This is a genomic window from Marinimicrobium sp. ARAG 43.8 (assembly GCF_050113635.1).
Lineage (GTDB): Bacteria > Pseudomonadota > Gammaproteobacteria > Pseudomonadales > Cellvibrionaceae > Marinimicrobium.
The window spans coordinates 171,974-229,644 of the sequence record NZ_JBNJLT010000001.1 but is presented as its reverse complement, the minus strand read 5'-3'; the positions used below and the strand labels follow the sequence as shown (position 1 = coordinate 229,644).

Below are 57,671 nucleotides of genomic sequence, written 5' to 3'. Positions count from 1 at the left end.
TAAACTCTGTTGAGTATATCGACTTTGACAAGCGCATGTGGCGCTGTGTAGTAACAACGTCAGAGGAAAGATCCTTTTGTGGCATGAATCTTCTGATGAGTAATTCAGACCAGAAGGAGCTAGACTTGAGTGAGTTCCAAACCCTGCATTTAAATATAAAGTATCGGGGTGATTCACCTCTGCTACGTTATTATTTTCGAAACCGGGAGCCAGGTTTTTCGGAAGGAAAGGTTTTGGAAACTCATAAATTCTTGCAAGCTCAAATTTCTACTGACTATATATCGGAGAATTTAGAAATTCATCTAGATGAATTTGATGTTGCCGAGTGGTGGCTGGCTCAACATAAGGTGCCACGAGAGCTGAGTAGACCTAACTTTGAGCATGTAACGGCCTTTGGTGTGGACCTGTCTTATCCCTTGGTAGAGGGCGATCATTTTTTTCACTTAGTTTCTGCCGAGGTGGTCGGGAATTGGGTCAGTAAGGAGCGGTGGTACAGGGGTATCATCGGCATGTGGCTATTCGTTTGGCTGTGTACTAGCGTGGGCAGTTTGGTTTATATGCGTCGGAAATTCTTGCGGGAAAGGCATCGCACCCAGGAGTACAAGGATTTGTCTCAAAAAGATCAACTTACGAGGTTATTAAACCGTCACGGACTAACCGTCGCCATCGAGCAGCTGTTTTCAGCCGAGGAAATGTTGTTAAGTCTTTTGGTGGTAGACGTTGATAATTTCAAGAAAATTAATGATCAATTTGGCCATGATTTGGGGGACCAGGTCTTGGTTTGGTTAGGGGAGATTTTACAGGATTGTGTCCGTCAAAGCGATTTCGTCGGAAGGTGGGGCGGGGAGGAGTTCATTGTGTTGCTGCCTCTGGCGGATGTGATGGCTGCTGAAAAAGTTGCTGAAAAAATACGCCAAGAAGTAGAGTGTGGGAAGAACGAAAAATTAGATGGCTATGTGTTGACGGTTAGCGTTGGTGTGGCTGAGCGAGGGCCACATGAAAATTATAATCACCTGTTTAAACGTGCCGACGCAGCGGTATACAAAGCGAAAAGAGCAGGGCGTAACCAAACGGTTGTAGCTGAAGCCGATGATCTGGGGTTGTGATTTTTTATAATTTTTCTTCGGATTGCATTTGCAATCCAATCCGAAGAAAACAATCATCCATGCCGATCGATAGAGTGAAACTCTGTTCTTTATAGGGAACTAAATTTGCTTTTTACGAAAGCGTTGACCGTCTTCGCTTTCTGCACGAACAGACCCTGATCATTTACCAAGCTGAACTAAACGAATCAAGTTGCCATTCCACTGCCAGGTTGCACTGCCGGCGCTCTGAATCCTGACGGTGTGGGTGCCCGCGGTGAGCGCGACGGGTGTGTCGAGGCTGAACGTTTCGTATGCCTCCCAGCCTCCGGTGGTGGTGATGGCGATTTGCCCGGCGTCGGTCTCGTTGATCATGACATCGGCGGCCAGGCCGGATTGGGTGGGGGAGGCCACATTGACCTCTACCCGATAGTCACCGTCCTCCGGCACGGTAATGCTGTAGTCGCCCCAATCACCCAAGGTGTTGTAGTTGATATTGCCATCGGCGGCAGGGTTGAATCCCTCGACGCTGTCGTCGGCGACGGGTTCGCCGTCTTTGCCCGTGGCGAAGAAGGCGTCGAAGTCGGTGGTGACCGTTGCGCCGGTGTTCGAGGCGGTGTCATCGTCGCTGGTGTCGGGGGTCATGGACGCTGGCTTGTAAACCCGAATCCAGTCTACATAGAACCGGTTTTTATCGAGGTCCGACAGCTCCTCATCGGTGGCCATGATGCCGTTATCTGAGCGCCAGTCCTGGTCCTCGGCGTCAACGATAATCTGCATCTGCTTGCTCAGGCCGGTGCCGTTTGTATAGCCCTCCGGGTCGATGATTTCCTCGCCGGAGACGGTGCGAACCAACTCGCCGTCGATGTAATACTCCAAGTGCCAAGGGTCGCGCCAGTAAACGCCGACCCGGCTGAATTGTTCGCGCCACAGGCGGCCATCCGTGTACCAGGAGCCATCGTCTTTGGGCTGATAGTCCTGAAACGGGTCGCGAATAAAGACGTGGTGCGACAGGTGCATGCGCTCTGCGAACCAGGTCTGATCCGGGCGGCTGCTACCGTAGGCTTCCACAATGTCAATTTCTTCGGTGGAGTCGGCGCTCAGCATCCAGACGGCGTTGGCGAGGACTTGGTCCATGATTTTAACACGGGCTTCGACGTAGACCGGGTATTGAACGCTGGTTTTGGAATGAATGGCGCCGGTGTATACCTCGTCGGTCTCGGGTTTGCGGGTGGCTTCGATAACAAGGTTCCCCTCGGTCACAGAGGAGTTCGGGTCATGGTAATCCGTGAGCCCCGGCCCCTGCCAGCTATTGATAAACCCTTCGGACCAACGCTCGTAAAACGCCTGGCCTTTGTCGTCGCCGGGGGCGGAGTAGTTGAAGTCGTCGGACACGGCGTCGACGAGCTCCCAAGTGTTGCCGGCTCCGGGGTCGGCAGGTACCGCCAGGCCGTCCCAGTCGGCGGCTGTGGAAGCGCCCTCGCTACTGCTGGAGGACGAATTGGAAGAGGAGGTCACCGCTTGGTTGCTAGAAGCTGCGGCGCCTTCGCTACTGGAGGAGACGGCGCTTTCGCTGCTGGAGGAGGAAGCGCTGCTGATCGCCTGGCTTGATGATAGGCTGCTCTGCTGGGATTGGGCGCTTGAGGAGATGCCGTTCTCCGAAGTGTCATCCGAATCGTCGGAGCTGCTTCCCCCACAGCCATGGAGGCCCGCGCTTAGAAGGGCGACGAGGAGTAGTGAGAGCGGCTGCCGCAGGGAGCGTTGCGGGGCATAGAGCATTCTGTGACCTCTTGAGTCGTTATCGTTAGAGTGTTGGGAGTCGAGGGCGCTTCTGGCCTTCAATCACGTCAGAGGCCTATATTTTATTAAAAACAGTCAACTGTCAACAATATGATGCGTCTCCGCTGTTATCGCCGCTCGCGGAGGTGAAGCGACTATTGTCGCTTCACCAGGATTACCCAATCGTTCTCTGTGTCTCTGGGTGGTTTTCCCAAGTCGACCGTTGCCATATCGCCCCAATAGGTGGTCACTTCCTTATCGACCCTGAGCTCTGTAATAGAGCCGGTTTGCAGCTCGCCGCCGTTGCGCGGGTCGAACCACTGTACGCTGTAGTCGGATTTGCCTGGCAGTAAACGAAGCGTTAGAGCTTTTGAGGCGTCTTTCGCATAAATGATATAAAACTCGCCGACTTCCGCTAACGCCCAGGCGTTGCTGATCACTTCGTCTCGGCTAACCGCTTGTGAAAGCTCCACATCGGCCAACGCGAAAAATTCTACAGCGTGGCGAGCTTGATCCCAGAAGAGGTCTCGGGTGCGCCAATCCTGAGCGGTCAGGTCCGAGTGTTCATGTTGGTAGCCGAAATACCATTCCGTTCCCCAAGCGCCGGCGGTCAAGGCCCCCCAGAGCCCGTTCATGCGGGCAAGGTTGTGCTCGGGGTCTTCCGAATCGGGCACAAGGGAATGTTGTGCGTCGCCCGGCTCGTCGACGGCGACGGCCAGTGGTCGCCCGTTGGCGACGGGCCAACTTCTGATTTTTTTGACTTGGGGATGAACCGCACCAAAATCCGCGCGGTGGGTTTGTAACGAGACGCCGGTATAGTAGCTGTCAGCTCCGGTGAGGTCGTCAAAGAAGTTACCGTTGTGAATGACAATGTGATGCTGATACGGGTCATTGTCATGAAAGTACCGGGCCATAGCCAAACGCTGGATGGTCGATTGCGGTACGGTTTGATGCTTTGGGTACCACTCACCGTTTTCTTCACCCATGTTCCAGTTTAAGGCCAGGTGGTGACCAAAGCGCGCGATGAGTTCTCGATAATAGAGTTGGCGTTGCAGGCCCAAACCGCCGCCATCGAGCAGTCCCTGATTTTCCACTTCTTGCGTTTTGAAGTGCAGAAAAAGGCCGCGCTGTTGCGCGTGCTCAAACACTACCTCCCACTGATCGAGCTTGGAGACATCGAACCGATCGTATGTGATGTAGTCGACATAGGGAAAGACGTTTTGGTCGTCCCCCATGATGTTCAATGTTAAAAACGAAATGGAGTTCATGCCTTTTGAGGCAAGGTAGTTCAGCGCGCCGATCAGCCCTTTTCCTTTATCGTTTTTCCAGGTGGGGTCGCCTTTGCTCCAGTCTTTGACATGGGGCGCCCAGGTTTTGACGAGAGAGTCCTTTTTGCCGTCATCGTGAAAGGTCCCGTCAAAGTCCGCATAAGCGAGCAGGTTTTCTGGCGCATCAGGTCCTGCTTTAATGAAGTAATCGCCTGCTTCTTCAAAGCGTAGATAAGGCTCGTTCACATAGTTCAGGCGACCACGCTGACGAAAATCTGGCCACGTTTTATTGGTGTCGCGAATGGTTAGGGTACCGTTTTCGTCGTCCATGAAGCCTGCGCTGACGCCACTGATTGGCTTGCTGGAGACGGCGACAAAGGGCCCTTTTCTAAAAGATGCTTCCCATTGCCACGGCCCGACCTCGTCCGGTGCGAAGTGGACTCGCCATTTGTTCCCCTCAGTTGCACCGGTATTGGCGGCATCTCCATCCGCTGCGAAATAACCGGGAACAAGGTAAGACTTTCCCGTGCGCTGGTGGGTAAACGTGACGTTTAACCGGTAGTAGACAAACGGGTTAGGGGTGTCACTTTCTGAGACGTTGGGCCCGTCAAAGGTCAGCGTGACCTTGTGCCACTTGCGAAGCTCGCCACTGAGCTCAGCGGCCAGGGCGGGACAAGTGTGGAGGAGTAGGCCGAAAACGGCGATAAAAAGGCGAGCCCGCCATCGAAAGGGTGCGTTCATAGTTGTCATTTTTCAGCTTCGTGTGGTTAGAGAGCCCTCTTCCGTGAGGACTAATAATTTCTCTTTCGCTTTCTGAAAGCAATGATTGCGATGGTTAGTCGGTGACTTTCACAAACCGGATGACATCACCATTCCACTGCCAGTTGGTATTCCCAGCGCTTTTAATCCGAACGGTGTGGGTGCCTGCGCCGATAAAAAAGTCGCTGTCGAGGCTGAAGGTCTGGTAGGACTCCCAGCCGTCGGTGGCCGAAATATTGATTTGGCCAACGTATACGCCGTCGATAGTGACCTCAGCTGCCAGCGTGCCGCTGGAGGGAGATGCGACATTGACCTCTACCCGATACCGACCGTCTTCTGGCAGAGTGATGCTGTAGTCGCCCCAGTCACCCAAGGTGTTGTAGTTGATATTGCCCTGGCCTGAGGGGTTGAACCCTTCGACGTTGTCGCCCGCAACCGGACTGCCGTCTTTCCCCGTGGCAAAGAAAGCGCCGAAATCGGTCGATACGCTCACATCGCTGCCCGAGCCGCCGCTGTTACCACCATTAGTCTGGGTGACGGGTTTGTACACCCGAATCCAGTCGACGTACATCCGGTTCTTGCTGGGGTCGGAGAGCTCTGCGTCTGTGGCCATGATGCCGTTGTCGGAGCGCCAGTCCTGGTCTTCCGCATCGACGATGATCTGCATGGGCTTGCTCAGGCCCGTGCCGTTTGTGTAGTCGTAGGGGTCAATGATGTCGGGCCCGGAGACGGTGCGAACCAGCTGACCGTCAATGTAATACTCCAGGTGCCAGGGGTCTCGCCAGTAAACGCCGACCCGACTGAACTGATCGCGCCAGATACGGCCATCCGTGTACCAGGAACCCGAGTCTTTGGGCTGGTAGTCCTGGAAAGGGTCACGAATGAACACGTGATGCGATAGGTGCATCCTTTCCGAAAACCACGTCTGGTCTGGGCGGCTGCTGCTGTAGGACTCCACGATATCGATCTCCTCGGTGGAGTCTGAGCTCAACATCCAGACGGCGTTGGCCAGCACCTGATCCATGACTTTAACGCGGGTTTCAATGTACACCGGGTATTGAATGCTGTCATTGGAGTGAATGGCGCCGGTATATACCTGATTGGTGTTGGGTTTGCGGGTGGCTTTGATGACCAGGTTTCCGCCAGTCACCTCCGAGTTGGGATTGTGGTAATCCGTCAGGCCGGGGCCTTGCCAGCTGTTGATGAACCCTTCGGACCACTGGTTGTAGAAAGTCGGGCTTTTGCCGTTGGCGGGGGCGGAGTAGTTGAAATCGTCGGAAACCGAGTCAACTAACTGCCAGGACTTGCCTGCGCCGGGATCGGCAGGCACTGGTATGCCATCCCAGTCGGCGGCGTGAACCATGGAGCCGTAGGCAGTGACGGCGGCGATACACAAGAGTTTTTTCATAAATCCTCCATCGCATTTATATCATTATCGCTGTGGGGTGTTTTGTGACCTGGGGCGCTAAGCCCAACAGGCGGGCTGCGCGAGTCGGGGCACACGAGCCAAGTCACGCTAGATAGGAACAAGAGGAAAAGCGCTCTTGAACCCCTCAAAGACTATAGATAGGTGATTGTATAATGTAAACAATAATGCTGGTTAGTTTCTGAAATCGTGATGTAGAACTCAAGGTTGAAAGCGGCGCCCAAGGGGGAGTTAAAGGGCTGAGCGGGAAAGGGAAGAGGAAAAACCGCCCTGGCCGGATTAGGTCCGGGCAGGGCGGTCAGAGGCGGTTGTTGTCCTAGAAAGCCGTTTTTGGACGCAACAGGGCGGTTGTAGACGCGCCGTAACGAATCGCGAGTGAGCTCACGTAGCCACCGCTGTCGGGAAACTTAATGCGAACGGTGTTGTTGACGTCGATAAGCTCTACGGGGAGCGGAACCTCGATCACCCCAAAGAAACTCTCGCGGCCTTTTCCGTCCAGGTACTGGTCTCCACCACGCCAGTCGATCGGTACCGTGACCGGCTCACCATTGACAGTGATTTCCGGTTGAAGCGACAGGCCGTGCTCCCGTCCCAGGCCCACGCGTAGAATGGCAAACCCTTCGGCTGACGTGTTGATGTCATCCACTTCGAAGGTGATCGGCCGTGCGCTTTCAATCGGTTGCTTGTAGGTGTTGGCGTAATAATTAGTCTCTTGCAGCTCACCCAGCGGTGCGTTGCCGGTGTTGCTGTAGCGGATGACCATGGTGGCTTCCGACTCCAGAGTCAGCGTTTGAGGCAGCTCGCTATAGGTCTGGTTCTCAATCATCGGCGTCCTGTCATGCAGGGGCAGCTCTTGGTCACCCAGGAACAGCTGTTTGGTTTGTATCTTGGCCGGGGCCGCGCCATCTCGGAAGTTTAGGGCGAACTCTTGAGTCTCAAAATCAAGGTTGTTGACGATGATAAAGGTTTCAGTATCACTCCGGTAAGCGTCGACTCGCAGATCCGGGTCGTCGGTGGCGGTATCCAAACGGGTGCCTCCAACGTCTTTCCATAGCTCGTACAACTTCACCAGTTCGGTGTATACCCATTGCTCACCGGATTCGCCTTCGGCTTCAAACTGTTGCCGCATTAAGCGGAAGTTATAGGGGACCGTTGGGCTTATTCTGCCCCATTCTGCCTTGACCGTAATGAACGGGAGTGCTTTTTCCACCTGGTGAGGGCGCTCCATAAAGGCCATCATCATAGAATTGATGGAATTGATCGTCAGCCAATCCCGATAGGGGAACCAGGGTTCATTTCTCAGCCGATGTACTTGGGCTCCGTACTCGGAAATGATCAGAGGCATCTCCTTGCCGAAAGAGAGATCGGTGTAATGGTTCAACATGTCCAGCGTCGCTTCCATGTTGGCGCCTTTGCGGTATCGCTTGACCGGTACACCATTGTCGGTAAAGTCCGGGAAGTCGTACAAGTGCAGGGATATGAAATCCATATTACTGCCAGCGACGTCCAAGAAATGCTTGTCGCGCTCCTCCCAGCGGTTGAAGTTGTCTTTTTCGAAGTCGGGGAAGGCGACGGTGTACCCGCCCAGAAGCACATCTGGGTTAAGGGCCCGAACCTCTTTCGCCACCGTGTTATGAAATTCAAAAATGGTGGTCAGGTCGACCGGGTCCTCGGCCACTGTTACCAGCTCCCACAGCGGCTCATTCATCACTTCGACGTATAAAGGTTTGGGCTGGCCTGGCTCGCCTTCGCTTTGCCGGAAGAAATGCTTGAGGAACTGACTCATGTACTGCCCGGTCGCTGTTCCCAGTGGCTCCTCGGGGGTATCGGTTTGGGAAAAGGTCCACCCCTGTCCGGTGGGCGTGCCGTTCGGCCAGTAGGGGTGTTGCTGTGCCGCAACAATCATTTGCTGGTTGCGATGTTCCTGGGCGCGTTGAATGGGTCCGCGCACGTCTTGGCGGGCGCTATACCAACCGGTGGCGTCGTTGCCTCGGCTCTCAATCGCTTCATCATCAGCGTACCCGGGCTTCTCCGGGTCCTCGGGTACCTGTGACAGTTGCCATGCCATACCCCCGGTGTCGCGGCCGAAATACACATCATATTCAGTCATAAATTCGGCCATCAGGTTGTCGCCGCCGACTGAGTCAGCATTCTCTCCCAGCCACCAGTCCTGCTCGGTATGGGAGGCATGTAGGGTAATAAAGGCTTCCCGGTGGAAGGTGTCGGCATCGCCCACGGCTCGAGTGACGTCGGAATCAACATAAACCTGAGTGGCGCCTTCTGACGCAGCGGCGCTGGAGCTGCTTATGGAGGTGGTACTCATACTGCTGCTGGACGAGGTGCTCGTCTGGCTGCTTGAGCTGGCGCTTTGCTGCGAGCTCGAGGCGCTTGAAGGGCTTTCCGAGTCGCCATAGCTCCCTCCGCAGCCCTGAAGGCCGGCGGTCAGTAGCACGGTGAGTGCGAATGCTGATCGGTTGCGGGACAAAAGATGCGTGCGATTGAGCATGCTTATACCTCTTTATCGTGTCAGGCATCGGGCTGGAGAAACCGCCCTGTTCTGCCTGCCTGGGTTTTTATGTCGCTATAGCGTGCCCGGCTGAACCAGGCCAGACCGAGCACGCTGGGGGCGATACCTTTACTACGGTCTTCATTATATAGTATATTGTCGACAATATATATGTGTCGATAGCTGCATTGCGCCGCAATGCCAGATAACGGTAGGATGCATTAAATATTGTAATATTGTTGACAATATGCAAATTCAGGCCTACAGTCGTTGTAAAGACCGTTTTATCAATAAGAGAGATCGATAATGAGCAAGCTTGACGTCGTTCCGGGGTGTGAGTCGCGCGCCGCATCTGAAATCGTTGATGTAAGAATCGAGTACTACCGGGTACCGTTGGAAGAGGTGCTCGCTGATGCAAAGCATGGGAATCATACCCATTTCGAGCTGGTTCTTTGTCGTATTGCTTGTGGTGATGGCCGTGAGGGTGTCGGCTACACGTATACTGGCGGCACCGGTGGTCGAGCCATTTATTCTTTGTTGAAGGATGAGTTGGCGCCCGGACTAATAGGGCTCGACTCTTCTGAGATTCTGTCGATTTGGGAAAAAGTGCAGTGGAAACTGCACTATGTGGGGCGCGGTGGCCTCGTCAGCTTCGCCCAGTCCGCTATTGACATTGCTTTGTGGGATCTGAGGTGCAAACGGCTGGGGCTGCCTTTGTGGAAAGTGGCCGGCGGAGTAAATAACACTACCCGTTGTTATGCGGGCGGAATTGATCTTAATTTCTCCAAGGACCGGTTGCTGGAAAACGTCAAGGGTTATCTGGATCGGGGGTTTGATGCGGTCAAGATAAAAGTTGGCAAAGCGGACTCCCGCGAAGATGTTGATCGGGTTAGGGCTGTCCGAAAATTGATCGGCCCCAGTCGCGGATTCATGGTCGATGCCAACTATTCCATGACGGTCGAGGGAGCAGTGCGCTTCTCTAACTCCATTGTCGATCAAGATATTACCTGGTTTGAAGAGCCCACTATCCCTGACGATTACGACGGATATGCTCGTATCGCTCAATCAACGTCTATTGCTTTGGCCATGGGTGAAAACCTTCACACTATTCACGAATTTACCTACGCGGTCTCTCAGGCCAGGCTTGGTTTTCTTCAGCCTGACGCCTCCAATATCGGTGGTATCACAGGTTGGCTGAAGGTGGCGGATCTGGCACAGGCGTTCAACCTCCCTGTCTGTAGCCACGGAATGCATGAGCTGCACGTTTCTCTCATGGCGTCACAGCCCAATGCGGGCTACCTGGAAGTTCACTCCTTCCCGATCGACGCCTACACCACTCACCCCTTGAAACTTGAGAACGGTCGTGCCGTGGCGCCGGACATTCCCGGCACCGGTGTAGAGTTTGATCACGACCTTCTGCGCAAGCATCTCATTCAAGCTTATTAAATAGAGGTATCCCATGAAAGCTTCTCAATACGCAGGCAACAAAAAATTCACCATCGTTGAGGGCGAAAGAGTCGCACCCGGTGCCGGTGAAGTGTGCTTGAAAGTCGGTTTTACCGGTATCTGCGGAACCGATATGCACATCTATCACGGCGTAATGGATAAGCGAGTGTCCATTCCCCAGACGACCGGCCACGAAGTGTCCGGCGTTGTGGATGAAGTCGGTGAGGGCGTCACCGACTACAAGCCGGGCGACCGGGTTGTAGTGCGCCCGCTGGATTATTGTGGAAGTTGCCCGGCATGTGATGCCGGGCATTCACACATTTGCCACAACCTGAAATTTATGGGCATTGATACGCCAGGGTCCTTCCAGAACTACTGGACAGTGAAGGCCAGAACGCTTCACCGCCTTCCTGAGAACGTCTCCTTGCAGCAAGGCGCCCTGGTGGAGCCGCTGTCGGTTGCTTGCCACGACGTGGCTCGCGCGAAACTGAAAGCCGGTGAAAAGGCCGTGGTTCTCGGTGGTGGCCCGATCGGTCAGCTGGTGGCAGCGGTCGCCAAGGGTATTGGTGCCGAAGTGATGGTATCGGAACTCAATCCGGCACGCCTGAAGTTCTCTGAAGATCTGGGCTTTGAGACGGTAAACCCCAAAGAGGAGGACATAGAAGAGAAAGTCAAAGCTTGGACGAACGGCAAAGGTGCGGATGTCGTCTTTGAGGTAAGCGGTGTTCAGGCCGCCGTAGAAACCATGACCCAGATCGCGTCGGTACGTGGCCGTATCTGCATGGTGGCGATTCACGCGGAAAAGCCTCTTGTCAACCTCTTCCACTTCTTCTGGAAAGAGCTGGAGCTGGTTGGCGCTCGCGTCTATGAGGCCGAGGATTTCGACCAGGCTATCGATATGATTGCCTCCGGAAAGATCGATATTGACCGGTTTATTACCTCAGTCTCTCCGTTGGATGAGATCGACGAGGCGTTCGCCAATATCGATGCAAACCCCGAAGGTATGAAATCTCTGATCAACTGTGGAGGCGTTCAATGAACGACATGTTTAACCTGGAAGGAAGAGTTGCTCTGGTAACCGGCTGTAAACGGGGTATTGGCAAGGCCATGGCTGTAGCCTTGGCTGAAGCGGGCGCTGATATTATTGGTGTGTCCGCGACTCTGGAATCCTCCGGCTCCGAGGTGGAGAAGGAGGTTACCGATAAAGGCAGAAAGTTCTCGGCCTATCAGTGCGATTTCTCCAATCGCGAGAACCTGTACGCTTTCATCAAGTCGGTCAAGAGCGATCATCCGAAAATTGACATTCTCGTGAACAACGCGGGAACGATCCGCCGGGAGCCGGCGACCGATCACGGCGATGACATCTGGGACGAGGTGATCGAAGTGAACCTCAACGCCCAGTTCATTCTGAGCCGGGAGATTGGCAAAGAAATGGTCGGTAATGGCTACGGCAAGATTATCTTCACCGCCTCGCTGTTGACCTTCCAGGGCGGGATTACCGTTCCGGGGTATGCGGCCAGCAAGGGGGCGATTGCCCAGGTGGCCAAAGCGCTTTCAAACGAATGGGGCCCCAAAGGGGTCAACATCAACGCCATTGCACCGGGCTATATTGCCACGGACAACACCCAGGCGCTGCGTGACAACAAAGAGCGGGCCGACGCCATTCTGGCGCGCATCCCTCAGGGTCGATGGGGTGAGCCGGAAGACTTCAAGGGACCGGTGGTGTTCCTGGCTTCCAAAGCATCCGATTATATGAATGGCAGCGTCGTTCTCGTTGACGGCGGTTGGATGGGAAGGTGATCTCATGATTAAGAACAACCTCAACTTCATTGGTGGCAAGTACGTAGCGTCCAACTCGGACTCGACCATCAAAGTCTATAACCCAACCACGGGTGACGTAGTCGGTGAGGTTCCGGGAGGAACCAAAGAGGACGCTCAGAGCGCGCTTGATTCTGCCAGCCAGGGTCAAAAACAGTGGGCCAAGCTGACCGCTCGTGAGCGTGCGTCAATCCTTCGTGCGTTTGCGCAAGGCATTCGAGGCAAAAAGCAGGGCCTGGCGGAGCTTCTGGTAGCGGAGCAGGGCAAACTGCTCTCCGTAGCAGAAGCCGAAGTTGAGGCGACCTGTACCTTCATAGAATATGCCTGCGACAACGCGCTGACGATCGAGGGGGATATCCTGCCCTCTGATCGTCCGGGTGAGAAAATTTATATTCACAAAGTGCCGCGTGGCGTGGTTGTCGCGATTACCGCCTGGAACTTCCCCCTGGCGCTTGCTGGCCGGAAAATCGGCCCGGCGTTGGTGACCGGGAACTCCATTGTGGTGAAACCGACCCAGGAGACGCCTTTGGCAACATTGGCGCTGGGTGACATTGCGAACGAGGCGGGCATTCCTGCCGGCGTTCTGAACATTGTCAACGGTCATGGCTCTGTTGTGGGACAGCATTTGTGCGAAAGCCCCTTGACCAAGCTGATTACCATGACCGGCAGCACCCGGGCGGGGCAGATCATTTCCCGCACCAGTGCGGACCTCCTCACGCCGGTTATGCTGGAACTGGGTGGTAAGGCGCCTTTGATCATTATGGAGGATGCCGATCTTGATAAGGCAGTAGAAGAAACCTTCACAACGCGTTTCAGTAACTGTGGTCAGGTATGCACCTGTGCTGAGCGGGTGTATGTGCATGAGAGCCTGTACGACCGGTTTATCGAAAAGCTGGTTCCAATGGTGGAGTCGATCAAACTGGGCGACCCGATGGACCCGGAAACGACCATGGGTCCCAAGGTGAATGCCCGGGAAATTGAAAACATCGACAAGCTGGTGAAAGAAGGCGTAGAGCAGGGCGCCAAGGTGCTAACCGGTGGAGGCGTTGCAGAAGTGAAAGCGTTTCCCAATGGCCATTGGTATCAGCCGACGGTGCTGGGCGATGTGAAGCAGGATAACGTTCTGGTTCACGAAGAAACCTTCGGCCCGATTCTTCCGGTGGTAAAAATCTCCAGCATTGATGAGGCGATTGAGTACTCCAACGACAGCATCTACGGTCTCTCCACGTACCTCTTTACCAATAACTTGAACTATATCCATCGGTACATTGATGAAGTCGAAAGCGGTGAGGTCTATGTCAACCGCGGGATCGGCGAACAGCATCAAGGATTCCACAACGGCTGGAAACTCAGTGGTGCCGGTGGTGAGGACGGTCGCTATGGCCTTGAACAGTACCTCGAAAAGAAAACGGTTTACTTTCAGGAGTAAATTGGTTCGACTTCTTCCCGCTCGGAACGATAAGCGGGAAGAAGTGGTTCGCACCAAAGCAGCCGTTTTGAGTAAAGCGGACTTTATTACAATAAGCTGTATTTGACGCCAGTTACGGCACCGTAACTGGCTTTTTGTGTAACTAGAATAAAGTGGTTTACGATGAGACTCCTTACGATTAATAAAAGTATCTCAATTCTGATCTGTTCCCTGGCGCTCGCGGCCTGCGATTCCGACACGAAAGAACGTGAAAGCGACCCTAAGCCCCAAGCGCAACTTCTGGAAGTGTTGTATGACTTTGAAGAGGGAGTCAAAAGCAGCGTAAAACCCAGTAGTGCCAATCTTTCGCTGCAGCCCGGTCCCGAAGAAGGCAATGTGCTTTCGGTGGAGTTCAAAGCCACTGAAAGCAGCTATTCCGGCGTGACCTTTAAGCCGGAAGCCCCTTGGGATTGGAGCCAATATGAGAGCTTCAACCTTCGGATGGACATGAAAAGTATCGGTGAACACTCGACGCAGATTTACCTGAACGTGGAAGACGCGGATGGCAATGTGTTCACCCGAAGTGTGAATGTTCCGGTGGGTGATTTCAAAACCTACTACGCCAAGATGTCCGGCCACGACATCGAAGGCACCTATGACGGTGACGATACCGAGCTTAACTTCTCCTCCGGTCTGAGGTCCAACCCACCCACTTGGGATTCAGAGGATGAGATGTTCGTCTGGATGTGGGGCACTCAACAGCTCAACACCGCCAAGATTACTAAAATCAGCCTGAGCGTTCAGGGCGCCTTGTTCGATAAAAAAGTATTGATAGATGACATTCGGCTCGAGTCCAACCCCCCCATGAAGAAGGACTTCCTGGTGGGGATCGTGGACCGGTTTGGTCAGAATGCCAAAGTTGACTATCCGGGAAAAGTCCAATCCGAGGACGAGCTGATTCAGCGCCGAAAGGAAGAAACCGCTTCTCTCAAAGAAGGAATGATGGCGGATCGCTCCAAGTTTGGAGGCTGGAAAAATGGCCCACAGCTGGAGGCAACCGGGTACTTTCGTACCGAAAAGTACAACGGCAAGTGGTCCCTGGTGGACCCGGAAGGCTACCTGTACTTCGCCACCGGCCTGGATATTATCCGACTTTCAAACACCACTACCATGACCGGCTATGATTACGATCAGGACTTGATCAAGAAGCGGGATAAAGACGAGCTGACCCCGGAAGACTCGATTGGTATGATTTCTGTCAGTGACGAAGCAAAGGCATCACGGTTTGTAGCGTCAGAAACACGGGCGAATATGTTCAAGTGGTTGCCAGGTTTCGATCATGAGCTGGCCAATCATTACAGCTACCGCCGGGATGCCCACTCGGGCCCACTCGATCATGGTGAAACCTTCAGCTTTTACCAGGCCAACCTGGAGCGTAAATACGGTGAAGAGACACCGAGCTCCTTCCTCAAGGACTGGGAGCGGGTCACTATTGCGCGCATGCTGAATTGGGGGTTCACGTCATTGGGCAACTGGACCGACCCACAGTTCTACGACAACGAGACAATCCCGTACTTTGCCAACGGCTGGATCATCGGTGATTTCAAAACCGTATCCAGTGGCAATGACTTCTGGGGGCCCCTTCCGGATGTCTTTGATCCAAAATTCACTGAGCGTGCCAATGCCACTGCAGCGAAAGTCGCGCGCGAAGTGCAGGGCAGCCCATGGGCTGTTGGGGTCTTTATCGATAACGAAATGAGTTTCGGTCGTCCCGAATCCGATCAGCTGCGCTATGGCATTGTGATTAACACTCTGGGTCGAGATGCTAAGAGTGTGCCCACCAAGCGTGAATTTACCCGTGCGATGCGTGAGCGGTACGAGAGCATCGAAGCGCTGAATGCCGCCTGGGATATTGATCTGGCGAGTTGGGAAGCATTCGCCGAAGGCTTTGACCCCAAAGCGATTACCCCAGCGCAGCGCGAGGATTACTCCTCAATGCTGGAGCTTTATGCGTCCGAATACTATCGGATAGTCGACCAAGCGCTGGAGAAGCACATGCCGAACCATTTGTATTTGGGCTCTCGACTACCGGATTGGGGGATGCCGATTGAGGTAGTGCGCTCTGCCGCCAAGTATGTTGATGTCGTAAGTTACAACGCTTACAAAGAAGGGTTGACCAAAATCAAATGGGACTTTCTGAAAGATATTGATATGCCGAGCATTATCGGCGAATGGCACATTGGCGCTACTGATCGCGGACTGTTTCACCCGGGGTTGATTCACGCCTCCAGTCAGCAGGATCGGGCCCGGATGTACAAGGACTATATGAAGTCTCTGATCGATAACCCGTACTTTGTGGGGGGGCATTGGTTCCAGTATATGGACTCGCCCATTACCGGACGCGCTTACGACGGGGAAAACTACAACGTCGGCTTTGTGGATGTGACCGATACCCCCTATCCCGAAATGGTGGAAGCGGCGAAGGAGATTGGTGAATCTCTCTACCAGCGACGTTTTGACGCGAAGTAATTTTCAGAGAAGGCCAACACTATGAAAAGACGAGACTTTATTAAAGCCGCTTCGGTCAGTCTGGGGGCGGCCATGGCCGTCCCAAGTGCTGCGGCACTCGCGGCGGCTAAACGCGAAAGGCTGACATCTGTGCGACCGCTGGCAGCGTCAATTCCCGTTCAACAACAGACGTGGCTCGGGGCTGATTTCTGGGGCAACCGTCTGCAGGATTGGCAAGCGCGAGACGGGCGCATCGAGTGTCTTCGGGGCGATCAAAACTTTGAGTGCCGCACAGTTTCCCTGCTTACGCGTTCGCTCAATAATCGTCACGAACCCGCCAGAATTCGAGTCACGGTGGGCACTTTGGACCCCGGCGCCGGTGGATTTTGTGGTCTGTTGTTAGGCGTCGGCGGCGGTAAATTGGATTATCGCTCGGCCTCCTTGGCTCAACGGTTTTCCGGAGTCGGCGGTGGCTTTATGGCTACCCTGGATACCAACGGAGGCTTGGGGTTCCGGGACTTCAGTGATCACGCCCATCCTCTGGCGTATGAAGCCATTGTTCGAGAGCGAGCGATTCAGGGCGCACCCGTGGGTGAACGGGAGATCGTATTGGATTGCCATATCGATCCGGTTCCCGGTGGACGTTTCGACGTGCGACTGGTCGCGTTTGATGCTGAAAGTGAGCAGGAACTGGGCTTTGTGGTCCGTACAGGAGTCTTGCCCCACGAGCTGGAAGGCGGCGTTATGCTGGTGTCCTCTCCTTCGGCAGAGGAGGGCGCAGGGGCCCGTTGGTGGTTCAAGGATGTGCAAACCGGTGGCAAGAAAGTGACCGAAGCGGATGGAAATGCGTTGGGGCCAGTCATGGGGTGCATGTACTCTCTGAATGGCAAGACCCTGAAGTTGACGGCGCAATTCATGCCGCTCTCGACCGACGCTCACCCGGCCGCTTGCCTTGAAGTGAAGCGTAAAAAAGGTGACGTCTGGCAGCGAATCGACACCGCTCGGATCGAAGACGGCTATATCGCCCGGTTTCGCCGCGATGACTGGACCTCGTCGGAGGCTTACGACTACCGAATCACTTTCGCCGAGTCCCAACCATCCCCGCTGTTTGAAGGGAGCATAGCGGCTGATTCCGGCGGCGAACATCCCCTGAATATTGCGCTGTTCTCCTGTATTTTGCCAACCGCGAAAAGTCTGGATGATGGTTTTTACAAACCGGCCATTCCACAGGAGCGAACGTTGGGGCGTTACACGCTGGACAACATTCTGTTTCCGCACCGGGAGCTGGTGTCGAACTGCCAGACACACGACCCGGACCTGTTTGTGTTTTGTGGTGACCAATACTACGAGACGTATCCCACTCGGGTTGGCCGTGATACCCCGGATGCGAAGCTCGATACCTTATATCGCTGGTACCTGTGGTACTGGACCTTCCGCGACTCGATACGGCACAAACCCTCCATTGTGTTGGTGGATGACCACGATATTCTCCAGGGTAACCTCTGGGGGCAGGGCGGTGTTTCCGGTGGCGACGCCGAGGAAGATGGCGGTTTCAAACACGAAATTGACCTGGTGCGGATGGTCTATCGGGTTCAGTGTGGCCACAACCCGGATGGCTATGACCCTACCCCGATCAAGGGCGGAATTCCCGTCAGCTATGGCTCGTTTATCTATGGCGGTGTGAACTTTGCTTTCGTGGAAGATCGAAAGTTTAAATCTCCACCCGACTACGATGCTGATCCGTTGACCGTGAAAGGCGAACTCCTGGGCGAACGTCAGGAACGTTTTCTCGCTGAGTGGGCAGAAACCTACCCGGAACTACCCAAGATGGTGTTGACCGCCTCGATTTGGGGTTCCCCTCAAACAGACGAACACGGGAAGCCGCTGCTGGACTACGATGCCAATGGCTACCCACCCGATGGGCGTCGGCGGGCACTGCAGTTGATTCAGAAAGCCGGTGCGATTGTGCTCTCTGGTGACCAGCACCTGGGAATGATGTGCGTTCAGGGCGTAGATGATTACGAGGACGGCCCTCTGTTTTTCTCTGGGCCCGCAGCGGCCGCGTTTTGGCAGCGCTGGTTTGAGGGCTATGGAAAGTTGGAAAACCCGAGAAATGACGACCCCAATACCGGCCATTTTGTCGATACCTTCGGCAACAAGATGCGGGTGTTGGCCGTGGCCAACCCGAGAGTGTCCCACGCGACCTTCGAGGAGGGTAATGACAGCTGGGGCAAATTCTTATTTGACCATCGTTTAAAAAGCGAGGGCTATGGCTTGGTTCGGGTCAATACTCGGAAGCAGAAGGTCGTGTTTGAGTGTTGGCCCTGGCAGGCCGATCCTAAGAAGGACGATCAGTTTGAAGGGTGGCCGTTGGAGGTGTCGCTGTAACCTAGTCTTACACGGCCCTGTTGCGACACTTCCTGCTGGAGATCTGGTTTATGATGCGCCAATACCGCGCTGCTCTGATTCTGTGCACGACAGTCGCGGTGACTCTGCTACTGATTATTCTCTGGCGTGTCGAGGGCACGCGGACGCTGCGTTGGGCACATGTTTATGAAATCAGTTCGCCGTTTCATCAACAGACGCTTATAGCGGCCAGGGAGTTCGAAGAGCGGACCAATGGCCGTTATCGTGTGCGTGTCTATCCGGCCTCGGCACTGGGAAAGGAAAGCGCCATCAACGAGTCACTGGCGCTGGGTGCCATTGACATTATCTATACTGGCGCTTCACTCGTCGCGAACGAGTATCCGCCGATTGCACTGTCTGATTTTCCGTATGCCATCGATAATTTTGAACATTGGCAGGCATACCGCGACTCGTCGTTGTTTGAGGAAATGGCGACAGCGTTCGGCCGGGCAACGGACACGGAAGTCATAGGGCTGACCTATTACGGTTTCCGGCATGTCACTGCAAACAAGCCGATTTTGCACCCGGATGACATGCGGGGCCTGAAAATTCGCGTACCGAATGCGCCAATGTATCTGATCTTACCTAGAGCGACGCGTGCCAACGCAGCTCCGATGCCATTTTCGGAGGTTTATCTCGCATTGCAGCAGGGCGTGATCGACGCTCAGGAAAACCCGCTGACAACCATCCGGTTAAAGCGCTTTTACGAAGTACAGTCGCACATCAATCTGACAGGGCATATAGCTCCCTCACTGCTGACTCTCGTGTCGCACCGGACTCTCGATGAGCTCGGCGAAGAGGATGCAGCGTTGCTCAAGGACGTAGCGGACAGAGCGGCGCGGCGGGCCTCTGAGGAGATTGCGGCCGACGAGGTTGAGCTGGTCGAGTGGTTTGTAGATAAGGGCCTGACTGTCACTGAGGTGGATCGAGACGCGTTTCGAAAGGCTGTCGACGCCTATTTTGAGGACCATGCCTATCCATTCGATGCGTCTTACCTGACGCGACTGAGGGAGCTTGCGAAACCATGAATAGTAGGTCGGCTGCCCGAATCCACTGGATCGACTGGCCTGCATTAGCGTTATTTGTGGCACTCGCCGCCATTGTGCTATTGCAGTTCCTGTCGAGGTACGTCCTCAATGACAGCGTCGCCTGGACAGAGGAAATTGCCCGGTACCTGTTAATAGGTGTGGCCTACGCCGGTTCGACGACCGCGCTTCGGAAAGGCGAACACATTTTTCTTGAGGTCATCTACCGTCGCGTGTCCCTGGCCAGTATAAAACCGCTGGCGATTATGGTCGATCTCGTCAGCGTTGTGTTTCATGCGGTGCTGACGCTGCTTGCCGTCTGGCTCTCGATTGAAGCAGATCGGCGTATGATTTCGGTCGATCTGCCAAAGAGTATCGTCTACTGGTTTGTTGCGGCAGCGCTGTTTTCCACCACAGTCGTTGCGGTATGGCGTCTCATCCAGAGAGCGGGTCTCAGTAGCCGTGAGATCCTGAGCGAAATCGATAGAAGTGCCGGGGACGAGGACGCCGTATGATGATATTGCTACTTGTACTGGTGCTTCTGTTTGCGCTGATTCTTTCCGGGGCGCCGGTTTATGTCGCACTGGGTCTGTCATCGCTCGCGTATTTTCTCAGCGAGGGCATCGCTGGGGTTGCTGCCGCTCATACCATGATCGGCGGACTCGACAGCTTTACGCTGAGTGCCATTCCGTTTTTCATTCTTGCTGGGCACCTGATGAATGCCGCCGGCTTTACAGAGCGCATATTCGCTTTTGCGCGCGCGCTCGTCGGCTGGGCTCCGGGCGGCCTGGGGCATGTCAACATCGGTGCCAGCGTCGTGTTCGCCGGAATGTCAGGTGCTGCCGTTGCCGATGCTGGCGGTCTCGGCGCCGTCGAGATCAAAGCCATGCGCGATGCCGGCTATGAGCGTGGCTTTTCCGTGGGTGTTACGGCGGCCTCATCGACGATCGGACCGATCATCCCCCCTTCGTTACCACTGATTGTTTACGGCGTGGTCGCCGAAGTGTCGATCGGGAGGTTGTTTGCAGCGGGTTTGCTGCCCGGGCTGATCATGGCGATCGCGCTGATGGTAATGGTGCATGTTACGGCGGTCCGCCGCGGCTTTCGGCGCGAGGCGGCGTTTTCGGTGCGATTCGCGCTGCGTGCTGCCAAATCCGCGATTTTGCCACTATTAACGCCGATCATCATTGTCGGCGGTATCGTATGTGGGGTTTTTACGCCGACCGAAGCGGCCATTGCCGCGGTGGCATTCACGATGCTAGTGGGTTGTGTCTTGTTCAGGACGCTACGTTGGCGGGCGATCCTTGACGCCATGGTGGCAACGGTTGAGACAACAGCGTCCGTACTCATGATTGTTGCTTCGGCGGCGTTGTTCGCCTGGGTACTCACGGCGAATCAAGTCGCGGATGGGCTCGCCAGTGGCTTGTTGGCCATGACCAGCGACAAGACGGCCGTTCTGCTGTTGATTATGGCCATTGTCTTTGTGGTCGGTTTTTTCATGGAAACGATCGCCGCGATTACAATTCTCGCACCGCTGGTGCTACCTGTCGCGCTGTCTGTGGGCATTGACCCGGTTCATCTTGGGGTGGTGTTCGTGCTCAATCTGATGATTGGCTTACTGACGCCGCCCGTTGGCATGGTTCTCTATGTATTGGCAAAGGTATCCAGAACGCCGTTCGAAGAATGTGTGCGTGCGACGCTGCCCTTTCTCGTGCCACTGTTCGGGGTGTTGTTATTACTGGTTTTCGTGCCTGAGATAGCGCTGTATTTGCCGGGTCTTCTGTTTGAAGATTGATCGGAATTCTTTAAAGTACCTGGCCTTACACGGCCAGGTTACTGAGGGAGAGCTCTGTTGAGGGGTTGGCTAACGTTTCTTTGTTCACGGGTCGCCCCTCTTTAATCAGCTTGGTGCCGATAACGTAGGCTTTGGGTTGGTTGACGGCATCCACAGAGAGAAGTTGCTCGCCGCGGAAATACCATACCGAAAGCCGGGGCGGAGAGCTTTCGCTTTCCGTGCGGGTGACGATATTGTCATAACCGGCGGACAACCCCACAATCTGTAGCTTCACGTCGTACTGGTCGGACCAGAACCACGGAATGCTGTCGTAGTCACGTGGCGTTCCCGCAATGGCCGCTGCTGCAATTTTGCCTTGATCCACGGCATTCTGTACTGACTCCAGGCGTACCTTGCGGTCGTAGCGGGGGTTGTAGTGGAAGGTACAGTCGCCGATCGCGTAAATATCCGGATCACTGGTCCGGGCATGGGCATCGACCGCAATGCCGTTTTCAATGTCCAGGCCCGCCTCTTCAGCCAATTCAATATTGACGACGATGCCTACCCCGATAATCACCACATCGGCCTGGTATTGCGCGCCGTCCTCACACCTGACGCACGGTCTACCGTCGACGTCGCCGAGTGAAACCACATTCTTCTGCGTGTGAATGGCAACGTTATTGTCCCGGTGTAACTGCTCGAAAAAAGCGGACAACTCCGGGCTGGTCACTCGCGCCAGCACACGCTCTTCCCGCTCAACAACGGTCACAGAAACCCCCATTTTGGTGAGCGAAGCGGCCGCTTCGAGCCCGATGTAACCACCCCCGATCACCACAGCACGCTTGCCCTGGGCAGGTGCAACGGCGGCTTTGATGTGATGAACGTCGGTGGCGGTTCTGAGCGGGAATACAGCGGCCGTAGTATCAATGCCCTGAATGGGCGGGATAATGGGCGAGGCTCCAACGGCCAGAATCAGTTTTGAGTAGGCCAGCGTCTCGCCGTTATCCAGCAGCAGTGTTTTTCGGCCGCGATCAATAGAGGCCACTGTCACGCCGGGCATCAATTCAATGTTGTTGTTGTGGTAAGCGCTTTCAGGCTTGAGAAGAATGCTGTTGATACCGTCGTCCGAGGTCAAAAATGCCTTTGACAGCGGTGGCCGGTGATACGGTAAAGCGTCATCTTTGTCGACCAGTATGATGCGTCCGGTCCAACCCTCTTTTCTCAGCGCAAACGCGCTATTGACACCGCCGTGGCTTGCACCAACGATGACACAGACGGCCTCTTGTTCGGAGGAATAGGCCATGTTTAGTGAGCCACCTTGAGAATGATGCCATCCAGTGCTTCAGACACGTCCAGCTGGCAGGACAGCCGGCTGTATTCGGAGACTTCATCGTCCAGCTCAAGCATGTCTTTCTCAATGTCATTGGGACCACCGGTTTTCTCGAAGTCTTCCGGGCGGACGTGTACATGGCAGGTCGCACAGGAGCAAACGCCGCCGCAGTCCCCGTCAATACCCTGCACGCCGTTGTCGACGGCCAGCTCCATAACCGTGCCTGTGGTGGCTTCTGCGGTGATGGTGTCGTTGTCTTGGGTAATAAAGGTAATTTTGGCCATAAAAGTCACCTGATACAGTCATGATCGGTTTGTCGGTTTGTCGGTTATCGTGTTTATGACGTCAGAGCATCAAACGCGAGTTGAATGTTGTTGTAGCCCACTTTTCGGTCGAACGGGCCCCAGTGTTCAATGTTCTCTTCCTGGTCCTTGATCTGGATGCGCCCGACGTTTTCACACAGCTCTTCAATCAAAATTTTGAGGATGGTGCGGGCGTGAGTGGCTCCCAGGCAGTTGTGGTGCCCAAAACCAAAGCTGATATGCGGGTTCACCTTGCGGTCGAGCACCACTTCGTTGGGTCTTTCAAAGACGGTGTCGTCCCGGTTGGCCGATGCCCAGCATAAGGAAATTCTCGAATCTTTTTTCACCGCGTGCTCGCATACGCTGCTCTCTTCGGTCGCCACACGGCCCATATGGGTCAGGGGCGAGAAGTAACGAATCAGTTCCTCGATGGCACGCCGGTGGATCTCCGGCTCGCTTCTTAATCGCTCCAGCGCTTCCGGGTGGTCCGCCAGGTAGGCCAGGGTATTGGTGACCATGTTAATGACCGTGTCCCGGCCACCCGCAAAGGTCAGCACGATTGCGCCCATCACTTCTTCCCGAGTGACGGGACGGTCCTCGACGGTGGACGCAAGCAGCACGGAGAACAGATCGTCCCCGGGGTTGGCCTCGGCCTCGTCCATTTTCCGGTCGATATAGTCGTACAACACCTGGGCCTTTCCGGCATCGAGGGGGTTGTCCTCACTGCGGAACACGTGGGTACCCCAACTGATGTAGGTGTCCGCCTCCTCAAAGGGCACATTGAGCAACAGGGTCAGGGCGCGGGATTGAAGCGGCAGGGAAAAGTCGTGAACGGCCTCGACGGCGTCACTGTTATTGGCCGCTTGAATCAGTGTGCGAATCTGCTCTCTCAATGCGTTCTGGTAGCCCTCTTCCAGGGGGCGTTTGAACCAGGGGTCCATAATCTGGCGAAACTCACCGTGGAGTGGGGGGTCCAGCTCGAACGGCACCTGGCGAATATCGCGAATGTTCACTTCTGAGGGAACTACAATACGACCCGCTCTGGCTTGAGAGGAGTAGGTTTCCCAGTTTCGAGCGCACTTGCGAACATCCTTCAGGCGCAACACCATGGCGACCGGGTCACTCTGATCATCAATTTCCTGAACGCCGGTGTTCGTGCGAGCCTCTTTGAACGGATCGGGATGATCTGACTGACTCATAAGTGGGCCTCCAACGTCGATAGCATCGTTTTAAGCCAGGAATTCCTTTACCGGGTTCCTGGCTGCTATCTGTCATATTATGGTTCTCTGTGGCGCAGTTATAGGGTGAAACCACCAAAAAACATCATAAATATGCTCTCTGGGGGCGTCGGCTTCAGACTACTGGCTATGCGTTCGCTTGAGCCAGTGAGCGAGCTTTTCGATATGGGTGCGGGCGTTCAAGAGGGCGTAACAGGTGCGTAAGGCGCCACTGTCATGAAGCGACTTGAGCGGCTCCGGTTCGAGCGCGGCCAACGCGGCTTCATCGATCTGATAAAACCCGGTGAGGCTGACTTTTTCGCCCGTCGGGTTTTCGTAATCAATGGTAACGGGTTCGAGCAGTTGGTGGTGCTGTATCTCGGTTAAGAAGCGCTGGGTCGCCTCGGTACCCTGCATCAGCGTTGCAAAGCATTGTTGTATGCGCGTGAGCATGGGGCTGGGCTCTCCCGAGGGGGTGAATAGTGCGGTGCCGCCCTCATTGCTGAACGCCGGATGGTTGGGGTCCAGGGTAATGAGCCCACGGTCGCTACTGTCCGCTTCCGGGAGGTAGAGCCGGAAAGGGTAGGTTGTGCATTCCATCGGCAGAAAAAACGCTTGCCACTGGCCGTTCTCAATAAACAGGTTTTGACGTTTATCCAACCCCAGGAGGGCAACCAATTGGAATTGGCCCGTGGTGGGGTTTTTGGTAATGAATAGCGGGTACTCATTGGCGAGCGGGATCACCTCCTCAAGCACAATAAACGCTGTGTCTTTTTGTGTCAGCGCCTGCAGGCGGGGCGCCGTATTGAGGGTTAAGTGGCGATGTTTCTTTTCATCGAGAGGGACGTATTGGGGTGAGGTCATACAATGCTCCAGTGCCGCTAGATGCTAGCGAGGCCGTATTTATGAATTTTCTCAAGGAGGTCGCGATGGGCGGGCAATGTTTCGGTCAGCCCATGAATCATTTTCTGGTTTCTGGCCATCACAGTGTCCGCCAGGTGAGCTTGTCTATGGCTCAACGTTCGAACCGTCGCGGTGGGGAACGCCATCCCGTACAGGATGTATTGATAGCTGATGGCTTGAAACAGCTCGCTCCGACGCTCGAAGTCGCTGTTCCTGGGGGCGCGATGGGCCCAGAGTGCCAGCAGGTCGGCGAGGCGTGTGGGGATACTGTCCGGGTGACGGTTGTCCTCCCAGAAAGGCGTTTGGCGCTTGCTGAGAACATAGTGCAACTTCAGGAACTCGACCGTGCGTTGCCAGTGGTAATCAAAGGTGTCGTTGTAGCGCTTCGCCGCGATGGGGATATCGGCGGTGACGCTCGGTAGCTGCTCGGCAATGGCTTCTGCGGCCAGCTCAATCATGACCATGGCAGAGGCTTCAAGCGGCTCGAGAAAGCCGGCGGACAGACCGACGGCGACACAGTTCTTGTGCCAAAAGCGCGCCCGCCTGCCTGCCTGAAAGCGGATGTCTCGAATGTTCTGATCCGCAACCGTTGCGCCCGACGCGGCGATATAGGCTTTGAACTGATCAACGGCTTTTTCGGTTGATAAATAGTCGTTGGCGTAGACGTGGCCAACGCCGCGGCGGTTCTGCAGACCAATGTCCCAAATCCAGCCGGCCTCTTGAGCCGTGGAGCGCGTGTAGCCAGCAATCGGTGCCTGGGGTGAGGGGTACGCCACATGGGCGGTGATCGCCGCGTCGGCCATCAGCACGTTGTTGCAGGGTTGAAACGGCACTTGCAGTTGTTCACCCAGCAGAAATGAACGAAAACCGGTGCAGTCGACAAAGAGCTCTCCCAGAATGTCACCGTGTGCTTTGGTCTGAATATGAGTGATGGCGCCATCCTCACCGAGAGGTGCGGCGACAACGTCATCCCACAAGTGTCGAACACCGAGCGTCTCGGTGCAGTGCTCCCGCAATAGCTGGGTGAAAGCGCCCGCATCCAGGTGATAGCCGTAGTTCACCGCACCTGAAAATTCGGGGTGAGTGATCTGTTTCGGTGCCAGGCCCTGCTCGCACAAGGAAACCTGAGCCGATATCAACGCCGCGAAGGATTGGGACGGTTTTTCGGTGCAATAAAAATCAGCGAGATTGACCTCGGACAGGCCTTCGGGAACCGCAAAGGGGTGGTAGTACACATCCGACGCTGTGTCCTCGTTCCAGCGGTCAAAGCGCGAGCCCTGCTTAAAGCTCGCATGGCAACGGCGCACGAATTCGGTTTCTGACAGCCCCAGTTTTTGCAGTGTCCCACGCATGGTCGGCCAGGTGCCTTCGCCGACGCCTACAGTCGGCACGGAGGGGGATTCACAAAGGGTAATCGTCAGCGCTTGTTGTTGGATGCGGCTTTGGTGTTCAGCGGCGATGAGTCCGGCGGTCAGCCAGCCAGCGGTCCCACCTCCCACCACCACGATGGATTGGACCAACGAAGCCATAGCGGAAACCTTTTGGTTCTGGCCCCGAGGCCCCGCTCTTTAGTGAGCGGCCGTCTTAATACCAAAGGGCTCAATTTGTTATCAGTGTACCCTGAGAATTCCACAATGCTGGAAAATTGTCAACAAAATACAGGTCGGGACGGAGTATAACGGGGCGGTCGAGCAGAGGAGGGCCGGCAGAGGCCGGCCGAAAATGAGGGCGGAATGACTCAGCCCTACTTAATATTGGCCAGCAAGCACTTTTTGGCCAGTTCCAGGTCGTCTGCTTTCAGCGCGTCGGCGATGGCCTGGTGCTCCTGAACACACTCTTTGGGCGTGGACAGACGCTTGTAGTTCATGCGCATGCGCAGCACGATCGGGTACCACAGGTTGACCAGCTCGGCACCGCCGGCCTTAAACACCAGATAGCGGTGAAAATCGATATCCGCCTTGGTGACTTCGGTAAAGTCTTCCTGGGTGAAGGCGGTCTGAATACGATCCAGAATGGTATCCAGGTTTTTGAAGTCCTCGTCATTGAGGGCGCTTTTCAAGTTTGACAGTGCAAAGGTTTCAATCTTCCGACGAATGTCGATCATCAACTCTTGCATACTGCTGCTGAGCGCGCTGTTGACCGAGACACCGCAATTGTTTTTTGAAACCAGCAGGCCTTCTTTGGTCAGTTGCAAGAGCACTTCCCTAATGGGGCCGCGAGAAACGCCAAAACGCTCTGAGAGCGTCTGCTCACTGAGCTTGGAGCTGGGGGCCAGCTCTCCGGAAATGATGTCGGAGCGAAGCTGGTCGGCGATTTGATCTTTGACGGAAATTACTGGGCTGTTGAACATAGGCTTATCGCGTTGGTGGTCGATTGTGTACAATTGTAAGTGACGGCAAGCCTAATGTCTATTGTGAACATATCATAGGACTAAATTATATAAATCATATATATTCAAGGTCGCTCAAAAACCGAAAAGTGCGCTCCACAGCCCTGTGCCAGTAGGGCCACTCGTGCCCCCCGGGGAGTAGTTGGAAGTCGTGCGATTTGCCGAGCTGATCCAACAACCGTGAGTACTCTACATTCCCGCCACGCAAGTCGTCATCTTCTCCGCAGTCGAGGCGGATTGGCGGGAGCTGGTGCAGATTTTCCTGCGTCCAATAGCGCAGGTCGGCCTCCTTGGGGTGCCCACACTGGTACAGGCTTAAATCCTCATCGACGAAAAGTGCCATTTCGTCCAACCGGGTAATGGCCGAATGAGCCGAGATGCCCTTGAACCGGCCCGGGTACTTGGCCCCCAGTCGCAGGGCGCCATAGCCCCCCATGGAAAGCCCGCTGATGTACACATTGGAGCGCTCGGACACACAGGGAATCGAGCGCAGAACCGCCTCCAGGCAATCCTCGACGATCCAACGCTCGGCATTCGGTCCGTGGCTCAATGGCAGGTAGCCCGAACCGGCGTAATAGCTGCCGTCCTCCGGCATGACCAGGAGCATCTCGCCAATATCGGCGCTTGCCCGCAGGCGATCGTAGACCCGGTCAACGCCCCCCAGGTTCATCCAGACCCAGTGGTTTCCGTAGACTCCGTGGAGCAGGATGACGATGGGGATATCGCGCGCGTCGCTAAACGCGTTGTAGCAGGCGATATTGCCGCGCCCTTTGAGAGCGGAAGAGTGCACCGTCAAGAGGCTCAAACCATCCTGAGTGTACTTGGGGTCGGACTGCTCGATTTGCTGAAGGCTCATGGCGGCTCCTGTGCGTGGTTTTAACGTTGGCGGTGAGTATCACAGCGCATCATCAATAACGATGACGCCCTTGGCCAGACGGCCCTTCAGCATGTCATCGAACCCCTGGGCAGCGGACTCCAGGGTATAAGTGCGCGTAATCAGCTCATCCAGCTTAAGCTTGCCAGCGGCGTAGAGGTCGAAAATTCGGGGGAAGTCCCGGGTTGGGCTGCATTGGCCGTACAGGGGGTTAATGTAAATCTTGTCCCACTCGAACAGTTCGCAATCAAAGTCAATCCGTTGCTCGATCCCGCTGGCCTGCACTGCTGTGCCAGCGCTGCGGATCAACTTCAGCGGGGCCGAACCCAGCGCGGGTACCGCCGTGCATTCGAACGCGTAATCGGCGCCGCGGCCGTCATTCAGGGCCAACACGTCCTGCAGAACGCCGTCGAAGTCAGTGTCTTTAGGGTCGGAGAGTACCGTATGGGTGGCTCCGAATTGGCGTGCCTGGGTCAGGCGTTCCTCGCTGATGTCAATGGCGATGACCCGGGCAGCCCCTGACAGCGCTGCGGCCTGGATGACATTCAGGCCGACGCCGCCACAACCGATCACACAGACGCTGGAACCCGCCCGGACGTTCGCGGCATTGACCGCGGAGCCCCAGCCGGTCATGACGCCACAGGCAATAATGGAGGCGGTGTTGAACGGCACGGCGGCGTTCAACGGGGTGACGGCCTGTTCTCGAACGACCGTGTACTCGGACATGGTGCCCAAATGGAAAGAGCGCTCGAGCGGTTTACCCTCCAGTTGGCAGGCTTCCGGGTGGGCGTGGCCGGCCAGGGAGCCGGAGCAGACCGGGGAGTGGTTCTCGCAGATGTGGGGGTTGCCCTCCCGGCACTGAAAACAGGCGCCACAGGGAATGGCCCAGTTCAGCAGAACCCGGTTCCCCACGGCACAAGTGGTCACGCCGGTGCCTACCGCCTCTACCACGCCCGCGCCCTCGTGGCCCACGATAAACGACCGGTCCCAGTTCTGGATGGAGTCCCAGTCCGTGTGACAGATGCCCGATGATTTCAGCTTTATGCGAACCTCGCCGGGGCCCGGCTCACCGACCTGAACCGTCTTGAGAGTGAATTGCCCGCGCCCGTCAGACACCAGTGCTTTACAGTCAATCATAGGCTCTCCCTTTGGGTAAAAGTGTCAATGTAACCTCATTCAGGCGCGTTGACTTTCGGTAAAAGGCTCATTAATGTCATATTTTTGCGCTCTCCGATGACGAGGGCGAGCCTTGCGTCGGCCTAAGAGGCGACTGAAATGAAGCCAAGCAATATCTACTGTGAACCTTTTTGTATTCAAAAGGGCTTTAATTTCGAAGTGCATCACGTGGTTTATAACCAGGGAGACCCATACTCCTGCTTCATGCACTTCCACGAAGTGCATGAGCTCATCGTGTTCCAGGATATCGAAGGTGCGTTTTTTTATAACCAGGGCGAGTCGACCCTGAATGATTCGGACATTGTCTTTACGCCCGCTCTGGAAACTCACGACTTTGAACTCTCGGAGCGGCCCAAGTCCTGGTACATCATTCAGTTTCTGCCGAGTCTTTTGGAAGAGCCGGATATGGCGACCGTGGGCTCGTTTTTCCAGTACGGTATGCACCTGAGGCCAAACCAAAAGGCGGTACCGGACATCAAACAGTTGGTGGCGTGGCTGCTGCAGAGCTATCAGGAAAGCCCCCAGAGTGAGAAGTCCCAATGGTTGCTGAAACTCCTTTTATACTGGGTTGCTGATGCCACTTACCCGGTCAAACCGCCGCATACGCTACCGATACAGCGAACCGTTGGCTACGAGCGGTTGATGCCCGTGATCAACCTCTTCCGTCACAGCCGCAGCGTCTCGCTGCCACTGAAAGAGGCGGCCGCCAAGTGCAACCTGTCACCCTCCTATTTTTCTCGGCTGTTCAAGAGTGTGTTCCGCTACAGTTACACGGAATACAGCATTCGTCACCGGCTCTACAGTGCTGCCAGAATGCTCAGCCAGAGCCGCCTGTCGGTCACCAATATCGCCTACGAGCTCGACTTCTCCAGCCCGTCCCACTTTATTGCGCTCTTTAAACAGCAGTTCGGTGTTACCCCCAAGAAGTATCAGGGCAAAGTGACCGATCTGGCACTGGCCGATGTGGAAGCGCAATCTCCGGCGCAGCCCTGATCGCTTGTGCTGGGCAGGCATAACGAGTATATTGTATACAATATACAAATGCGAAGGGTTGGTCGATTTATGCCTCAACAGCAGCAAGTACTTGTCACCGGTGGGGCCGGTTATATTGGGAGCCACGTGTGCGTTTCCCTGATTGAAGCCGGATTCACGCCGGTTGTGGTCGATAATTATTCCAACAGCCATGAGGTGGCGCTGGATCGGGTGGCTCAGATCACCGGTGTTCGTCCCTCGGTTTACACCGTGGATATTCGGGACGAGCAACGCCTGGGAGAGGTCTTCGCCGCCCATGACATCAAGGCAGTGATGCACTTTGCCGGTCTCAAGGCGGTGGGGGAGTCCACGACCTTGCCGCTGGAATACCACAACAATAATGTGGGTGGGTCAATCACGCTGTTTCGGGTAATGGAGCAACACAACGTTCGGAAGCTGATTTTCAGCTCCTCCGCGACCGTCTACGGTGACCCAGCCTCAGTACCGATCAAAGAAACCTTCCCCTGTCAGGTTACCAATCCCTACGGTCGGACCAAGTTGATCGTTGAAGACATCCTCAGAGATATGTCCGCCGCGCCCGACGCCCGGTGGAACACCACGCTGCTGCGTTACTTTAACCCTGTGGGCGCGCATGAGTCCGGCCTGATCGGAGAGGACCCGGCGGGTATCCCCAATAATCTGGTGCCTTTCATTGCCCAGGTAGCGGTGGGAAAACTGCACTGTTTGAAAGTCTTTGGAAGCGATTACGACACCCGCGATGGCACCGGCGTGCGAGATTACATCCACGTTATGGATTTAGCCGCTGGGCATGTCGCCGCCTTGGAGCAGTTGTTTCAAGTCGAGCCAGAGTGCCGGGTCTATAACCTCGGTACCGGCACTGGCTACTCCGTGCTGGAAGTCGTCAAGGCGTTCTCTGAGGCCAGTGGCCTTGAAATCCCTTACGAGCTGGCTCCCCGGCGCCCGGGAGATATCGCCCAGTGCTTCGCCGAGCCCGAACTTGCCTGGGAGCAGTTAGGCTGGCGCACCCGGCGGGACCTGAAACAGATGATGGAAGACACTTGGCGCTGGCAGAAGCGTAACCCTCAGGGGTACCGCACCAGCGAGTCCTAGATAAACCAGAAAGCCCAAGGGCCGGGCCACAGCGGTGGCCCGTTTACGTCAACCGATTTGCTGAGGTAGGTCATCGCCACTATGAGTTTACTGAACGACAAGAGTCACCGCCGCTTCAATCCGTTGTTGGGGGAGTGGGTTCTGGTATCGCCTCACAGGAGTAAGCGCCCCTGGCAAGGCCAGACGGAAAGCGCCGAGCGCTCGGATGCCAAGAGTTATGATGAAAAGTGCTACTTGTGCCCGGGAAACACGCGCATAACCGGCGATGTGAATGCCGCGTACACCCATACCTACGTGTTTCAGAATGACTTTCCGGCATTGATGGCGGACCCGCCGGAGGAGGCGGGCCAGCAAGGGGATCTGATTCGGTACGAGCCCGCTCGCGGCGAGTCGCGAGTGATCTGCTTCTCGCCAGACCACTCCAAAAGCCTGCCTCAGTTGGCCCCCGAAGATATCGAGCGGGTGATTGACACCTGGCGAACCCAGATGGACGAACTGTCTCGCCAGTACGCCTGGGTTCAGATTTTCGAGAACAAAGGGGCGGTCATGGGCTGCTCCAACCCCCACCCGCACGGTCAAATTTGGGCGCAGGACCAGTTGCCCACCGAAGCAGAAAAAATCGACCGGAACTTGAAAGCTTATTGGGATAAACACGGCTCCAAGCTGTTGTTGGATTACGCCGCGCTTGAGCTGGAACAAGGGCAGCGTGTCGTCGACAAAAACGATGACTGGGTCGTTGTGGTGCCGTTTTGGGCGTGTTGGCCGTTTGAGATCATGATTCTCCCGCGCTTTCCCGTGCAGGATTTCTCCGGATTGAAACAGTCCCAACAAGCGTCCCTGAGCCAAATCATGAAGCTTAGCCTGACCCGGTACGACAACCTGTTCCAGTGCAGCTTCCCGTATTCCATGGGCTGGCGAGCGAATCCTTTTAATGGTCAGGACAACCGCCACTGGCAGTTGCACGCTATCTTTCTTCCGCCACTGCTGCGAAGTAAAGACATCAAAAAGTTTATGGTCGGCTACGAAATGCTCGCCGAAGCTCAGCGAGATATTACACCCGAGCAGGCCGCAGCGCGCCTGCGCGAATGCAGTACCGTCCATTACCTGGAAACGTGACGTCGTTAAGAGGCTGACAATGATTAATCGAGTTACAGAACAGTTCCAGACGCTTTTCAAGCGGAATCCGGATTTTTCCTACTTTGCGCCGGGGCGGGTAAACCTGATTGGCGAACACACCGATTACAATGACGGGTTTGTGTTTCCCTGCGCGATTGAATATGGCACGTACATGGCCGTAGGAAAACGGTCGGACTCGGTCGTGCGCGTGGTGGCGGGAAACTTTTCCCAAGACTGCAGCGAATGGTCTCTTACAGACGACATCGTCCGCTCCGAAGACAGCCCCTGGTCAAATTACCTCCGGGGGGTTTGTGTGGCCCTTCAGGAAAAAGGGCATACCTTATCCGGTCTGGATGTGTATGTGGAGGGCAATGTACCGCGGGGTGCCGGGCTGAGTTCATCCGCGTCCCTGTCCGTGGCGTTCGCCGGTGCCTGCAGCGAGGCCAACGGTTTGCAACTGGATGTCACTACTCAGGCGCTGGTGGCGCAGCAGGCGGAGAATGATTTCGCCGGTTGCAGCTGCGGTATTATGGATCAGTTGGCCTCGGCCGGTGGTCAGGAGGGCAGGGCGCTGCTCATCGATTGCCAGTCGTTGACCTTCGATCGCTTTCCGATACCGGAAGCGTTGACGTTGATGATTATTGACAGCCGGGTCGAACGGCAACTGGTGGGCAGTGAGTACAATGATCGACGAGCGGATTGTGAGCGCGCCGCTGAGCACCTTCAGGTGAAGAGCCTTCGAGGGGCCGACATGACCCTGCTGAATCAACACAAAGGGCAGCTGGATGATCTGGCCTACCGGCGAGCACGGCACGTCATCAGCGAAAATGAGCGTACCGTAGCTGCCGCCCAAGCGTTGGCCTCAGCGGACTATCAGACGTTGAATGCGATGATGAAGGCGTCTCACGTGTCGATGCGGGATGACTTTGAAATTACCATTCCGGAAATTGACTTTATTGTCTCAACCGTTGAACAGCACTTGGAAGAAGACGGTGGTGTTCGCATGACCGGTGGTGGTTTTGGGGGATGTGTCGTCGCGCTGGTGCCCAACAACAAGGCGCATGTGATTAAAGAGCAGGTCACTCAGGCTTATGCGCAAGAGTATGGTCGGGACTGTAAAGTGTATATGTGTTATGCCGCGCAGGGTGCTCGAGTGTTGTAAGGTGGTGCTGACAGTACGCTGTGTCACCAGAGAGGAGAACGTACAAAAAGCCGGCGACCATCATCGCCGGCTTTTTTTGTCTATATGCCTGAGCCCCCGGTTTGCTGAAAGGTGCCGCTGTCGAGAACTTGCCGGCGCGCCCGGTACTGACAAATGTAATTCCAGTTCCAACTGCTGTCATATTTGTGGCACAGCCCCCAACGAATACCGCTGATTGGGTCATCGGAGTGCTCGTACCCGGGATCACGGTACAGTCCCATGGCCTCAGGGGCGCCCTTGATGTGGGACATAATGTCAAAGTTCAGGCCGTCCTCGGCCCATTGGCAGGTGTTCTTTTCCGGGCCATCGGTGGTTAGAATGCTCGCAATGCCTCCCTTGAAATGCCAGACGGCCACTTCGTGACCGCTGTTGGTCACGGGGTTGAGGGGCGATTTTATATAAGGGCCAATAATGTCATTCGCGATGGCGACGCCGTGTTTGATTTCGCGTCCCCCGAAGTTCATGCCCTCTCCCATGGTTTCCCCTTTGTAGTAAAGGTAAAACTGGTCGCGATAAAACATCAGGCAGGGATCGTGTACCTTGTGGCTGTCGAAGTCCCCTTTTTCTTTCACCAGAAAGCGGTTGTCTTCGTCTCCCAGCCATTCGCCATTCTCGGAAGGGCTCAGGATTGGAGCGTCGAATTTTGTCCAGGGGCCGAACGGCGAGTCAGCGTGAGCGATGGCAATGTGTTCCTTGCTACGGTTGACGTATGGGGCCTGGACTGTCTGGTACACCAGGTAAAAGCGCCCTTGGTGTTCGAGCACCTCGGGGGTAAAAACCGCACGATCATCGTAGCGGCCGTCAGCGCCGGGGGTAACGGCAGGGCCTTCTTCCTTCCAGTGGTAACCGTCTTTTGAGGTGGCGTGCCAGACCTCGGTCTTGTCCCAGGGAAAGACTTTGTCGTCCGGGTTGTCGCTACCGAAGCCGACAGTCTCGCCTTCGCCTTTGGTGTACCAGACGTGGAGGGTGTCATCTACGGTAATGACGGCGCTTGGGTCCCGCCGGATAACCCCTTCCTCGTAGGCAAAGTCACCGCCTAGAGGCTCAATATCAAACTCAAACACCCACTCTGGCCCGGTTTCGTCGTAACCGCGCTCAAGGGCGCGCTGTGTCGCTCTACTTAAGGGTTTTTCAGCTTGCTTGGCTTTCATTGCGTGTTCTGACATATCGGTTACCGCTTGTCGTAGAAAATTGTTGAGATGGGGGCGATCATGGGTGCTGCCTGGGCAGAATGGCCCCCCGGTGCTGAATGACTTTACTCGCTAATGCCGAGCCTGCTTCGATGCTGGCGGTCAGCGAATCTCCCGATAGCCGGGCCGCCAGAAAAGCGGCATTGAATGAGTCCCCGGCGGCGGTAGTGTCCACCACATTGGGGCAGGGGGTGACGGCAACCTGGCCGGTCTCCTCAGAAGTCGCATACCAGATAGGTTGCGCCCCGTTTTTGATGATCGTAGTGCCAATGTCGTAGTTCTTTAGCAAGCCGAATACCTCGTCCGGTGTTTCGGTGCCATAAAGCTGGACCATGTCTTCAATGCCAGGCAGCGCAATGTCGCATAGGGAGAAAGCCCACGCGTACACTTCCAGGGTCGCCGCTGTTGAACTCCATAAAGCGGGTCGGTAATTGGGGTCGAATACGATAGTTGTTCCTCGGTCTTTGAGATACTTCAGCCAGCTTTTAAGGTTAAAGAGGCTGGGTTCGTCATAGATAGCAAGGGAAATACCCGAGATAAAGAAATAGTCTGGCGGGTTAATTTCGTAACTATCGGTGATTTTGAAGAAATCTTTTGCAGCCGATTCGCCTCGCCAGTAAGTGAAGTGCCTTTCGCCGTCGGCTTCGTTTTTTACCATGTAGAGCCCCATGTGTCGACTGGGGTGGGTTAGTACATGGGTGCTGTCTATTCTCTCCTCCCTCAGAGCTTCACGGAACTGTAGACTAATGGCGTCCTCTCCAACGGCAGTCAGTAACCGCACCCTGACTTTGGAGTTGCTGTGTCGGGCCATGTAGACAGCTACACTGTATACGTCACCAGCGAAATTTTGCTGAAAACAATTGCTCTGTCCGGTGGGGGCCATCTCTAACATGCACTCCCCAAGAATAGCGATGTCTGGCATAGGTTGCTCCTCAATATTTTTGTCTATTGTAAACAAAAAGTACCTTTTTTGAAAGTTGTTTACAAAAAACAGTTGACATAATGGCGGGGTGATGCCAGAATTAAGTTGTTGGAAGCCAGTTGCTTTTTGCAAAAAGCAACTGGTAGATTCCGCTTATTCTCCCGAGCGGAATCCAGAGGTTCCACAATCTCTGGGTATTGATTTCGAGACCATTGGGTCTAATGCATCCACGAGTGAACTCTCTCACTCTCTTTAGCCACAGCCGCCGTGCAGGTTGTGGCTTTTTTTTGCCTGCCTGAAAAGTAAAAACGGGAGGCGTCGGACGTAAAAGCAGACGATGCAGTGTTGGTGCTGGGAAGTGCGGAGGGGGGGGGGCGACCTGACGGCCGCCCTTAAAAGCGCGATTCAGGGTTTGCTTAGCGAGGCTTCGATTTCCTCGATGGACTTGTTTTTGGTTTCCGGCATAAGACGGGCAATGATGATAACGCCGATGGTGATGCATATTGCGTAGAACAAAAAGATTTTGCCGGCGCCCATATTGTTCAATTGCCACAAAAACAGTTGCTGTACCATATAGTTCACAATGCTGGTAACTAGGGCAAAGCAGGGAATAGCGATACCGCGCACGTGAATGGGAAATATTTCGGAAAACAGCACCCACATGATCGGTCCGATAGACAGGTGAAAAGCGGCGATAAACCCGGTAATGGCTAATAACACCAGAGCCGCGTCGATTCGGATGGCTTGTTCTAGCAATGTGCTTTCGTTGGCCCGTACGACCTCCATCCCCAAAGCTTCGCGAGCGGCGTTTTTGAAGGCAACGTCGCTGGTGAACTCGATGTTGGCTAAGGGCTGGAGCGACGATGCATCAAACGACCCCGCCAGGCTGTTGATGGCGGCGGAGTCAAGCAGGTAGGTGGCGTTGTAAAAGCCCCAGGCACATGCAAAGAGGCTTGCAGCGGCAGCGCCGAGGCCCACCAGCATCAGCGGGCGACGCCCGAGGCGATCGATCAGCAGCAATGCGATGGCGGTGGAAACAACGCTGACCAAGCCGACAATTACCGACTGCATAAAGGCCGCATCGGTGCCGATGCCCACTTGTTCGAAAACGGTGGGGGCATAAAACATGATGGCATTAATGCCGGTAATCGGCTGGAGGAATGCCACGGTAAACCCGAGCAGCATGGCCGCGCGGATGCGACGGTCAAAGAGGTCAGCAATTTGCGCTTTCAACGACCGGTCCTTATGGCCGTGGTGGGCGCTTTCCTCAATACTTTTGATTTGCGGGTCAATCTCTTCTTCGGGCATAACCGTGCGCATGACGGTTTTGGCCTCATCCTTCCGGCCTTCCAGGATCAGCCAGCGAGGGCTTTCGGGCACTGTGAGCAGCAGAACCAGCCAGATGGCGGCGGGAACGATTTCAACACCCAGCATCCAGCGCCAGGTATATGTTGCCAAGCCAACACTCTCGACCCATTCTGCGCCGGAGTTTGAGGCCTGCAAGATGGTGTAGTTGGCAAAGTAGGCGGCTGAGAGGCCCAGAACGATGTTGATCTGGTTCATGGATACCAGCTTTCCGCGCATATTGGCGGGGGCGACTTCCCCGATGTACATGGAGGCGACGGACAGCGAGGTAAACGCCAGGCCCCCGAGAAAACGGGCGGCGACCAGTGCTTCAAAATTGGGGGCAATCACCGAAGAGACGGCGGACACAAGATACAGGGCGGCGATGATAATCAGCGCTTTTTTTCGCCCCAACTTGTTACAGATGTGCCCCGTAGCCAGGAGGGCGAAGATGACCCCGAAACCGGGGGCCGCTACTACGGCGCCGACCTGCATATCGGACAGCCCAAACTCGGTGGTGATAAACCGGACCGTCCCGGAAATCAGGGCAGCGTCGAGGCCGAAGATGAAACCACCCAGGGCGACGATGATCGCGTAACGTAATGCGGATGAGCGATAACTTGCCATAAAAAAGTACCATCTTATTACTATAATGTTGGCTTTACGGGCCCAGAGGCCACGTCAAAGACGGTCTCAGGGCCCGTAAAGCGTCGCGCTAACATCGCATCATACCTCATGTTGGTACGATTGTTAACAATCTACAGAGATTCCTGTGAGCCATCCGGTTCAGCCCGAGTCTGTAGATCGAAAGCTCAGCCCCTGACGGCAGGGGCTGAGTCGTGGGTTTATTGGTCGTTGAATCGCTTGGGGTAGAGGGTTTTGTTGAAAGAGCGAGCGGCCTCAACCATGTTGGGGTACGGAATGTCGGTGACCGAGACGAAACCCACGTTATAGTTTTCGCCATCGAAGGCGCGGCCGGTGATCGGAGAGTCGACGTACTGAAACCAGTGCGCTCCGACCATGGTGTCGTGGGCTGCGACACTCTCCATATATCGCTTGTACATTTCGGCCCGGTCCGCCAGGTCATCCGCCATAACCAGCCCCGGATGAAGGAGGCCGCTGCCACGAGTCGCCCCGATATGAAATTCACCAATAATGCTGGGAAGGTCGATCTCATTGAGAAAGTCCCAGGCGTGGGGCTGAACACCCTCGTCATAAATATTGAAGCTCAGGACGTCTGAGTACTTGATAGAGGCCTCAACCGTTTCGTCCGGCATCCCCCAGCTCGCCATTCGAACGCCCATATAGAGATGATTTGGAAGTGCGGCTTCCAGCGTGTTGTGCACCACGCGAAAGTACTCTTCGGAAAGCAGCGCCAACAGGGTTGAATAGTCCTCAACAGCGGCGTCGGTATGAGTGCTCGGGGCGTAGCTTTTTTCCGCCAGGGCGTCCCAGCTCGCCAGTGAGGTGCCCCAGCGCTCATTCAACTGAGCAATGCTTTTGTAGGTCTTTTTCAGGTGTCGGGTAAACGCCTGTTTTGCGGGGCTTTGGGCGGCGGGTTGTGACAGGGCATCAAGAATAATGCCGTAGCGTTCGGAAACAGAACCTTCGGGGCGTCCCCAGCTTTTTTCATTGTCAATGAACACGCCGATACACCAGGGAGAGCCCTGAGTTTCCTCCGCGATCACATCAATCGTCACCTTTGCTCGACGGACGAACTCCGGGTCAAACGGGTCGGGCATGGGCGCCCATACATCGTGCTTGGAACTTAGCGTGGCAAAGTCCCCGATAATCCAGCCGTTGGCAAAGTAGGGCACTTGTTCGTTGGGGTAAAACGCCGGATCAACCCAGTTACCCATAGACGTAAAGCCCCAGCTTTGCATTCGGTCCAGGGTGACGTCTTCCCATTGTCTGACGTAGGACTCCGAGGCCTGCTCTCCGTAGCGACGCTCCAGGTTGGCGCGATAGAAGCTGAAGGTCTCGCCGGACGGCATCGGCCCTTTGTGAACCGACCGACGGTAGCTGTAGTGGTCGGAGAGTGGGTGATCGTATTCCGGCAACCAGTTGAACATGTCGTGGCGCAGCGACGACGCCACATAGCGGGTTTGGCGAACCTCATCGGAGAGTTCAACGATCCCGATTGAGTCCTCTGGGGTGACTTCGTCGGGGTCCACCTCGCGCACGGAAGGGTCGCGAAAGTCCACTCCGGTCAACGTGGTGAGGTTGGCCATACGAACATTGGCCAGGCCGTTGGAGAAAAACAGATAACCCTCCGGGTCAACCAACCACCACTTTCCATCCACCTTCTTGGTGCGGAAATAACCGGTGGCCTCATAGCGGGGGCCGTCCTTCCAGCCGCCAAAGCGAGAGCGGTCGGCCATGGGGCCATTGCTCTCCAGCGCTTCGAGTTCACGTTTAGCGGCGCGCTTCAACTCGGATTCACTGTGAATTTTGATCGGATAGTCGACGGTCGCATTCTGTCCAAAGCGGTCCACAAACTGCTGGATGTGAGAGGATGAGTACGCCGGGTTCTGACGCAACCGAATGTCATCCACGGTGATTACTTTTTCGGTGAGGTTGCCCTCGACAAACAAGGTGATTTTTTGAATCTGACTCAGGTCAAGGTCTTTGGTGCCGTGGCGCCAATAGAACATTTCATCGGCGTCCCAGGGTGGGGGATTTTCCCGCAGGCCACTGTCGAGTTGATTGAACGGGCCGTTGAGTACGACGTAGTAGGTTCCCGATTCACCGGCGGCCAGGTTCACGCTTTGGCGGCGCACGGCGCCTGAGGCATCGGTAATTCCCAACCATAGCTGGACGGATTCATTCCCCGGGTTGTGGGCATCCATAGCGAGGTGGAAATCGTTGAAGTCGCTCCAGTCCCACAGGTTTTCGGGGCGTAAGGTGACTGCCGCCTTGTAAACCTTTGGCGAAAAGCGGATGTGAAGCTGCTGCTCGCCACTGTCGGTGGAGTGAAGCTCGCTGCGGGTGCCCTCTGAGTCCTCATAAAGTGCAGATGGGGGAGTGGCGTTGAAGTCAGCGATGGACTGCAAGGGGGTAAAGGGACGTTGGGTATCGTCGGCGGTGTCCTGGGTGGGGGCGCATCCCGTACCGACTCCCAGCGTCAGGCCCAAGGCCAGGGCGGTTCCAATCGAGGCTTTTGATGGCATGGCTTTGCTCCTCGTTATGATGTTGTCGTGTTTGGGAATAGGACTACGGCGCTCGCTTGAGCGAGACCCGCATCAGAGTGTCGTGTGCGGTGATGTACAGCTGCGTTTCGTCAGCGTTCAGTGCACAGTTGGCGGTGAGCCGCCCGGTAAAAATTCTCGCGATTGGCTCGCCTTTGGGCGTAAAAACCCAGACACCGCCCGGACCGGTGGCAAAAATGTAGCCACTGGAGTGAACCGCCATCCCGTCGGGAACGCCTGCATAGTCGGGTTTGCCCTTGGTCCAGGAGGCGTCGTAGAGAATCCGTTTCTGGGTTATATCACCGGAAGCGGTCACATCGTAGGCGAGCCAGCGAGGGTGGTTTTTCGAGGATACGCCCACGTAGAGTGTTTTCTGATCCGGTGATAGGGCGATACCGTTTGGGTGTACCACAGTGTCGTCCAAAAGGCGCAGGGAACCCGAAGCACTCAAGCGGTAAATGCCTTGAAAGCCGAGTTCTTTTTGGGGATCATCAAGCCCGCCATTCAAGCCATAGGCGGGGTCGGTGAAATAAAGGTCTCCGCTGCTATTAAACACGCCATCGTTGGGGCTGTTTAATCGCTGCCCTTGGTACTGCGCCGCGAGTGTCTCGAACTGGGGGGACGGCTCGCTTACAGGGGCCCTCATCCGGGCGACACGCCGGTCCCCCTGCTGCAGAAGAATCAAGTACTGGTTGTCGTTGAGCAACAGACCGTTGGAGCCGCCGGTGTAGTCGTGTGGCTGCAAACCGGTTGCACCCGACGGTTCCAGATAAGGTTGGACTCCTCCGCTCTCGCGGTACTTAAGAATTCGGTTGTTTGGAATATCAGAGAACAGCAAATACTGGCCATCTTCGATCCAAAGCGGCCCCTCGGTCCACTCGAATCCACTCGCGAGGGTTTCCACGGGCGTGTCGGGGTTGAGCAGCGCTCTGGCGCTTTCATCCAGGATGTCAATTCGAGTTGTCGCCGGCGTGGTGTGCTCTGGCGTTGGCGAGGGCGCCTGGGATTTTTCCGCAATCGGGGAGCAGCCAATCAGAGCGGTCAGTAACGCAAACGCCGCCCCTTTTCGAAAGATAGTGAGAGCCGAGTACTCGCCGGTTGCTATCCACTGAGCAGTTCTATGAGTCACCACGGTTCACCTGATCGACTAAGCGTTGAATGTGACCAAGAGAAAAGCAGAGAAGGTAGCTGGCCTGCAGATAGCCTTTTTCGCTCCACCGCGCGAGCGTCGCGTCGGGCAGCGCACTCAGACGTTCCTCCTTGATCGTGTACAGTCCGCTGTATTGTCGACGCTCCCGCTCGGAAAACTGAATGTCGAGCTTTGCGGGTTCGATCAGGTCCTGCTCCACAAGCTGGTCGATAAATACCTGGGTCGAGGCTTGGCCCGACATCATCTGTGACAGGGTGCGAATCACTTCCCCGAGAAAGGCGGTTTGCGAGCCGTCCTCTTCAAACAGTTTTTCGCCACTTTCCCGGTTCACGCGGGGGCTGTCGACATCAATGGCCACGAGAGCGCCAGGGCCTTCTTGGGTGTCGCTTTTGGTTTTGTTGGTGGTTCCGGTCAGAAAGGGTTGTCGTCGGATATGAAGTGGTACGTAACTGGCGTTCCAGGTAGAGCCGTTCAAGTAAAGGTTTTCATTAGGCTCAAACCCCAATAGGGCGTAGAGGCCAAAGCGCCCGGTGTCCGGGTCCTTGGCGAGAAAAACAGCGTATTCGAGCACCAGCTTGCGCAGCTCATCGGCGACCACGGGGCTAAGGTGTATATTTTCCCCGTACTGGGCGCCGCGCTCGGTGGTTACTCGTAGGTCTTTATGTTTTTTGGGATCAAGTATTTCTGGGGTTGGCACAGGCTTGTCCTCTTCTTTTATCTGAAGGCATTGGGTTCGGTCACACTTTTTGCAGCCCGAACTCGTGGATTTTGTTGATCAGGGTGCGGGTTGAGGGCAGGGCCTGGGTCAATTGCTCAATGGCTCGCTGATTCGCCCGAAACGCCTCCAACGCGCCTTCCCGGTTCTCGTCAATGTGGTGTGCTCGGGTGGGGCGGGTTTCAAAGCCCATGCCGTAGAGCACGTACTGGTAGCTGGCGGCGGGAAAAACCTCCACAGCGTGCTCAAAATCATGATGCCAGGGCGGGTGATAGCGCCAGAGTTCGGTCAACTCCTTCAGGCTCTCAGGGATGGTGTCCGGGTGTCGGTTATCGAGCCAGAAGTCGCTGTCTGTCCGTTGACTCAGGCTGTAGTGAAGCTTGAGAAAATCAATGATGCGGTCCCAGCGATACTGAAACGTACGGTTAAAACGTCGGGCCACCACGTCCATTGTTTCGCGATTATCGGGAAACTGTTCGGCCAGCATGGCTGCGGATATTTCGACAAGGACCAGGGCCGAGGCTTCGAGTGGCTCGAGAAAACCGGCAGAGAGCCCGATGGCCAGGCAGTTGTTGACCCAAAACCGTTCCCGGTGCCCAGGCTCAATATCAATGGTGCGGAATGTCAGCGCCTCGGGGTCCTTAACGCTGGAGGCGAGGTACTGTTTTAGTTGCTCGTGGGCGTGCTCTTCCGAAGTATGAGCGCTGGAGTACACATGACCGGCGCCGCGCCGGGAGGAGAGGCCAATGTCCCAAATCCAGCCGGCATCCTGGGCGGTGGAAATGGTGTGGGACGCAATCGGGCTTTGCTCATCCGGGTAGGGCACGTGAGCCGCTATCGCGCGGTCAATAAAGAGCACGTCTTTGCAGGAGCGAAAGGGGACTTGAAAGTGGCCGCCGAGCAGGAGAGATTTGAACCCGGTGCAGTCGATAAACAGGTCGCCTTCCACCGGGCCTGCCTGCTCGGTCAGAACGGCCTTGATGTCCCCGTTGTCGGCGGACTCCACGCTGGAGACGTCGGCCTGCAGATGACGCACGCCCAGGTGTTGAGTGCAATGCTCTTTGAGAAACTCGGAAAAAGCGCCGGCGTCCAAATGGTAGGCGTAATTTGCCACCGCCTCATACTCGGGGGTGGTAATCAGTTTGGGCGCGAGCCCTTGCTCGCACAGGGCTTCCTGCGGGCATACCGCCTGCGAGAAAGAATCATGCTGCGGTTGGGCTTGCCAATACGGCGCCAGGTTCAATTGATGAAATTGGTGGGGTTGCACCAGTGGGTGGTAGTAAAAGTCGTCGTCTTTGCCGGTCGCCCATCGGGCAAATTTAGCGCCCTGTTTGAATGAGGCGTGACATCGGCGAATGAAATCGGTCTCGCGAATGCCCATTTTCCTGAGCGTCGAGCGCATGGTGGGCCAAGTGCCTTCGCCGACACCGACGATGGGAACGTTGGGTGACTCAATAAGCGTGATGGTGGGCGAGTGCCCCTGCTGGGAGACTCTGGCTGCCAGGGTGCCAGCGGTAATCCACCCCGCCGTGCCGCCACCCACAATAACCACTGAGGTAACTGGTTTGACCACCTGGTGTCCTCCTCGTTGATGGAGAGGCCTGTTGTTATTGGCGTGATAGAGAAAGGCCGCCACACGAGTGGCGGCCTTCCCTGATGGTGCTTAACCGTTAGCGGTCAACGGTCGTTTAGAACTTGGCGCGAATGCCAATGTTGTAGCGGGCACCGTACTGTTCTGCGGATACCAGCTGGTTGCTGAAACGACCATGGCGACGAACGGTTTCCTCGGTGATGTTCAAACCTTCGAGGAAGACCGAGACGCTGTCGGTGATATCGTAACTGGCGTTAAGATCCCACTGACCGTAGGCCTCGGTGAACGTCGGCTCGGTGGCGACCTGCGGCTGCCCTATGCTGAGCAGGAAATCATCCCGCCAGTTGTAGGACAGACGAACCTGGAAGGCGTCTTTTTCATAGAAGCCGATCAGGTTGGCCGAGTCGCTCAGGCCGGTGAGGGCAAACGCCGAGTCAAAGTCGTATACGTCGTAGTTAACATCACCGTCTACCATGGTGGCGTTCGCGATGACGCCGAAGCCGGTATCGTCAAACATATGCTGGACGTTGATCTCCCAGCCACTGACTTCCGCGTCGTCCTGGTTACCCGGTGTGGATGCCTCCCAGGTAATAACCGGATCATCCGAGTCGGAGAGACACTCATCCACGGGCTCACCCTGCGGATGCGGGCAATCCGGGTGTGGATCGATGCTGGGGTCCGTCAAGGGCTGACCGTTGACGTCCCCCAGGATGCGGTCTTCAGTGGTCGAGCCGATAAAGTTCTCGACGTATTTCTTGAAGTAACCGACGGAGGCGTAACTCCCTTCACCGTAGTACCACTCCAGTGACAAGTCCAGATTTTCCGACTCGTACGGCAACAGGTTGGGGTTACCCTGGCTGATGGTGAAAGGGCCACCGGGACGAGCGATGCCAAACTGTGTTGCCGGGAACATGGCGGAAATGTCGGCCCGCGCAATGGTGCGGCTATAGGAGAACCGGCCTACCAGATCCCGGGAGAACTCGGCCTTCACGTCCAGGTTGGGCAGGAAGCGAGTGTATCCCCCTTCCAGAGTTTCTACGGTGGCGTCCTCGGCGTATACCGGCCGCAGCTCTTCGAGGTTGAAGTAGTTCAGAGCGATGATGCCGTTCTGAATGGAAGAGGCGGTTACGTCGGTTTCTTCCATCCGCACGCCAGTATTGATGCTGACGGGAATGTCGTTGAACTCGGTTTCAAAATCAAAGGCGACATAGGCGGCGACCGTCTCTTCGGTCACGCTGTTGAAGGTGCCCGGGTCGGTGAAGTAAGCGCCCTGATCCTGCACCAGATCCAGGAATTGACCAGCGTCATACTGCACCAGTAAGGGGAACAGGTCGTTGGAGCCGTCGATTTCGTCAGCGAAGTCACCGCGCGGGGTGAAGGACAGGTCCAGGGTGGACAGGTCCAGGTCTACCAAGCCAAAAGACTGGCTGCGGCGAGTGTCGACTTCATAGTCGGTCGTGGCCAGGCCGAACCGGATTTCCCGAAGTGCGCCGTTATCGGCGTTTTCCCAGGTACCGTCGAGCTGAGCCTGGGTGATTTCATTGGTAATCTCGTAGCCACGTTCCTGGAACAGGTCGGAGACAATGTTATCCGGGTCGAAGGGGTCGCCGCCCGGCAGATCGGAACCATCGACGAATACGGATGGAACGCCGTCACCTTCCACATCAAGACCAATGTCTACCTGACCGACGTTATCGACGCGCGGGTTTTTCAGGCTGGCGATGGTTTCAGACGGTGCGCCATCAGGTTGCGACTCGGAGGTGGAGTTGTGCACGTCGAAAGCGAGGTTCAACGTGTCGTTGACCTGCCAGTCGACATTCAGGCCCACGGAGTCGTTTTCGGTATTGAAGTAATAATCCCAGGCCCAGAAGTTCAACTCGTCATTCGGGTTGCGGGGATTGATAACAGTACCGTTGCTATCGGCGGTGCCATTAGGGTTGTCGAACCAGAAGCTGGTCCGGTTCATGGCCACTTCTTCCTCGTAACGAGAGGCGACGTAGTCAAGGGTGGCCGTGATGTCGTCATTTGGAGCATATTGCAGAACCAACTGCCCGTTTTGGCGCTCACGGGAGTGATCGGACACGTCCATATCAAAGGTATAGGGCGCCCAGTGCTGGCGTTCGGGGTTCAAGTTGGTGTCGATCGCGTCGGTGTCGGCACTGCCGTGGTTCGGGACCCAGCCCTGAGTGCCGACTCGCTCGGAACGGCTGTCGCGCTCGGCGTGGGAGAAGGACAGCAATGCACCAAACATTCCATCCGCAAAGGTATGGCTGATCATGCCGGAGACTTCCGGAGTGATGTCATCGCCGACTTCGTTACTGGTGTCCATCACGCCCTTGAGGCTGCCAGCGGCGGTGAAGCCGTCATAGTCAAAGGGACGGGCCGTCAGAACGTTGATGGTCGCACCAATACCGCCAGAGGGCTGCGCTGCCTTGCCGGTTTTGTACACTTCTACCCGCGAGACGCTCTCGGCGGCCAGCTCTTTAAAGTTAAAGCTGCGGGTGATACCGCGCTCCAGCAGGGCGTTGGAGTTGGGCATTTGGCGACCATTCATGGTAACCAGGTTAAATGAGGGCCCAAAGCCCCGTACGGTGACCTGGTTTCCTTCGTTGTTGGAGCGGTCGATTGATACCCCCGTGACCCGCTGAAGGGACTCGGCCAGGTTGGTGTCCGGGAATTTACCGATATCTTCGGCAGAAATGGCGTCGACAACGCCGGAGGCGTCGCGCTTGATGTCCATTGCGTTGGTCAAGGACTGGCGAATGCCTGTCACTACGACTTCTTCGAGCATCTGGGTGTCGTTACCCTCTTGGGCAAACGAGCTGACGCTAGTGGCCGCCATAATCGCGGCGGATAGCGCCCCGTACTTGAAAGGGGTTTTAGCCATACCAAGCTCTCCTGATGATGGGTTGTGGTCAAAGGCAATTACTTTGAACGGCCTTCGACTCATTGCTTTTATTGGTTGTGGGGCTTCTTCGTGAGCCCCGTGTCGCTGAGCGGTGGACTACACCACAAATCCCATACTCCTACTCTGTAAGTCTATTGTCAATAGAAAATTGTATACAAAAATTCTGGGCGCATCCTTTATTCATTCCCTCGGCTCAAATTGGGCTGGGAAGGGGGTTCCTCGATGGCCAGGCCCGCTACGGCTTGCCATAACGGACCTCATACAACCGTTTGTTAAATGCCTTCGCGGCCTCGATCATTTCCGGGTAGGGGCGATCGGTGACGCTGACAAAGCCGACGTTGTAGTTCTCTCCGTCGTACGCACGCCCTGTCAGAGGGGAGTCCAGGTATTGAAACCAGTGGGCCCCCACGAAATAGGGGTTCTCGAGCACGCTGTTCATGTAGGCCTTATAGGTGGCCGCTCGGTCGGATTGAGACGTTGTGTGCACCAGGCCGGGGTTGAACAGTCCGCTGTCCGAGGCGCCCATATGGAACTCGCCAATGATGCTGGGCTTATCGACCTCTTCGAGGAACTGCCAGAACTCCGGGTGAAGGCCTTCCTTATAATAGTTATAGCTCATAACGTCGGCATGAGTGGCGGCTGCGGCGCGAATTTCGGGGGTCATCCCCCAGTCCGCAAAGCGTGCCCCCATGTAGAGGTGGTTGGGCAGGTGCTTCTCAACCGCCTTCGCGACAATTGCAAAGTACTCGTTGGCGTAGTGATGAAGCAGTGTCGACAAATCGTCCTGAAGGGCGTCCGGGTAGTGGGAAAGAGTGACGCCGCGGTCGAACGCTTCCCAGTCAGGTACTGCGGCTTCCCATTGCTTGTTGAGCGCGGAGATGGTCGGGTACTTTTCGCGCATCAGCCGGGAGAACTCCGCCTTGGTCGGGCTCTCCTGTGCGTCCCGTTCAAGTGTGTTCAGCACCAGGCCATAGCGCTGGGTGACCGAGCCGCTTGAGCCCCAGCTTTTCTCGTTGTCGATAAAGACCCCGACGCACCATTGGCTGTTCTGGACCTCTGCCGCCACTTGTTTCAGGGTTTGATCGGCCCGTTCGGCAAAGTGGGGGTCAAACGGGTCGGGCAGGGGGCTCCAGTAGTCATTGCCGCTGGAAACGGTCTTGAAATTGCCGATAATCCAGCCGTTGGCAAAGTAGGGGATGCGGTCCATTTGATAAAAGTCGGGGGAGAGCCAGTTCCCGAAGGAGGTGAATCCCCAGCTCAACATCCGGTCCACCGTCGTCTCGCGCCAGGCGCCCATAAAGCCCTCGGGGTGGGTATCACCGTATTTGCGCTCAAGGTTGGCTCGATAAAAGCTGTAGGTTTCCCCTTGTTTCAGCGGACCTGAGTGCACAGAGCGGCGGTACCCAAAGTGTTTGCCCAGCGGCTCATCGTAGCTGGGCAGCCACTGGAACATGTCGGCGCGCAATTCGGACTTCACATGTCGACTGGGGATCGCTTCCTCGCTTACCTGATTGAGGCCCTTGGAGTCTTCCGGAGTGAAGTCATCTTTGGCGCGCGGCTCAATGAATTTATGGTCGACATCATATCCGGTCATGGTCGAGGTGTTGGCCATGCGGACATTGGCAATGCCGTGGGAGAAAAAGAGGTAACCGTCCGGGTCCACCAGGGACCATTTTCCCTCGTGCTTGGCCGTTCTAAAGTAACCGGTCGATTCGAGTTGCGGCCCTTGTTTCCAACCGCCAAAGCGGGATCGTTCGGGCCAAGGGTTTCCCCGCAGGTTTTTTTGTTCGCGCTTGCGTTGCTCGTCCAGCTCTGATTCGTCGGTAATTTTGCCTTCAAAGTCTACTTTGGCGTTTTGCCCAAACCGGTCCACCAACCCGGTCAGGTAGTGGGAGTCCACTTCAGGCTCCGCGAGCAGGCGCATATTATCGATTATCAGCGTACGGTCGCTGAGCAGACCACGCACCGAAAAGCTTACGTTCTGCACCTCGGACAGATCGATGTTCTTGGTGCCCCAGCGCCAGTCAATGGGTGTGTAATCGGTTTTCCAGTATGGCGGGTTGGCGCGCAGGCCAGAGTCGACGTCGAGATCGTGCCCTTTTAGCTCCATGTAATAGGAAGTGTCACTGAGGGCAGGCACCGCAAAACTGCGGTTGTGCGTTTGCCCTTCGCCATCAGTGACGGTGACGTACAAATGGGTCGACTCATTGAGTGGGTTTTGAATGTCCAGCGCCAGTGCGAAGGGACCGTAAGAAGACCAGTCCCACGGCGTGCTTGGGGTGAACTCGAACCCGGCCTCTTTGTACGCTTTGGCTTTCAGGTGGATGCGCGTTGCCCGGCCACTGTCTGGCGAGGCCACGGACTCTATCAAGGCGTTGTTCACGCTCAGAGCGTCAGGCAGGGACCTTTTGTCGAAAGCAAACAGCGTTTCCAGTGTCTTTGGTTTTTGTACGGCTGTCTGTGAGACAGGGTCTTTCTCTAGAGGCTCGCAGGCGCCCAGTAGTGCCAGTGAAAGCCCCAGAGCTATATGAGTTTTTTTCATGAGAGGCTCCGTTATTGAGAGTTGTCCGAATGTAACGCAGTGATCAACTGCCGGATTCGGCGGGTGAGCTCGGTTTTCTCTAGTTCGGTGTGAACCGGGCAAGCCAGGCTTCCCCCGACACCGACACCAATCGCGCCGGTTTGCATCCATTCGTGAGCGTTGGTTTCATCGATGCCGCCAACGGGGAAGAAAGGTGTGTGTAAAAAAGGCCCACGAGCAAGCGCAGCGAGATACTCAGGGCCAAGGGTCCCAGCGGGGAATAGTTTGACGATGTCAGCCCTGGCGGTTTGGGCAGCATGGATTTCAGTGGGGGTCATGGCGCCCATCACGACGGGAATGCGAGCCGAATGTGCGGTGCGCACAACGGACTCGGAGGTGTTGGGCGTGACCAGAAACTCAGCCCCGGCGTCAATGGCTTCCTGGGCGAGTGCCGTGTCGGTAATGGTGCCGGCGCCCACCAGAAGCTGGGGGAAGCGCCGCTTGATGCGGACAATTGCAGAGGTAAAGTGGGGCGTATTGCTGGTGATTTCCACCGCTCCGCCTCCGCCATCGGCAATACATTGCACAATGTCGTCGATCTCGTTGGGATCCTTGACCCGGATGATCACAACGAGCTTCTCGGCAATCAGTCGTTTTACGGTGTGTTCTCTCATGGGGCGCTCCCGCTAGCGGATGATGTGACCGGAGTGGTGGCCGTTGGCGATGTGTTGAATCTCTGCTTCCGAGCACCAGTGCTGGTCGCCAGCGATGGTATGGGCCAGCGCGAAAGCGGCGGCGGCAAACTCAATACAGGCGGGTTCCGGCCAGCGATTGAGGTAGCCGTGAATCACACCGGCGGCGAAGGCATCGCCGGTCCCCAGACGGTCCAGAATCCCGACGCTGATCTGCTGTGACTGATGCTGGCCCGCGTCCGACACCAGAACGCCGGCCACCGTGTTGTGATTGGCATCGTGATGATTCCTGGCGGTGGTGGCAGCGTCGACACCGAAGCGCTCTCGGAGAGAGGTCGCCGCCCCCGTGGCAACGGCCAGGGCGTCACCGGTGTAGTGCTCGTCAAAAACGTCGGCCATAACGCCGGCGTTGCCCAGGGCGAGGTCCGTGTGTTCGAGAATGCGCTCGAAGTAGTCCCGTGCTTTTTCGGGGCGTTCCCACAGCGTGCGCCGGAAGTTCAAATCAAAACTGACGGACAAGCCCATGGCCTTGGCGGTGCGGGCCGCCTCGACGGTGGCCTCCGCGCATTGCGGGGAAATCGCCGGGGTGATGCCCGATAAATGCAACCATTGCTGCCCTTTGAGAACGGTATTCCAGTCAAATTCTTCGGGCGCCATTTGGGCGAGAGCGGAGTAAGCGCGGTCGTAAGTAACACGAGAGGGGCGGATGGAGGTGCCCAGTTCAATGAAGTAGGTTCCCAGGCGTTCGCCGCCCCGTTGAATGTGGCGTGTGTCGATGCCGAAGCGACGCAGGCTTGTAACTGCCGCTTCCCCGACCGGGTTGTTGGGGATTTTGGTGACCATGTGGCAGTGGTGCCCCAACAGTGCCAGGGAGCTGGCAACGTTGCTTTCCGCCCCGGCGAAATCCATATTGAGTGTCTGACTTTGAGGCAGCGTGTCGAGATGGCGGCCGGGTGTCAGCCGCAACATAATTTCGCCAAAGGTCATAAAGCTCATGACGTCGACTCCTCGGACAACTTGGGCTGCAGTCGGATACGTTCCACTTTGCCGACCAAAAACAGGTAGGAGAGTAGACCGACCACTGCGAGACCGGTCACCAGGAACAGGGCCGGTCGGAAGTCACCTTCGCGGGCGAGAAAGCCGATGGCCACGGGCACGGTAACGGCCGAGAGGGCACCGATAAAATTGAAGCACCCCCCCACCAGGCCGACCATGTTTTTTGGCGCCAGCAAGGATACAAACACCCAATTAATGGAGGCGAGGCCGTTCCCAAAGAAAGTGAGTGACAGAAAGAATGTCACCCAGAAGGTGGAGGTCGCATAGTTGGCGCCCATGACAGAGCTGGACAGCAGCAAACCGACAATGATGGGCGCTTTGCGCGCAACCTCGTTGGAAAAGCCCTTGCGAACCATTAAGTCGGAGAAAAAGCCGGAGAGCAAAACGCCGCAAAAGGCCGCGAGGAACGGCACCGAAGCGAGAAAGCCGGTATTCAGCGTGTCATAGCCCCGGTACTCTTTCAGGTACGTCGGGAACCAGGTCAGAAAAAAGATGAGCGTTCCGCCCAGGCAGAATTGACCGATGTACACGCCCCACAGTTTGCGGTTGGAAAATGCCACCTTCAGGTTGTACCAGGAAAGGCCGGCCTGCGGCTCGGCTACCGGCGGTTTTTCTCCCGCCTCGCGTGGTTTTTCGTCGGGGTCCCGGTACACAAAAAACCAGACCGCCGCCCAAACGAAACCAATTAGGGCCGAAACGATAAACAGACCTCGCCAACCAAACAGATCCTGAATGAAGGCGAGCACCGGCATTAGAAAAGCCAACCCGATGAACTGACCCGAGGTGTAAATGGCAATGGCGCTTGCTCGCTGTTCCACTGGAAACCAGCGCGTCACAATTTTATTGTTGGCGGGGTAGGAGGGCGCTTCAAAAAAACCGATGGCCATTCGGCAGCCCACCAAGGCGGCCATTGAGCTGACCAGCCCCTGGATCAGCGTTGCCATCGACCAGGCCACCAGAATAAAGGGGTAGAGAATGCGGGTTTTGACCAGATCCACCACCATGCCGCCGGGAATCTGCATCACCGAGTAGGTCCAGGCAAAGGCGGAAAACAAGATGCCCATCTGTACTGTCGACAGTCCCAGGTCTTCCGACATGGCGCTGGCGGCCACCGAAATATTGGTCCTGTCCATGTAGTTGATGACCACACTGATGAAAATCAGTGCCAGGATCGTGCCTTTTTTACGGGGCTTGTGGGGTTGCTCGGGTGCACTCATAAAATGGATACCGGGTTGTTATTGGGGTTACCAGTTGGTGTAGGAGCCGTCCGGCTTGATCAGTCGTGGTGGCTCCCAAAAGTTGAAGGTTTGCGACTGGATGGCGGCTTCATCGACGTCAATACCCAGGCCGGGGGCATCGCTGACCGTGAAGTGGTTGTCGCTCAGGGTCGGCAGGGTTCCGAACACCCGCTCGTGCTCACTCATGTCTCCGTCGTAGGGGGAAAGCTCAAGCCAGGCAAGGTTGGGAATGGCCGCGCAGTAGTGAACAGATGCGGCCGTGCACAGCGGGCTTAGCGGGTTGTGCGGCATCATGTCGATGTATTGGCTCTCGCACATGGCGGTGATTTTGGCCGCTTCGGTAAACCCGCCGGCATTGCATAAATCAATACGCCCGAACTGCGTCAGGTTCTGATTCACGTAGGGCGCAAAGGCCCACTTACTGGTGAGCTCTTCACCAATGGCCAGGGGAATATCGACCGATTGGCGCAGAGCCTGGTAGGCGGCCGGGCTTTCATCCCGAATGGGCTCCTCCAGAAAGTCCAGCGTGCCGGTGGGCATGCGCTGACAAAAAGACAGGGTTTCCGCCACGGACAATCGGTGGTGGTAGTCAATGCCCAGCACGGTTTCGGGGCCAAGCTGTTCTCGTGCGCGCGTCAACCAGTGCGCCGCGCTGGCCAGTGAACGCCGCGGATCAAACTCGGTGGTCTGGTCCGGTCGGCCGTGCTCACCGGTGGTGGCTCGGATGACGGGCCAGCCCTCGCTTTGCTTTTGCAGAAGGTCGTCTACAAAAGCCTCGCCGAAGGGCAGGGTGGAGGTGATAAACAGAGGAATACGGTCGCGCTGCTTGCCGCCAAGCAACTGATACACTGGTTGGTTCAGGGCTTTACCCAGCAAGTCATGAAGCGCGATATCAATGGCGGAAATGGCGGCGGAGAGCACCCGTCCCCCCTCGAAATATTGGCTTCGGTACATCTCTTGCCAAAGCGCTCCGATATCGGTGGCGGACCGCCCGATCAGAAATTCCCGGAAGTGTTCAATGGCCCCCACGACAGCCCGTTCGCGACCCGAGAGCCCGGACTCTCCCCAGCCGTGAATTCCCTCGTCGGTTTCAACCTTGACCAGACAGACGTTTCGAAATCCCAGCCAAAAGGCGTAGGGCTTGATGGCGGTAATTTTCATAGGCGTGACCTGACCTGCCGGGACCAATAGTCCCCGCCGTTGTGAATGTGTTGAATGAGCGCGGCGCGGGCGGCGGCTTTGTCGCGCCGTCGGAGTGGGCCAATAATGGCGTCGTGCTCCTGGATGGCTGTCTGGATGCGCGAGTCACTGATGGGCATGTTGGCGTGTAGGGCCAGCAGTCTCAGCCGCTGACGTTTCCAAAGGTCGACCACATCCCGGTTGTAGTGGTGGCGGTACATCTCCCAATGGAACAGGGTGTCCAGCTCCTTGAACCGGTCGACGTCTTTGGTGGTGAGCGCCTTCATCTCTTCGAGCAAAGCCTCCAGGCGGGCCAGCGGGGCTTCCGTGTGCTCTTCGATAAACCAGTCCAGTAAATAGGGTTCCAGTAGCTGCAACAGTTCATAGACGTCGCGCATGGTGGTGTACTCAAAGTGCGTGACCCGCGCGCCACTGTTGCGCTGAAAACTCACCAGGCCTTCGCCCTGCAGTTGCTTGAGGGCTTCCCGCACCGGGTTGATGCTGGTGTCGTAGCGTTGCGCCAGAGCGGTGGTCACCAGGCGGTCGCCACTGACGAACACCCCCTGGGCGATGTCCTCCAGCAAACGGGTATAGACGCTTCCGGGCTCACTGAAGAGACGGGAAAACAAAGATTCTTGCGTGTTATCAGTCATAAATTATGTGCAATCATTGTAGACAATAAACATAATAATGTCTGTGTTTTGGGTGAATTGCAAGGGGTGAGCGTAGAGGCAGCAGCGAGCGCGGCTGTTTAGAGCTGTCGGGCGCCGGGGCTCAAAGGGGCGCGAGCTAGGGGGAGAGGCTCTCTGGAGGGGAAGCCCCGCCCGGAAGCGAGCGGGGCCATTGCGGGTGTTATTCACCCGCCGCAAAGAATGGTTTAGAGAAATTCGTCAAAAAAGGACCGGTGGTTGTGTAGGTTGTTAAACCCGAAGATCCAGGTATCTTCTACGGTATCGGAGAAGTCCATGCCGCCGTCACGAATGGTGGGGTTTTTCCAGCCGGGGTGGTGATCAATGCTGTAATCCGCTACCCGCTTGGCTTCCGCCCAGATGTCGCCGACCTCAGCGTCATTCAGCACACGACTCCATTGGCTGGTGTCCTTGCTGTTAAACCCTGGGGATCCGTTATTTACGGAGTTTCCGTCGTCAATTTTGTGGTAGTCCGTCTGGTTTCGCACGTAGGTAAGATCGGCGTCGGTGGTTTGGTCCTGGTTCCAGTTGCTGTGTTGAACCAAGTGGATACGCTGCTGAGTGTTGATGCCGGGCATATTTTGCTGAATGCGGCGTACCAGGTCGGCGCTGAAGTCGGACTGGCCGGCTTCCTGAATCCAGATATCGCCCCCGCCACTCAGTACCGATGAGGCGATACCGTAGACTTCGTTTAGTGCGCCGCTGCGGTTGTTGTGGGCATCGGACCAGCGGTTGTTCCCGAACGCCAGGTTAAACAAGTGCTCCGCCTCAATGTAGGTGCCGCCCTGAGTGCCGTAGGCGCCGGCGACGGCGTGGACATTCACGCTCTGGAAGCGGCTGTCGCGCAACATGGTGGCGAAAGCCGCAACGGTATGAAGGTCATCCGGGTCCGGGCGTAGGTCATAATTGGCCAGCAGGAGGTCTTGACTGGCGTTGAAATGGCCTATCATTTCGCTTCCACCGCCATTGTCACCATCGTTTTGGGCGAGCTCAAACCAGTTGAGGTTGAAGCCGCCGGATTGCACCTGAACCCTCAGCGTATGATTCCCCACAGAAAGCTGGCCCAAGCCAACGGTTAAAGTCTGCCAGCTTTGCCAGCCGCCAGTGGTGCCTACCTGGATGGCCCCGGTGCGTTGGTTGCCATCAATTTCGAGTGTGAACATGCCGCCTCCGGGGTTAGATGCGACCCGGATCTTGGCCTCGTAGACTCCCGCTGACTGCACGGCAATGTCGTATTCCAGCCATTCGTTGGTCGCGATCCAGCCGACGTTGTATTGGCCGCCGTTGTCAGAGGTGGTTTGGATGTCCACGGCGTCCTGGCGGTATTCGCCGCCGAGGTTTTGAGTGGTGGTGTCAGAAAAACGAGCGTAGTCCTCCGCCTGTACATAACCGGGCACGGAGTACCGGTTGTCAGACCCCGGATCGGTGTCGCCGCCATCGTCCAGCTCGTCGCAGCGTTGGCCGCCGCACATGCAAACGCTTGATGAAGACCAGCTGTTGGCACAGTCGGTCGCCTGACTGCCAAACAAGGATTGGCACTCGGAGGTGAGGTCGCACTGGTCCTGTGCCAGAGCGGGGCTGTGAAGGCCAACGAGCAATGCCGCCGTGACCAGGCCTTTGAGCGTAAGCTCAAAGGGTGTTCGCACACTGTGAATCAACTTCATTGTAAGCTCCTTAGCGTGTGGTGCCGCACGCTTACCCCTTGCGTCACCGTTTGCGAAAGTTTGAGGTGAATGGAGTGCTACTGTGAGGTGACCGCACTCGCCGCGATGCACCTCGGGGGCCATGGTAAGGGGAGTGTTGAGGGGAGTCTGCCTAATTGTTCACAGTTAACATTTTTCGGCACTTAAATGGCATTTTAGCCCGTTTTTTGGCATTTTTCGCCGCTTTTAACGGTTTTTTGGCGACAGTCGAGGGGGCGATAATGGCTTGCCCGAACGACTTACCAACGTATGGGCGCTCCCTCCAAATCAAAAAAACCACCGGACTGCTCGGGCTGCAGTTGTTCGATGGTTTGTGCGATCGCTTGCGCCGCCTGCTCCACGGATGTGGGAGCATCGTTGCCACCCATATCGGTCTTGACCCAGCCGGGACTAATCGCTGCAGTAATGATGCCGCGCTCCGCCAGTTTGTGCGCAAGCCTGTGGGTCAGCAGATTCAGCGCCGCCTTGCTCATGGCGTATTCCTCAAACGGGCCGTCAGCCCCGATATTTTCCGCAATGGATGCCAGGCCGGAGCTGAGCTGGATAAGGCGGGCGCCTTGGGCGAGGTTGTCCCGCAGGGCTTGTATCAGCAGCGCTGGCCCGACCGCATTGCTCTGGTAGCTGTCGATAAAGGCGGCTCGTGTCCAGCTTCCCAGAGGCTGGTGGTTGGTGGCGCCGGCGTTGTTGATCATGATGTCGATAGGGCCCGCCGCTTTAAGGCCCTGAGCGCACTGTTCAATGGATCGGTCGTCCTGTAGGTCCAGCGCTACCGGCGTCAGCTGTCCGCTGGCGTTTTCCACCAGTCCTTCCCAGCCCTCGGTGTTGCTGCCTGGGCGGTGGGTCGCCAGTACCTGATGCCCCTGCGCGAGATATTGTTGCGCCAGCCCCAGGCCGAGGCCCCGATTGGCGCCAGTAATCACAATAGTGGCCATTGCTGTCTCTCCTGTCAGTCTGTTGTATCGGCGGCCTGAGCAAATGGCCGTTCTATGGTGTCCAGGCTCACGCCTAGCGTTGCTTTTGCGAGCTTGCTCAAAGCCTGCCGATCACCTTGAAAGTGCAAAGTGGTCTGCTGGTGGTGGGCGCTTTCGCCCCGAGCGAGTTGCAGGGCCGGGGAGGAGGACTCGAGCTCGTAGAATGGGCCGAAGCGTTCGCCGTCATCCATCAGTCCGTCATTAAAAACATTGGTCACATCCCCTTTGTAAGGGGCATGTTGCGCAGAGTGCTTCCCCGGTAGCCAGGTGGAGTTGACGTAACGTCTGGCCGCCGGGTCAAAGGAAAATACGATAAGCGTGAGCCGCTCCAGGGCCGGGTCCCATGCGCCCATCAAGGGGACGGTATGTTCGGGTGGGAGGCCGATTTTATTCATGTACTGGGCATCGGCCCGGTAATACACCGTACCGTCCACTACTTTCGTGTGAGACGCGCGGGTGTCATTGAAATAGGGTGTGACCCCTGTCGGTTGCCCCCGGGTCGGAATGACGACGGTGTTGTGTGGGCTGGTCTCAAAGGCACCCAGGTGCCACAGGGAGATCAGGCCGGTCTCGTCCCTCATGGCGCGCCCGGTATTGGTGATTTCCGTTTGCGCCTTGAAGCCGACGTAGTCCAGTCCCTGGGGAAGCTCGACCTTCAACGCGTTTTCGATATGGTTGGCATCAAGAAGGTGGATACTGCGCTTAACGTCCAGCTCAATCACCTGCCCCTGATAATTCTCCAGCTGTACCTGTTGGCTGAACACCGCTTCGGTATCGGTGCGGTGGAGGAGTTGATAG

At 56.1% G+C, this 57,671-nt stretch carries 43 protein-coding genes (2 of these 43 running past the window's edge); 14 read left to right on the top strand and 29 right to left on the bottom strand.

All coding sequences use genetic code 11. The annotated features are described in order from the left end of the window. Window positions 1–1,106, top strand: partial view of a GGDEF domain-containing protein gene (locus tag ACQCLF_RS00855; protein ID WP_426984330.1) — the 3' portion only. The gene continues 79 nt to the left of window position 1, outside the view; only the last 1,106 of its 1,185 coding nucleotides appear in the window; the start codon falls outside the window, past its left edge; the stop codon is at window positions 1,104–1,106. Window positions 1,107–1,265: 159 nt separating this feature from the next. On the opposite strand, the gene ACQCLF_RS00850 is transcribed toward ACQCLF_RS00855, so the two are convergent. The 4 genes from ACQCLF_RS00850 to ACQCLF_RS00835 all read right to left on the bottom strand — a co-directional run bounded on the left by ACQCLF_RS00850 (window position 1,266) and on the right by ACQCLF_RS00835 (window position 8,820). Beyond that, a complete protein-coding gene (locus ACQCLF_RS00850; protein WP_426984328.1) occupies window positions 1,266–2,861 on the bottom strand; it encodes a carbohydrate-binding protein in 1,596 nt (531 codons plus the stop codon). Window positions 2,862–3,016: 155 nt separating this feature from the next. Then, window positions 3,017–4,879, bottom strand: a complete 1,863-nt coding sequence (locus ACQCLF_RS00845) for a DUF5060 domain-containing protein (RefSeq protein ID WP_426984327.1) — start codon at window positions 4,877–4,879, stop codon at window positions 3,017–3,019. 85 nt (window positions 4,880–4,964) lie between these two features. Further along, window positions 4,965–6,296, bottom strand: coding sequence for a carbohydrate-binding protein (locus tag ACQCLF_RS00840; RefSeq protein ID WP_426984325.1), 1,332 nt, complete (start codon window positions 6,294–6,296; stop codon window positions 4,965–4,967). A 334-nt stretch (window positions 6,297–6,630) separates the two neighbouring features. Next, entirely contained in the window at window positions 6,631–8,820 is a 2,190-nt protein-coding gene (locus tag ACQCLF_RS00835; protein ID WP_426984324.1) for an agarase, read from the bottom strand. 306 nt (window positions 8,821–9,126) lie between these two features. On the opposite strand from ACQCLF_RS00835, the gene ACQCLF_RS00830 reads away from it, so the two are divergent. The 9 genes from ACQCLF_RS00830 (at window position 9,127) to ACQCLF_RS00790 (ending at window position 21,226) form a co-directional block, all read left to right on the top strand. Continuing rightward, window positions 9,127–10,266, top strand: coding sequence for a mandelate racemase/muconate lactonizing enzyme family protein (locus ACQCLF_RS00830; protein ID WP_027330167.1), 1,140 nt, complete (start codon window positions 9,127–9,129; stop codon window positions 10,264–10,266). Window positions 10,267–10,279: 13 nt separating this feature from the next. Next, window positions 10,280–11,305 carry a (R,R)-butanediol dehydrogenase gene (locus ACQCLF_RS00825; RefSeq protein ID WP_027330168.1) on the top strand — a complete coding sequence of 342 codons (1,026 nt, stop codon included), beginning with the start codon at window positions 10,280–10,282 and terminating at the stop codon, window positions 11,303–11,305. Continuing rightward, on the top strand, window positions 11,302–12,066 hold the full coding sequence (locus ACQCLF_RS00820) for an SDR family oxidoreductase (RefSeq protein ID WP_027330169.1): 765 nt from the start codon (window positions 11,302–11,304) through the stop codon (window positions 12,064–12,066). The genes ACQCLF_RS00825 and ACQCLF_RS00820 overlap by 4 nt, the downstream gene beginning before the upstream one ends. Window positions 12,067–12,070: 4 nt before the next feature. After that, window positions 12,071–13,513: an aldehyde dehydrogenase gene (gene aldA / locus ACQCLF_RS00815; protein ID WP_027330170.1), complete on the top strand. Its 1,443-nt coding sequence runs from the start codon at window positions 12,071–12,073 to the stop codon at window positions 13,511–13,513. A 162-nt stretch (window positions 13,514–13,675) separates the two neighbouring features. Continuing rightward, window positions 13,676–16,021, top strand: a complete 2,346-nt coding sequence (locus tag ACQCLF_RS00810; RefSeq protein ID WP_027330171.1) for a beta-galactosidase — start codon at window positions 13,676–13,678, stop codon at window positions 16,019–16,021. 21 nt (window positions 16,022–16,042) lie between these two features. Next, window positions 16,043–18,388, top strand: coding sequence for an alkaline phosphatase D family protein (locus ACQCLF_RS00805; protein ID WP_426984322.1), 2,346 nt, complete (start codon window positions 16,043–16,045; stop codon window positions 18,386–18,388). A 50-nt stretch (window positions 18,389–18,438) separates the two neighbouring features. Further along, entirely contained in the window at window positions 18,439–19,434 is a 996-nt protein-coding gene (locus ACQCLF_RS00800; protein WP_051235404.1) for a sialic acid TRAP transporter substrate-binding protein SiaP, read from the top strand. Then, entirely contained in the window at window positions 19,431–19,946 is a 516-nt protein-coding gene (locus tag ACQCLF_RS00795; protein WP_051235406.1) for a TRAP transporter small permease, read from the top strand. Before ACQCLF_RS00800 ends, ACQCLF_RS00795 begins: the two co-directional genes overlap by 4 nt. Then, window positions 19,943–21,226 carry a TRAP transporter large permease gene (locus ACQCLF_RS00790; RefSeq protein ID WP_211224558.1) on the top strand — a complete coding sequence of 428 codons (1,284 nt, stop codon included), beginning with the start codon at window positions 19,943–19,945 and terminating at the stop codon, window positions 21,224–21,226. The genes ACQCLF_RS00795 and ACQCLF_RS00790 overlap by 4 nt, the downstream gene beginning before the upstream one ends. A gap of 25 nt (window positions 21,227–21,251) precedes the next feature. On the opposite strand, the gene ACQCLF_RS00785 is transcribed toward ACQCLF_RS00790, so the two are convergent. The 8 genes from ACQCLF_RS00785 to ACQCLF_RS00750 form a co-directional block, all read right to left on the bottom strand. Further along, window positions 21,252–22,508 carry an NAD(P)/FAD-dependent oxidoreductase gene (locus ACQCLF_RS00785; RefSeq protein WP_426984321.1) on the bottom strand — a complete coding sequence of 419 codons (1,257 nt, stop codon included), beginning with the start codon at window positions 22,506–22,508 and terminating at the stop codon, window positions 21,252–21,254. A 2-nt stretch (window positions 22,509–22,510) separates the two neighbouring features. Then, complete coding sequence (locus ACQCLF_RS00780) at window positions 22,511–22,819, bottom strand: 2Fe-2S iron-sulfur cluster-binding protein (protein ID WP_027330175.1); 309 nt, start codon at window positions 22,817–22,819, stop codon at window positions 22,511–22,513. Window positions 22,820–22,872: 53 nt separating this feature from the next. After that, window positions 22,873–24,036 carry a cytochrome P450 gene (locus ACQCLF_RS00775; RefSeq protein WP_027330176.1) on the bottom strand — a complete coding sequence of 388 codons (1,164 nt, stop codon included), beginning with the start codon at window positions 24,034–24,036 and terminating at the stop codon, window positions 22,873–22,875. 159 nt (window positions 24,037–24,195) lie between these two features. Next, window positions 24,196–24,918 (bottom strand): SapC family protein, encoded by a 723-nt coding sequence (locus tag ACQCLF_RS00770; RefSeq protein ID WP_027330177.1) that lies wholly within the window; start codon window positions 24,916–24,918, stop codon window positions 24,196–24,198. Window positions 24,919–24,935: 17 nt separating this feature from the next. Continuing rightward, window positions 24,936–26,486, bottom strand: coding sequence for a tryptophan halogenase family protein (locus ACQCLF_RS00765; protein ID WP_027330178.1), 1,551 nt, complete (start codon window positions 26,484–26,486; stop codon window positions 24,936–24,938). Window positions 26,487–26,701: 215 nt separating this feature from the next. Next, entirely contained in the window at window positions 26,702–27,307 is a 606-nt protein-coding gene (locus tag ACQCLF_RS00760; protein ID WP_027330179.1) for a GntR family transcriptional regulator, read from the bottom strand. 94 nt (window positions 27,308–27,401) lie between these two features. Then, window positions 27,402–28,202, bottom strand: coding sequence for an alpha/beta hydrolase (locus ACQCLF_RS00755; protein ID WP_027330180.1), 801 nt, complete (start codon window positions 28,200–28,202; stop codon window positions 27,402–27,404). Window positions 28,203–28,241: 39 nt separating this feature from the next. Then, complete coding sequence (locus tag ACQCLF_RS00750) at window positions 28,242–29,357, bottom strand: Zn-dependent alcohol dehydrogenase (RefSeq protein ID WP_027330181.1); 1,116 nt, start codon at window positions 29,355–29,357, stop codon at window positions 28,242–28,244. A gap of 138 nt (window positions 29,358–29,495) precedes the next feature. On the opposite strand from ACQCLF_RS00750, the gene ACQCLF_RS00745 reads away from it, so the two are divergent. The 4 genes from ACQCLF_RS00745 to galK all read left to right on the top strand — a co-directional run bounded on the left by ACQCLF_RS00745 (window position 29,496) and on the right by galK (window position 33,777). Then, the gene (locus ACQCLF_RS00745) at window positions 29,496–30,389 is read left to right on the top strand and encodes an AraC family transcriptional regulator (RefSeq protein WP_027330182.1); all 894 of its coding nucleotides are present in this window, start codon (window positions 29,496–29,498) and stop codon (window positions 30,387–30,389) included. 69 nt (window positions 30,390–30,458) lie between these two features. Continuing rightward, entirely contained in the window at window positions 30,459–31,499 is a 1,041-nt protein-coding gene (gene galE / locus ACQCLF_RS00740) for a UDP-glucose 4-epimerase GalE (protein ID WP_027330183.1), read from the top strand. A gap of 81 nt (window positions 31,500–31,580) precedes the next feature. Continuing rightward, entirely contained in the window at window positions 31,581–32,615 is a 1,035-nt protein-coding gene (locus tag ACQCLF_RS00735) for a UDP-glucose--hexose-1-phosphate uridylyltransferase (RefSeq protein WP_027330184.1), read from the top strand. A 19-nt stretch (window positions 32,616–32,634) separates the two neighbouring features. Continuing rightward, on the top strand, window positions 32,635–33,777 hold the full coding sequence (galK, locus tag ACQCLF_RS00730; RefSeq protein WP_027330185.1) for a galactokinase: 1,143 nt from the start codon (window positions 32,635–32,637) through the stop codon (window positions 33,775–33,777). An 80-nt stretch (window positions 33,778–33,857) separates the two neighbouring features. On the opposite strand, the gene ACQCLF_RS00725 is transcribed toward galK, so the two are convergent. The 17 genes from ACQCLF_RS00725 to ACQCLF_RS00645 all read right to left on the bottom strand — a co-directional run. Further along, window positions 33,858–34,982 carry a glycoside hydrolase family 117 protein gene (locus ACQCLF_RS00725; protein WP_426984317.1) on the bottom strand — a complete coding sequence of 375 codons (1,125 nt, stop codon included), beginning with the start codon at window positions 34,980–34,982 and terminating at the stop codon, window positions 33,858–33,860. Window positions 34,983–35,025: 43 nt separating this feature from the next. After that, window positions 35,026–35,928 carry a sugar kinase gene (locus ACQCLF_RS00720; protein WP_426984316.1) on the bottom strand — a complete coding sequence of 301 codons (903 nt, stop codon included), beginning with the start codon at window positions 35,926–35,928 and terminating at the stop codon, window positions 35,026–35,028. A gap of 405 nt (window positions 35,929–36,333) precedes the next feature. Further along, a complete protein-coding gene (locus ACQCLF_RS00715) occupies window positions 36,334–37,899 on the bottom strand; it encodes a sugar porter family MFS transporter (protein WP_027330188.1) in 1,566 nt (521 codons plus the stop codon). 218 nt (window positions 37,900–38,117) lie between these two features. Then, on the bottom strand, window positions 38,118–40,442 hold the full coding sequence (locus ACQCLF_RS00710; RefSeq protein ID WP_036188492.1) for a beta-galactosidase: 2,325 nt from the start codon (window positions 40,440–40,442) through the stop codon (window positions 38,118–38,120). Window positions 40,443–40,485: 43 nt separating this feature from the next. After that, the gene (locus ACQCLF_RS00705; RefSeq protein ID WP_245573478.1) at window positions 40,486–41,589 is read right to left on the bottom strand and encodes an SMP-30/gluconolactonase/LRE family protein; all 1,104 of its coding nucleotides are present in this window, start codon (window positions 41,587–41,589) and stop codon (window positions 40,486–40,488) included. After that, window positions 41,579–42,307, bottom strand: a complete 729-nt coding sequence (locus ACQCLF_RS00700; protein ID WP_027330190.1) for a SapC family protein — start codon at window positions 42,305–42,307, stop codon at window positions 41,579–41,581. Before ACQCLF_RS00700 ends, ACQCLF_RS00705 begins: the two co-directional genes overlap by 11 nt. 40 nt (window positions 42,308–42,347) lie before the next feature. Then, window positions 42,348–43,898, bottom strand: coding sequence for a tryptophan halogenase family protein (locus tag ACQCLF_RS00695; RefSeq protein ID WP_426984315.1), 1,551 nt, complete (start codon window positions 43,896–43,898; stop codon window positions 42,348–42,350). Window positions 43,899–44,013: 115 nt separating this feature from the next. Then, on the bottom strand, window positions 44,014–46,803 hold the full coding sequence (locus tag ACQCLF_RS00690) for a TonB-dependent receptor (protein ID WP_426984313.1): 2,790 nt from the start codon (window positions 46,801–46,803) through the stop codon (window positions 44,014–44,016). Window positions 46,804–47,059: 256 nt separating this feature from the next. Next, window positions 47,060–49,366 (bottom strand): agarase, encoded by a 2,307-nt coding sequence (locus ACQCLF_RS00685; protein WP_426984312.1) that lies wholly within the window; start codon window positions 49,364–49,366, stop codon window positions 47,060–47,062. 11 nt (window positions 49,367–49,377) lie between these two features. Beyond that, window positions 49,378–50,019, bottom strand: coding sequence for a bifunctional 4-hydroxy-2-oxoglutarate aldolase/2-dehydro-3-deoxy-phosphogluconate aldolase (locus tag ACQCLF_RS00680; RefSeq protein WP_027330194.1), 642 nt, complete (start codon window positions 50,017–50,019; stop codon window positions 49,378–49,380). Between the two features lie 12 nt (window positions 50,020–50,031). Next, the gene (locus ACQCLF_RS00675; RefSeq protein ID WP_027330195.1) at window positions 50,032–51,033 is read right to left on the bottom strand and encodes a sugar kinase; all 1,002 of its coding nucleotides are present in this window, start codon (window positions 51,031–51,033) and stop codon (window positions 50,032–50,034) included. Further along, window positions 51,030–52,310, bottom strand: a complete 1,281-nt coding sequence (locus tag ACQCLF_RS00670; protein ID WP_426984310.1) for an MFS transporter — start codon at window positions 52,308–52,310, stop codon at window positions 51,030–51,032. Before ACQCLF_RS00670 ends, ACQCLF_RS00675 begins: the two co-directional genes overlap by 4 nt. Window positions 52,311–52,337: 27 nt before the next feature. Further along, window positions 52,338–53,492, bottom strand: coding sequence for a mandelate racemase/muconate lactonizing enzyme family protein (locus ACQCLF_RS00665; RefSeq protein ID WP_426984309.1), 1,155 nt, complete (start codon window positions 53,490–53,492; stop codon window positions 52,338–52,340). Beyond that, a complete protein-coding gene (locus ACQCLF_RS00660) occupies window positions 53,489–54,163 on the bottom strand; it encodes a GntR family transcriptional regulator (protein ID WP_426984308.1) in 675 nt (224 codons plus the stop codon). Before ACQCLF_RS00660 ends, ACQCLF_RS00665 begins: the two co-directional genes overlap by 4 nt. Before the next feature lie 224 nt (window positions 54,164–54,387). Beyond that, window positions 54,388–55,863, bottom strand: a complete 1,476-nt coding sequence (locus tag ACQCLF_RS00655) for a carbohydrate-binding protein (protein WP_426984307.1) — start codon at window positions 55,861–55,863, stop codon at window positions 54,388–54,390. Between the two features lie 278 nt (window positions 55,864–56,141). Beyond that, the gene (locus tag ACQCLF_RS00650; RefSeq protein WP_426984306.1) at window positions 56,142–56,834 is read right to left on the bottom strand and encodes an SDR family NAD(P)-dependent oxidoreductase; all 693 of its coding nucleotides are present in this window, start codon (window positions 56,832–56,834) and stop codon (window positions 56,142–56,144) included. Window positions 56,835–56,848: 14 nt separating this feature from the next. Continuing rightward, window positions 56,849–57,671, bottom strand: partial view of a DUF6786 family protein gene (locus tag ACQCLF_RS00645; RefSeq protein ID WP_426984305.1) — the 3' portion only. The gene runs 368 nt beyond the window's last position; the window shows 823 of its 1,191 coding nt (coding positions 369–1,191); its start codon lies beyond the right edge, outside the window; the stop codon is at window positions 56,849–56,851.

Coding starts and splice junctions, on each gene's coding strand:
- ACQCLF_RS00850 (WP_426984328.1), bottom strand. CDS start 2,861: ATGCTCTATGCCCCGCAACGCTCCCTGCGGCAGCCGCTCTCACTACTC.
- ACQCLF_RS00845 (WP_426984327.1), bottom strand. CDS start 4,879: ATGACAACTATGAACGCACCCTTTCGATGGCGGGCTCGCCTTTTTATC.
- ACQCLF_RS00840 (WP_426984325.1), bottom strand. CDS start 6,296: ATGAAAAAACTCTTGTGTATCGCCGCCGTCACTGCCTACGGCTCCATG.
- ACQCLF_RS00835 (WP_426984324.1), bottom strand. CDS start 8,820: ATGCTCAATCGCACGCATCTTTTGTCCCGCAACCGATCAGCATTCGCA.
- ACQCLF_RS00830 (WP_027330167.1), top strand. CDS start 9,127: ATGAGCAAGCTTGACGTCGTTCCGGGGTGTGAGTCGCGCGCCGCATCT.
- ACQCLF_RS00825 (WP_027330168.1), top strand. CDS start 10,280: ATGAAAGCTTCTCAATACGCAGGCAACAAAAAATTCACCATCGTTGAG.
- ACQCLF_RS00820 (WP_027330169.1), top strand. CDS start 11,302: ATGAACGACATGTTTAACCTGGAAGGAAGAGTTGCTCTGGTAACCGGC.
- aldA (WP_027330170.1), top strand. CDS start 12,071: ATGATTAAGAACAACCTCAACTTCATTGGTGGCAAGTACGTAGCGTCC.
- ACQCLF_RS00810 (WP_027330171.1), top strand. CDS start 13,676: ATGAGACTCCTTACGATTAATAAAAGTATCTCAATTCTGATCTGTTCC.
- ACQCLF_RS00805 (WP_426984322.1), top strand. CDS start 16,043: ATGAAAAGACGAGACTTTATTAAAGCCGCTTCGGTCAGTCTGGGGGCG.
- ACQCLF_RS00800 (WP_051235404.1), top strand. CDS start 18,439: ATGATGCGCCAATACCGCGCTGCTCTGATTCTGTGCACGACAGTCGCG.
- ACQCLF_RS00795 (WP_051235406.1), top strand. CDS start 19,431: ATGAATAGTAGGTCGGCTGCCCGAATCCACTGGATCGACTGGCCTGCA.
- ACQCLF_RS00790 (WP_211224558.1), top strand. CDS start 19,943: ATGATGATATTGCTACTTGTACTGGTGCTTCTGTTTGCGCTGATTCTT.
- ACQCLF_RS00785 (WP_426984321.1), bottom strand. CDS start 22,508: ATGGCCTATTCCTCCGAACAAGAGGCCGTCTGTGTCATCGTTGGTGCA.
- ACQCLF_RS00780 (WP_027330175.1), bottom strand. CDS start 22,819: ATGGCCAAAATTACCTTTATTACCCAAGACAACGACACCATCACCGCA.
- ACQCLF_RS00775 (WP_027330176.1), bottom strand. CDS start 24,036: ATGAGTCAGTCAGATCATCCCGATCCGTTCAAAGAGGCTCGCACGAAC.
- ACQCLF_RS00770 (WP_027330177.1), bottom strand. CDS start 24,918: ATGACCTCACCCCAATACGTCCCTCTCGATGAAAAGAAACATCGCCAC.
- ACQCLF_RS00765 (WP_027330178.1), bottom strand. CDS start 26,486: ATGGCTTCGTTGGTCCAATCCATCGTGGTGGTGGGAGGTGGGACCGCT.
- ACQCLF_RS00760 (WP_027330179.1), bottom strand. CDS start 27,307: ATGTTCAACAGCCCAGTAATTTCCGTCAAAGATCAAATCGCCGACCAG.
- ACQCLF_RS00755 (WP_027330180.1), bottom strand. CDS start 28,202: ATGAGCCTTCAGCAAATCGAGCAGTCCGACCCCAAGTACACTCAGGAT.
- ACQCLF_RS00750 (WP_027330181.1), bottom strand. CDS start 29,357: ATGATTGACTGTAAAGCACTGGTGTCTGACGGGCGCGGGCAATTCACT.
- ACQCLF_RS00745 (WP_027330182.1), top strand. CDS start 29,496: ATGAAGCCAAGCAATATCTACTGTGAACCTTTTTGTATTCAAAAGGGC.
- galE (WP_027330183.1), top strand. CDS start 30,459: ATGCCTCAACAGCAGCAAGTACTTGTCACCGGTGGGGCCGGTTATATT.
- ACQCLF_RS00735 (WP_027330184.1), top strand. CDS start 31,581: ATGAGTTTACTGAACGACAAGAGTCACCGCCGCTTCAATCCGTTGTTG.
- galK (WP_027330185.1), top strand. CDS start 32,635: ATGATTAATCGAGTTACAGAACAGTTCCAGACGCTTTTCAAGCGGAAT.
- ACQCLF_RS00725 (WP_426984317.1), bottom strand. CDS start 34,982: ATGTCAGAACACGCAATGAAAGCCAAGCAAGCTGAAAAACCCTTAAGT.
- ACQCLF_RS00720 (WP_426984316.1), bottom strand. CDS start 35,928: ATGCCAGACATCGCTATTCTTGGGGAGTGCATGTTAGAGATGGCCCCC.
- ACQCLF_RS00715 (WP_027330188.1), bottom strand. CDS start 37,899: ATGGCAAGTTATCGCTCATCCGCATTACGTTACGCGATCATCGTCGCC.
- ACQCLF_RS00710 (WP_036188492.1), bottom strand. CDS start 40,442: ATGCCATCAAAAGCCTCGATTGGAACCGCCCTGGCCTTGGGCCTGACG.
- ACQCLF_RS00690 (WP_426984313.1), bottom strand. CDS start 46,803: ATGGCTAAAACCCCTTTCAAGTACGGGGCGCTATCCGCCGCGATTATG.
- ACQCLF_RS00685 (WP_426984312.1), bottom strand. CDS start 49,366: ATGAAAAAAACTCATATAGCTCTGGGGCTTTCACTGGCACTACTGGGC.
- ACQCLF_RS00680 (WP_027330194.1), bottom strand. CDS start 50,019: ATGAGAGAACACACCGTAAAACGACTGATTGCCGAGAAGCTCGTTGTG.
- ACQCLF_RS00675 (WP_027330195.1), bottom strand. CDS start 51,033: ATGAGCTTTATGACCTTTGGCGAAATTATGTTGCGGCTGACACCCGGC.
- ACQCLF_RS00670 (WP_426984310.1), bottom strand. CDS start 52,310: ATGAGTGCACCCGAGCAACCCCACAAGCCCCGTAAAAAAGGCACGATC.
- ACQCLF_RS00665 (WP_426984309.1), bottom strand. CDS start 53,492: ATGAAAATTACCGCCATCAAGCCCTACGCCTTTTGGCTGGGATTTCGA.
- ACQCLF_RS00660 (WP_426984308.1), bottom strand. CDS start 54,163: ATGACTGATAACACGCAAGAATCTTTGTTTTCCCGTCTCTTCAGTGAG.
- ACQCLF_RS00655 (WP_426984307.1), bottom strand. CDS start 55,863: ATGAAGTTGATTCACAGTGTGCGAACACCCTTTGAGCTTACGCTCAAA.
- ACQCLF_RS00650 (WP_426984306.1), bottom strand. CDS start 56,834: ATGGCCACTATTGTGATTACTGGCGCCAATCGGGGCCTCGGCCTGGGG.